The sequence below is a fragment of the Paragemmobacter ruber genome (genome assembly GCF_009908315.1).
GTDB lineage: Bacteria > Pseudomonadota > Alphaproteobacteria > Rhodobacterales > Rhodobacteraceae > Paragemmobacter > Paragemmobacter ruber.
The window spans coordinates 902971-960641 of sequence record NZ_JAAATW010000001.1; the positions used below are offsets into that span (position 1 = coordinate 902971).

At 66.6% G+C, this 57671-nt stretch carries 48 protein-coding genes (2 of these 48 only partly in view); 28 read left to right on the forward strand and 20 right to left on the reverse strand.

Features of this window, described 5'->3' with window-relative positions:
- The 5 genes from atpD to GU920_RS04400 all read right to left on the reverse strand — a co-directional run.
- Positions 1-1211, reverse strand: partial view of a F0F1 ATP synthase subunit beta gene (gene atpD / locus GU920_RS04380; protein WP_161765728.1) — the 5' portion only. The gene continues 223 nt to the left of window position 1, outside the view; 1211 of the gene's 1434 nt are visible here — the first part of the coding sequence; the start codon lies at positions 1209-1211; its stop codon lies beyond the left edge, outside the window.
- 17 nt (positions 1212-1228) lie between these two features.
- Positions 1229-2095: a F0F1 ATP synthase subunit gamma gene (locus tag GU920_RS04385; protein ID WP_161765729.1), complete on the reverse strand. Its 867-nt coding sequence runs from the start codon at positions 2093-2095 to the stop codon at positions 1229-1231.
- A 23-nt stretch (positions 2096-2118) separates the two neighbouring features.
- Complete coding sequence (atpA, locus tag GU920_RS04390) at positions 2119-3657, reverse strand: F0F1 ATP synthase subunit alpha (RefSeq protein WP_161765730.1); 1539 nt, start codon at positions 3655-3657, stop codon at positions 2119-2121.
- Positions 3657-4217, reverse strand: coding sequence for a F0F1 ATP synthase subunit delta (locus GU920_RS04395; protein ID WP_161765731.1), 561 nt, complete (start codon positions 4215-4217; stop codon positions 3657-3659). The genes atpA and GU920_RS04395 overlap by 1 nt, the downstream gene beginning before the upstream one ends.
- A gap of 573 nt (positions 4218-4790) precedes the next feature.
- Positions 4791-5555, reverse strand: coding sequence for a class I SAM-dependent methyltransferase (locus GU920_RS04400; RefSeq protein ID WP_161765732.1), 765 nt, complete (start codon positions 5553-5555; stop codon positions 4791-4793).
- A gap of 63 nt (positions 5556-5618) precedes the next feature.
- Here GU920_RS04400 and gloB point away from each other — a divergent pair, with 63 nt between their 5' ends.
- From gloB to GU920_RS04415, 3 genes are all read left to right on the forward strand, one after another.
- A complete protein-coding gene (gloB, locus tag GU920_RS04405) occupies positions 5619-6386 on the forward strand; it encodes a hydroxyacylglutathione hydrolase (RefSeq protein ID WP_161765733.1) in 768 nt (255 codons plus the stop codon).
- A 169-nt stretch (positions 6387-6555) separates the two neighbouring features.
- Positions 6556-8874 (forward strand): ATP-dependent Clp protease ATP-binding subunit ClpA, encoded by a 2319-nt coding sequence (gene clpA, locus GU920_RS04410; protein WP_161765734.1) that lies wholly within the window; start codon positions 6556-6558, stop codon positions 8872-8874.
- Positions 8871-9830, forward strand: a complete 960-nt coding sequence (locus GU920_RS04415) for a M23 family metallopeptidase (protein WP_161765735.1) — start codon at positions 8871-8873, stop codon at positions 9828-9830. Before clpA ends, GU920_RS04415 begins: the two co-directional genes overlap by 4 nt.
- A 55-nt stretch (positions 9831-9885) precedes the next feature.
- Here GU920_RS04415 and GU920_RS04420 read toward each other — a convergent pair whose 3' ends face one another.
- The 3 genes from GU920_RS04420 to GU920_RS04430 all read right to left on the reverse strand — a co-directional run bounded on the left by GU920_RS04420 (position 9886) and on the right by GU920_RS04430 (position 13288).
- Positions 9886-11478 (reverse strand): peptidoglycan -binding protein, encoded by a 1593-nt coding sequence (locus tag GU920_RS04420; protein ID WP_161765736.1) that lies wholly within the window; start codon positions 11476-11478, stop codon positions 9886-9888.
- Positions 11479-11481: 3 nt separating this feature from the next.
- Positions 11482-12660 (reverse strand): biopolymer transporter ExbB, encoded by a 1179-nt coding sequence (locus GU920_RS04425; protein ID WP_161765737.1) that lies wholly within the window; start codon positions 12658-12660, stop codon positions 11482-11484.
- A gap of 79 nt (positions 12661-12739) precedes the next feature.
- Complete coding sequence (locus tag GU920_RS04430) at positions 12740-13288, reverse strand: gamma-glutamylcyclotransferase (RefSeq protein WP_161765738.1); 549 nt, start codon at positions 13286-13288, stop codon at positions 12740-12742.
- Between the two features lie 63 nt (positions 13289-13351).
- On the opposite strand from GU920_RS04430, the gene GU920_RS04435 reads away from it, so the two are divergent.
- Positions 13352-14344: a DUF2125 domain-containing protein gene (locus GU920_RS04435; protein ID WP_161765739.1), complete on the forward strand. Its 993-nt coding sequence runs from the start codon at positions 13352-13354 to the stop codon at positions 14342-14344.
- Between the two features lie 6 nt (positions 14345-14350).
- Here the strand turns inward: GU920_RS04435 and GU920_RS04440 are convergent, their stop codons facing one another.
- From GU920_RS04440 to GU920_RS04485, 10 genes are all read right to left on the reverse strand, one after another.
- The gene (locus GU920_RS04440; protein WP_161765740.1) at positions 14351-15328 is read right to left on the reverse strand and encodes an extensin-like domain-containing protein; all 978 of its coding nucleotides are present in this window, start codon (positions 15326-15328) and stop codon (positions 14351-14353) included.
- Positions 15329-16258, reverse strand: coding sequence for a prephenate/arogenate dehydrogenase family protein (locus tag GU920_RS04445; RefSeq protein ID WP_161765741.1), 930 nt, complete (start codon positions 16256-16258; stop codon positions 15329-15331).
- The gene (gene hisC / locus GU920_RS04450) at positions 16258-17343 is read right to left on the reverse strand and encodes a histidinol-phosphate transaminase (RefSeq protein ID WP_161765742.1); all 1086 of its coding nucleotides are present in this window, start codon (positions 17341-17343) and stop codon (positions 16258-16260) included. Before hisC ends, GU920_RS04445 begins: the two co-directional genes overlap by 1 nt.
- 127 nt (positions 17344-17470) lie before the next feature.
- Positions 17471-18001 carry a TIGR00645 family protein gene (locus GU920_RS04455; RefSeq protein WP_161765743.1) on the reverse strand — a complete coding sequence of 177 codons (531 nt, stop codon included), beginning with the start codon at positions 17999-18001 and terminating at the stop codon, positions 17471-17473.
- An 84-nt stretch (positions 18002-18085) separates the two neighbouring features.
- A complete protein-coding gene (rpsD, locus tag GU920_RS04460) occupies positions 18086-18706 on the reverse strand; it encodes a 30S ribosomal protein S4 (protein WP_161765744.1) in 621 nt (206 codons plus the stop codon).
- Positions 18707-18866: 160 nt separating this feature from the next.
- Positions 18867-19943, reverse strand: a complete 1077-nt coding sequence (locus GU920_RS04465) for a Hint domain-containing protein (protein ID WP_161765745.1) — start codon at positions 19941-19943, stop codon at positions 18867-18869.
- 102 nt (positions 19944-20045) lie between these two features.
- Complete coding sequence (locus GU920_RS04470; RefSeq protein WP_161765746.1) at positions 20046-20981, reverse strand: lipid A-modifier LpxR family protein; 936 nt, start codon at positions 20979-20981, stop codon at positions 20046-20048.
- A gap of 418 nt (positions 20982-21399) precedes the next feature.
- A complete protein-coding gene (locus tag GU920_RS04475; protein ID WP_161765747.1) occupies positions 21400-22065 on the reverse strand; it encodes a hypothetical protein in 666 nt (221 codons plus the stop codon).
- The gene (locus GU920_RS04480) at positions 22053-23126 is read right to left on the reverse strand and encodes an AbrB family transcriptional regulator (protein WP_161765748.1); all 1074 of its coding nucleotides are present in this window, start codon (positions 23124-23126) and stop codon (positions 22053-22055) included. Before GU920_RS04480 ends, GU920_RS04475 begins: the two co-directional genes overlap by 13 nt.
- Before the next feature lie 42 nt (positions 23127-23168).
- Positions 23169-23360 (reverse strand): SlyX family protein, encoded by a 192-nt coding sequence (locus GU920_RS04485; RefSeq protein WP_161765749.1) that lies wholly within the window; start codon positions 23358-23360, stop codon positions 23169-23171.
- 73 nt (positions 23361-23433) lie between these two features.
- Here GU920_RS04485 and hisS point away from each other — a divergent pair, with 73 nt between their 5' ends.
- The 4 genes from hisS (at position 23434) to GU920_RS04505 (ending at position 27146) form a co-directional block, all read left to right on the forward strand.
- Positions 23434-24933 (forward strand): histidine--tRNA ligase, encoded by a 1500-nt coding sequence (hisS, locus tag GU920_RS04490; protein ID WP_161765750.1) that lies wholly within the window; start codon positions 23434-23436, stop codon positions 24931-24933.
- A complete protein-coding gene (locus GU920_RS04495; protein ID WP_161765751.1) occupies positions 24930-26030 on the forward strand; it encodes an ATP phosphoribosyltransferase regulatory subunit in 1101 nt (366 codons plus the stop codon). The genes hisS and GU920_RS04495 overlap by 4 nt, the downstream gene beginning before the upstream one ends.
- Complete coding sequence (gene hisG, locus GU920_RS04500) at positions 26027-26737, forward strand: ATP phosphoribosyltransferase (RefSeq protein ID WP_161766522.1); 711 nt, start codon at positions 26027-26029, stop codon at positions 26735-26737. Before GU920_RS04495 ends, hisG begins: the two co-directional genes overlap by 4 nt.
- A 64-nt stretch (positions 26738-26801) precedes the next feature.
- The gene (locus tag GU920_RS04505; protein WP_161765752.1) at positions 26802-27146 is read left to right on the forward strand and encodes a hypothetical protein; all 345 of its coding nucleotides are present in this window, start codon (positions 26802-26804) and stop codon (positions 27144-27146) included.
- Between the two features lie 195 nt (positions 27147-27341).
- Here the strand turns inward: GU920_RS04505 and GU920_RS04510 are convergent, their stop codons facing one another.
- Positions 27342-27773 (reverse strand): DUF1489 family protein, encoded by a 432-nt coding sequence (locus GU920_RS04510; protein WP_161766523.1) that lies wholly within the window; start codon positions 27771-27773, stop codon positions 27342-27344.
- 124 nt (positions 27774-27897) lie between these two features.
- On the opposite strand from GU920_RS04510, the gene GU920_RS04515 reads away from it, so the two are divergent.
- From GU920_RS04515 to GU920_RS04560, 10 genes are all read left to right on the forward strand, one after another.
- The gene (locus GU920_RS04515) at positions 27898-30183 is read left to right on the forward strand and encodes an adenosylcobalamin-dependent ribonucleoside-diphosphate reductase (RefSeq protein ID WP_161765753.1); all 2286 of its coding nucleotides are present in this window, start codon (positions 27898-27900) and stop codon (positions 30181-30183) included.
- A 116-nt stretch (positions 30184-30299) separates the two neighbouring features.
- The gene (locus tag GU920_RS04520; protein ID WP_161765754.1) at positions 30300-31964 is read left to right on the forward strand and encodes a thiamine pyrophosphate-dependent enzyme; all 1665 of its coding nucleotides are present in this window, start codon (positions 30300-30302) and stop codon (positions 31962-31964) included.
- Positions 31964-34054: a hydantoinase/oxoprolinase family protein gene (locus tag GU920_RS04525; RefSeq protein WP_161765755.1), complete on the forward strand. Its 2091-nt coding sequence runs from the start codon at positions 31964-31966 to the stop codon at positions 34052-34054. Before GU920_RS04520 ends, GU920_RS04525 begins: the two co-directional genes overlap by 1 nt.
- Entirely contained in the window at positions 34051-35676 is a 1626-nt protein-coding gene (locus GU920_RS04530) for a hydantoinase B/oxoprolinase family protein (protein ID WP_161765756.1), read from the forward strand. Before GU920_RS04525 ends, GU920_RS04530 begins: the two co-directional genes overlap by 4 nt.
- Positions 35673-36890 carry a pyridoxal phosphate-dependent aminotransferase gene (locus GU920_RS04535; RefSeq protein WP_161765757.1) on the forward strand — a complete coding sequence of 406 codons (1218 nt, stop codon included), beginning with the start codon at positions 35673-35675 and terminating at the stop codon, positions 36888-36890. The genes GU920_RS04530 and GU920_RS04535 overlap by 4 nt, the downstream gene beginning before the upstream one ends.
- The gene (locus tag GU920_RS04540; RefSeq protein ID WP_161765758.1) at positions 36887-37708 is read left to right on the forward strand and encodes an NAD-dependent epimerase/dehydratase family protein; all 822 of its coding nucleotides are present in this window, start codon (positions 36887-36889) and stop codon (positions 37706-37708) included. The genes GU920_RS04535 and GU920_RS04540 overlap by 4 nt, the downstream gene beginning before the upstream one ends.
- Positions 37705-38913: an NAD(P)/FAD-dependent oxidoreductase gene (locus tag GU920_RS04545; RefSeq protein WP_161765759.1), complete on the forward strand. Its 1209-nt coding sequence runs from the start codon at positions 37705-37707 to the stop codon at positions 38911-38913. The genes GU920_RS04540 and GU920_RS04545 overlap by 4 nt, the downstream gene beginning before the upstream one ends.
- Positions 38914-38939: 26 nt before the next feature.
- Complete coding sequence (locus GU920_RS19695) at positions 38940-39884, forward strand: LysR substrate-binding domain-containing protein (protein ID WP_161765760.1); 945 nt, start codon at positions 38940-38942, stop codon at positions 39882-39884.
- On the forward strand, positions 39881-40609 hold the full coding sequence (locus tag GU920_RS04555; RefSeq protein ID WP_161765761.1) for an SDR family oxidoreductase: 729 nt from the start codon (positions 39881-39883) through the stop codon (positions 40607-40609). Before GU920_RS19695 ends, GU920_RS04555 begins: the two co-directional genes overlap by 4 nt.
- Positions 40606-41355: an SDR family NAD(P)-dependent oxidoreductase gene (locus tag GU920_RS04560; RefSeq protein WP_161765762.1), complete on the forward strand. Its 750-nt coding sequence runs from the start codon at positions 40606-40608 to the stop codon at positions 41353-41355. The genes GU920_RS04555 and GU920_RS04560 overlap by 4 nt, the downstream gene beginning before the upstream one ends.
- A 40-nt stretch (positions 41356-41395) precedes the next feature.
- Here GU920_RS04560 and dnaE read toward each other — a convergent pair whose 3' ends face one another.
- Complete coding sequence (gene dnaE, locus GU920_RS04565; RefSeq protein WP_161765763.1) at positions 41396-44833, reverse strand: DNA polymerase III subunit alpha; 3438 nt, start codon at positions 44831-44833, stop codon at positions 41396-41398.
- Positions 44834-45079: 246 nt separating this feature from the next.
- On the opposite strand from dnaE, the gene xdhA reads away from it, so the two are divergent.
- The 10 genes from xdhA to GU920_RS04615 all read left to right on the forward strand — a co-directional run.
- A complete protein-coding gene (gene xdhA / locus GU920_RS04570; protein WP_161765764.1) occupies positions 45080-46537 on the forward strand; it encodes a xanthine dehydrogenase small subunit in 1458 nt (485 codons plus the stop codon).
- Positions 46534-48834: a xanthine dehydrogenase molybdopterin binding subunit gene (gene xdhB / locus GU920_RS04575; protein ID WP_161765765.1), complete on the forward strand. Its 2301-nt coding sequence runs from the start codon at positions 46534-46536 to the stop codon at positions 48832-48834. The genes xdhA and xdhB overlap by 4 nt, the downstream gene beginning before the upstream one ends.
- A 110-nt stretch (positions 48835-48944) precedes the next feature.
- Complete coding sequence (xdhC, locus tag GU920_RS04580) at positions 48945-49883, forward strand: xanthine dehydrogenase accessory protein XdhC (protein ID WP_161765766.1); 939 nt, start codon at positions 48945-48947, stop codon at positions 49881-49883.
- A complete protein-coding gene (locus GU920_RS04585; RefSeq protein WP_161765767.1) occupies positions 49880-51424 on the forward strand; it encodes an ABC transporter ATP-binding protein in 1545 nt (514 codons plus the stop codon). Before xdhC ends, GU920_RS04585 begins: the two co-directional genes overlap by 4 nt.
- A gap of 75 nt (positions 51425-51499) precedes the next feature.
- Positions 51500-52588 carry an ABC transporter permease gene (locus GU920_RS04590; protein WP_161765768.1) on the forward strand — a complete coding sequence of 363 codons (1089 nt, stop codon included), beginning with the start codon at positions 51500-51502 and terminating at the stop codon, positions 52586-52588.
- On the forward strand, positions 52588-53520 hold the full coding sequence (locus GU920_RS04595; protein ID WP_161765769.1) for an ABC transporter permease: 933 nt from the start codon (positions 52588-52590) through the stop codon (positions 53518-53520). The genes GU920_RS04590 and GU920_RS04595 overlap by 1 nt, the downstream gene beginning before the upstream one ends.
- A 48-nt stretch (positions 53521-53568) precedes the next feature.
- Positions 53569-54666: a BMP family ABC transporter substrate-binding protein gene (locus GU920_RS04600; RefSeq protein WP_161765770.1), complete on the forward strand. Its 1098-nt coding sequence runs from the start codon at positions 53569-53571 to the stop codon at positions 54664-54666.
- 156 nt (positions 54667-54822) lie between these two features.
- Complete coding sequence (locus tag GU920_RS04605) at positions 54823-55731, forward strand: aldo/keto reductase (RefSeq protein WP_161765771.1); 909 nt, start codon at positions 54823-54825, stop codon at positions 55729-55731.
- On the forward strand, positions 55728-56801 hold the full coding sequence (locus GU920_RS04610; protein WP_161765772.1) for an NAD(P)/FAD-dependent oxidoreductase: 1074 nt from the start codon (positions 55728-55730) through the stop codon (positions 56799-56801). Before GU920_RS04605 ends, GU920_RS04610 begins: the two co-directional genes overlap by 4 nt.
- 93 nt (positions 56802-56894) lie before the next feature.
- Positions 56895-57671: the 5' portion of a glycoside hydrolase family 25 protein gene (locus tag GU920_RS04615; RefSeq protein ID WP_161766524.1), read on the forward strand. It continues 42 nt past the right edge of the window; only the first 777 of its 819 coding nucleotides appear in the window; it begins with the start codon at positions 56895-56897; its stop codon lies beyond the right edge, outside the window.

A 57671-nucleotide genomic window follows, 5' to 3' on the forward strand; every position in this document is an offset into this window, starting at 1 on the left:
GCCACGGTCAGCTTGTCCTCTTCGCTCAGTTCGTCCATCCCCAGAATGGCGATGATGTCCTGCAGCGACTTGTAGCGCTGCAGGATGCCCTGAACCGAACGCGCCACATTGTAGTGCTCTTCGCCCAGGATCTGCGGGTCCATCAGACGCGAGGTCGAATCGAGCGGGTCCACCGCCGGATAGATCCCCAGTTCCGAAATGGCGCGCGAAAGCACGGTCGTTGCGTCAAGGTGCGCAAAGGACGTGGCCGGCGCCGGGTCGGTCAGGTCGTCGGCCGGCACATAGATCGCCTGCACCGAAGTGATCGAGCCCGCCTTGGTCGAGGTGATGCGCTCTTGCAGCGCGCCCATGTCGGTGGCCAGCGTCGGCTGATAGCCCACGGCGCTGGGGATACGGCCCAGCAGAGCCGACACTTCCGAACCGGCCTGCGTGAAGCGGAAGATATTGTCCACGAAGAACAGCACGTCCGTGCCGGACTGGTCGCGGAACTGTTCGGCCAGCGTCAGGCCGGTCAGCGCCACGCGCGCACGCGCCCCCGGGGGCTCGTTCATCTGGCCATAGACCAGCGCCACCTTGGATTCGGCAAGATTGTCGATCTTGATGACGCCCGATTCCATCATCTCGTGATACAGGTCGTTCCCTTCACGGGTCCGCTCGCCCACACCCGCGAAGACGGAATAGCCGGAGTGCACCTTGGCGATGTTGTTGATCAGTTCCATGATCAGAACCGTCTTGCCCACGCCCGCGCCACCGAACAGGCCGATCTTCCCGCCCTTGGCGTAAGGCGCCAGCAGGTCGATCACCTTGATCCCCGTGACGAGGATCTGGCTCTCCGTCGCCTGCTCGCTGAATTGCGGGGCAGGCTGGTGGATCGCGCGGCTCTGGTCCGCGGCAATCGGGCCCTTCTCGTCGATCGGCTCGCCGATCACGTTCAGGATGCGGCCCAGCGTCGCGTCGCCCACGGGAACCGAGATCGGCGCGCCGAGGTCCTTCACCGCCGCGCCACGGACCAGACCTTCGGTCGCGTCCATGGCGATGGTGCGGACGGTGTTCTCGCCCAGATGCTGGGCAACCTCCAGAACCAGCCGCTTGCCGTTGTTGTCCGTCTCCAGCGCGTTCAGGATCGCCGGAAGCGCCCCGTCGAACTGCACGTCAACGACAGCGCCGATCACCTGCGTGACTTTGCCCTGCGTGGCTTTGCCTTGTGCCATGTTGTTTCTCCGGTTCCTCAGAGCGCCTCAGCGCCCGAAATGATTTCGATAAGCTCTTTGGTGATCGCCGCCTGACGCGAGCGGTTGTACTGGATCGTCAGCTTGTTGATCATGTCGCCCGCGTTCCGCGTGGCGTTGTCCATCGCCGACATCCGCGCGCCCTGTTCGGATGCGCCATTCTCCAGCAGCGCCGCGAAGACCTGCGTCGCAACCCCGCGCGGCAGCAGATCGGTCAGGATCGCTTCCTCGCTCGGCTCATAGTCATACAGCGCGGATACGCCGCCGCCTTCGAACTGCGCCGGGATCACCTGCTGCGCCGTCGGGATCTGGCTGATGACCGACTGGAAGCGGTTAAAGAACAGCGTCGCCACGTCGAACTCGCCCGCCTCGAACCGCGACAGGATCTCGCGCGCGATGGCCTGCGCGTTGACATAGCCCACCCGCTTCACTTCGCTCAGGTCGATATGGCCCACGAAATGCGCCGACAGGTCGCGCTTCAACTGCTCGCGCCCCTTCTTGCCGACGGTCAGGATCTTCACCGTCTTACCCGCCGCCAGCAATTCCTGCGCCCGCGCCCGCGCCAGACGCGCGATCGACGAGTTGAAACCACCGCACAGGCCCCGCTCGGCGGTCATGACCACCAGAAGGTGCACCTTGTCCGACCCCGTCCCCGACAAAAGCCGGGGCGCGCTGGGGGACTGGCCCACGGATGCCGCCAGCCCCGCCACCACGGCATTCATCCGCTCGGCATAGGGGCGGGCCGCTTCCGCAGCCTCCTGGGCGCGGCGAAGCTTCGCCGCCGCGACCATCTGCATCGCCTTCGTGATCTTCCGCGTGTTCTTCACGCTTCCGATACGGTTTTTCAGGTCCTTAAGGCTGGGCATCTGCCTTCTCCCTCAAGGGCCAATCAGGCGAAGTCTTTGGCGAACGCATCAAGCTCCGCGCGGATCGCCTTCTCCAGATCGCCCGCCACCTTACGGTCGTTCTTGGTGATGTCCTCCAGCAGGCCCGCGCCCTTGGTGCGCAGGTGCTTCAGAAGACCGGCCTCGAACCGGCCCACATCCTTCACCGCGATCTTGTCGAGATAGCCGTTGGTGCCCGCATAGATCACGCAGACGATCTCGGCATTGGTCAGCGGCGAATATTGCGGCTGCTTCATCAGCTCCGTCAGGCGCGCGCCCCGGTTCAAGAGCTGCTGCGTCGCGGCGTCGAGGTCCGACCCGAACTGCGCGAAGGCCGCCATCTCGCGGTACTGCGCCAGTTCCAGCTTCACCTTGCCCGCCACCGATTTCATGGCCGAGGTTTGCGCCGAAGACCCCACGCGCGACACCGACAGACCGGTGTTCACGGCCGGACGGATGCCCTGATAGAACAGTTCGGTTTCCAGGAAGATCTGCCCGTCGGTGATCGAGATCACGTTGGTCGGAATGAAGGCCGACACGTCGCCGCCCTGCGTTTCGATGATCGGCAGCGCGGTCAGCGACCCGGCCCCGAAATCCTCGTTCAGCTTGGCCGAACGCTCCAGCAGGCGCGAGTGCAGATAGAACACGTCGCCCGGATAGGCCTCACGCCCCGGCGGACGGCGCAGCAGCAGCGACATCTGGCGGTAGGCCACGGCCTGCTTGGACAGGTCATCATAGATGATCAGCGCATGGCGGCCGTTATCGCGGAAGTATTCCGCCATCGCGGTCGCGGCATAGGGGGCCAGGAACTGCATCGGCGCGGGATCCGATGCGGTGGCCGCCACCACGATCGTATAGTCGATCGCGCCCGTTTCCTCCAGCTTCTTCACCAGCTGCGCCACGGTCGAACGCTTCTGCCCGACGGCCACATAGATGCAGTACAGCTTCTTCGATTCATCCGAACCGGCGGCCTCGTTATAGACCTTCTGGTTCAGGATGGTGTCCAGCGCCACGGCGGTCTTGCCGGTCTGACGGTCGCCGATGATCAGTTCGCGCTGGCCACGGCCAACGGGGATCATCGCGTCCACGGCCTTCAGGCCGGTCGCCATCGGTTCATGCACCGATTTGCGCGGAATGATGCCCGGGGCCTTCACATCGGCCACGCGACGCTCGGTCGCCTTGATCGGGCCTTTCCCGTCGATCGGGTTGCCAAGGCCGTCCACGACGCGGCCCAGCAGCGCATCCCCGGCCGGCACGTCCACGATGGACTTGGTGCGCTTGACCGTGTCGCCTTCCTTGATGTCCTGGTCCGACCCGAAGATCACGACGCCGACGTTATCGACTTCGAGGTTCAGCGCCATCCCGCGGATGCCGCCGGGGAATTCCACCATCTCGCCGGCCTGAACATTGTCCAGCCCGTGCACGCGGGCGATCCCGTCGCCGACCGACAGCACGCGCCCGACTTCTGCCACTTCGGCATCCTTGCCGAAGTTCTTGATCTGCTCTTTCAGGATCGCAGAGATCTCAGCAGCCTGAATTCCCATCACCCAACCTCTTTCATTGCATTCTGGAGAGCCGCGAGCTTCGCCTTGACCGACGTGTCGATCATGGTCGAGCCCAGCTTGACGACAAGACCACCGATGAGGCTTTCATCGACGGCAACCTTCAGTTTCACATCCTTGCCGACACGCGCCTTCAGCGTCGCGGCCAGTGCCTTGGTCTGCGCATCCGACAGCGCGGCGGCGGCGGTCACCTCGGCGGTCACCTCCCCCCGGTCAGCGGCGATGCGCGCCAGCACATCCGTCACCAGTTGCGGCAGCACGAACAGCCGCCGGTTCGCCGCCATCAGGGCCAGCGTGTTGGCGGTCAGCGCCGACAGTTTCATCTTCTTGGCGATGGCGCCCATGGCCGCCGCCTGATCATCGCGGCTGATCACCGGCGATGCGATCATCGCGGTCAGCTCGGGGCTTGCCGCCAGCGCCGCGGCCAGCGCTTCGGCATCCGCCTCCAGCCCCTTCAGCGCGTTGTCTTCCTTCGCCAACTCGAACAAGGCGGTGGCGTATCGAGAGGCTATGCCAGAGGAGATCGAAGCTGGTTCGGACACGTCAACCCTTCCGCTGTGTTGGCCCCGCCCCCGCACCGATTGGCACAGGTCAAGGGCATCCCAGGGCGCAGGGAGGCCCCTGCGTCTGTCAATTCGCGCGGTCTGTAGCAGAGGCGCCGTTAGCCCGCAACACGTAAGGTCGCGGGAATGTGAGGTTCGCACGCAGCTTTTACAAAGCCCCCGCCGCACCCCCCGCCCGCTGCGACCATTTGCGCAGCCCAAGGCCCGTCCAGCCCCCCTCCACCACATGCCGCGGCGCAGAATCAGCCCCTTCCGCAAGCCCAACCCGTCCCGGGCCTGACCCGGCGCCTTCCCCTCCGCCCTCACGGCAGCACACCACCCGGACACCCGCGCCAGCCAGAAGCCCCGGATCAAGCCCGGGGCGGCAGTCCCGCGCCCCAGCAGGCCTGCAGAACCGAACCCGCCCCTTCATCTTGGCCCCAAATACCCCCGGGGGGGGGGCGCGGCACGCGCCGGGGGGCTGGCCCCCCTCACGCCCGCAGCGTGCGGCACGCGCGACGCGGGGAAAAAGCCGCATGCCGTCCCCGCCCGCGGGGGCGGCATTCCGCAAGATCACCGCTCGCGCAGGTCCATCGCCGGTTCCGGCACACCTTTGCCCACGCCTTCCAGCACCTTCAGCGGGCGCCGCACCACCGCGCCCAACCCCCCGCGCGTCGGGGCATAGACCTGCTTTGATGCCTCAACCATCAGCACGCCCCCCGCCAGCCACGGGCCGAAGCGCCGCCCGAAACCTTCCCAGAAATCCGCCGTCCGCAGCCAGAACCGCCCCTGCGACGGCGGCGCGAACAGCGCCGCACAGGTCCGCTCGGGCGTGAAGCCATGGCGTTTCAACTGCGTCTCCAGCTGTGTCATCGAATAGGGGCGGCCAAAGCCGAAGGGGGTGATGTCGCGCCGCGACCACAGGCCGGATCGGTTCGGCACCACGATCAGCGCCCGCCCCCCCGGCCCCAGCACCCGATGCGCCTCTTCCAGCACGGCGCCGGGATGCTCTGATGTCTCCAGCCCATGCATCATCACCAGCCGGTCCACCATGCCCGTGGGCACGGGCCAATGCGTCTCTTCGCACAGGACGCTCACATTCTCCATGCCGGCAGGCCATGGCATCACGCCCTGCGGGCCGGGCATCAGCCCGATCACCCGGCGGCTCTCGGCCAGATAGGGCCGCAAAAGCGGCACCGCAAAGCCGAAGCCCGCCACCGTCTGCCCGGTCTGGACCGGCCACAGCCGCAGCACCTGATCGCGGATCGCGCGCTGCGCCACGCGGCCCAGCTGCGTGCGGTAATAGAAATTCCGCAGATCCAGCACATCAAGGTGCATTGCGCTTGGCGTCCCCACCGGTCCAGTCTGGCGCCCAGCATAGCGAAACCCGGATCCAATACCATGCCGCTTGAACTCGTCACCATTCCCTGCCTGTCGGACAATTACGCCTACCTCCTCCATGACGCGCAAAGCGGCGCGACGGCGGTGGTCGATGTCCCCGAAGCCGCGCCGATCCGCGCCGCATTGGACGAACGCGGCTGGCGGCTCAGCGACATCTGGATCACCCATCACCATGACGATCACATCCAGGGCATCCCCGACCTGCGCACCAGCACCGGCGCCCGGGTGACGGGCGCGGCGGCCGATGCCCACCGCCTGCCACCGCTCGATGTCGCCCTGCCCGACGAAGCCAGCTTCACCTTCGCCCGGTCACAGGTCACAACCTTCCCCGTCCCCGGCCACACTGTGGGCCATATCGCCTATCACCTGCCCGACGACCGCCTCGCCTTCACCGGCGACAGCCTGATGTCGGCAGGCTGCGGGCGGCTCTTCGAAGGCACGCCCGCGCAGATGTGGGCCTCGCTCTCGCGGCTGGCGAAACTGCCCCCCGACACGCTCATCTGTTCGGGTCACGAATACACCGCCTCGAACCTGCGTTTCGCGCTCACCCTTGAACCCGCCAACCCCGCGCTTATCTTGCGTAACGACCGGGTCATCGTGGCGCGCGGAGAAGGCCGTCCCACCCTGCCCGTGCCATTGTCCCTCGAACTGGAAACCAACCCGTTCCTGCGTGCGCATCTTCCCGAACTGAAAGCCGCGATCGGCCAGCCCGATGCCAGCGACCTCGCCGCTTTCACCGACATCCGCGCCCGCAAGGACAGGTTCTGAACAAACTCTGCATCCGCTGGATCACTTTTTGCAGCAACGGTGCGGCAAACCGCAATGCGGCCCAAAAAACCCTTGAAGTGGGGCGAAATAAGCCGAACTCTAAGGTCATGAGGCCGCGGTTCGGCGGGGCTCGATCCCCGCGAACCCTGATGAACAGGAGCACCCGAACGTGCCATCGTTTTCCACGACACTCGAGCAGGCCATCCACGGCGCCCTGGCCCTCGCCAATGCCCGCCGCCATGAACTGGCGACGCTGGAACATCTCCTTCTGGCGCTGATCGACGAACCCGACGCCGCCCGTGTGATGAAGGCCTGCTCGGTCAACCTCGACGAGCTTCGCAAGATGCTGGAAGAGTTCATCGACGACGACCTCTCCACCCTCGTGACCGAGGTCGAAGGCTCCGAAGCCGTTCCCACCGCCGCCTTCCAGCGCGTGATCCAGCGCGCGGCGATCCATGTCCAATCCTCCGGCCGGACCGAGGTGACGGGTGCGAACGTGCTGGTGGCCATCTTCGCCGAACGCGAATCGAACGCCGCCTATTTCCTGCAGGAACAGGACATGACCCGTTACGACGCGGTCAACTTCATCGCCCATGGCGTGGCGAAAGACCCGTCCTATGGCGAAAGCCGCCCTGTCTCGGGCGCCGACGACCATCAGGAAACCCCCAAGGCCGAGGCGGGCGAAGCCAAGGAATCCGCGCTGTCCAAATACTGCGTGGACCTGAACGTGAAGGCCATGAAGGGCGACGTCGATCCCCTCATCGGCCGCGAGGCCGAGGTGGAGCGCGCCATTCAGGTGCTCTGCCGCCGCCGCAAGAACAACCCCCTTCTGGTGGGCGATCCCGGCGTGGGCAAGACGGCCATCGCCGAAGGCCTCGCCTGGAAGATCGTCAAGAAAGAAGTGCCCGAGGTCCTGTCGGGCGCCACGATCTACAGCCTCGACATGGGCGCGCTGCTCGCAGGCACCCGCTATCGCGGTGATTTCGAAGAACGCCTCAAGGCCGTGGTCAAGGAGATGGAGGATCACCCCGACGGCATCCTCTTCATCGACGAGATCCACACCGTGATCGGCGCCGGGGCCACCTCCGGCGGCGCGATGGATGCCTCCAACCTCCTGAAGCCCGCGCTTCAGGGCGGCAAGCTGCGCACCATGGGCTCCACCACTTACAAGGAGTTCCGCCAGCATTTCGAGAAGGACCGGGCGCTGTCCCGCCGCTTCCAGAAGATCGACGTGAACGAACCCTCGGTGCCGGATGCCATCAAGATCCTGATGGGCCTCAAGCCGCATTTCGAGGAACATCACGACCTGCGCTACACCGCCGACGCGATCAAATCGGCGGTGGAACTGGCCGCGCGTTACATCAATGACCGCAAGCTGCCCGACAGCGCCATCGACGTGATCGACGAAGCCGGGGCAGCGCAGCACCTGCTGCCAGAAGGCAAGCGCCGCAAGACGCTGGGCACCAAGGAGATCGAGGCCGTGGTCGCCAAGATCGCCCGCATCCCGCCCAAGAACGTCTCCAAGGATGACGCGGAAACCCTGCGCGATCTGGAAAAGACGCTCAAGCGCGTGGTCTTCGGTCAGGACAAGGCGGTCGAGGCGCTCTGCTCCTCCATCAAACTCGCCCGCGCGGGCCTGCGCGAACCCGAAAAGCCCATCGGCAACTACCTCTTTGCCGGGCCGACGGGCGTCGGCAAGACCGAGGTGGCCAAGCAGCTTGCCTCCAGCCTTGGCGTGGAACTCCTGCGCTTCGACATGTCGGAATACATGGAGAAACACGCCGTCTCCCGCCTGATCGGCGCCCCCCCGGGCTATGTCGGCTTTGATCAGGGCGGCATGCTCACCGATGGGGTGGACCAGCACCCGCATTGCGTCCTGCTGCTGGACGAGATGGAAAAGGCCCACCCGGATGTCTACAACATCCTGCTGCAGGTGATGGACCACGGCAAACTGACCGATCACAACGGCCGGACCGTGGATTTCCGCAACGTGATCCTGATCATGACGTCGAACGCGGGCGCATCCGACATGGCCAAGGCCGCCATCGGCTTTGGCCGCGAACGCCGCACGGGCGAAGACACCGCCGCGATCGAACGGATCTTCACGCCGGAATTCCGCAACCGTCTGGATGCGGTGATCAGCTTCGCGCCCCTCGGAAAGGAGGTCATCCTTCAGGTCGTCGAGAAGTTCGTCCTGCAGCTTGAAGCACAGCTCATGGATCGGGGCGTTCACATCGAACTCACACCCGAGGCCGCGGCGTGGCTCGGCGACAAGGGCTATGATGACAAGATGGGCGCGCGTCCCCTTGGCCGCGTGATCCAGGAACACATCAAGAAGCCGCTGGCCGAGGAACTCTTGTTCGGCAAGCTGACCAAGGGCGGCGTGGTCCGCGTGGCGGTCAAGGACGATGCGATCGACCTGCAGGTGCAGGAACCGCAGAAGCCCCGCCTCACCGGCCAGAAACCGCCGCTGCTCACGGCGGAATGATCCGCACCACGGCAGCACTGACATTGGCCCTCGCCCTTCCGGCGGGGGCCTTTGATTTTGCCCAGCCCATCGCCTGCACCCTTGGCCGCGATTGCCACATCCAGAACCATTTCGACCGCGACCCCGGCCCCGGCGCGGCAGATGTCGCCTGCGGACATCTCACCTATGATGGCCATGACGGCACCGACTTCGCGCTTCCCGACCTTGCCGCCATGCAGGCGGGCGTGGCCGTCCTCGCCGCCGCGCCCGGCACCGTGCGCGGCGTGCGCAACGGGATGCCCGACATCCGCGTGACCGATCCCGCCGCCCCGCCGCTGGAGGGGCGCGATTGCGGCAACGGCGTCGCCATCGACCATGGCGACGGATGGGAGACCCAGTATTGCCACCTGCGGCAAGGCAGCCTCACCGTCGCCCCCGGCGACCGGGTGGCGGCGGGTCAGCAGATCGGCCTTGTCGGCCTGTCGGGCAATACGGAATTCCCCCATGTCCATCTGGCGATCCGCAAGGATGGGGTGGCGCTCGATCCCTTCGCCCCGGATCCCGCCTCCGCCTGTGGCGCAGCCCCGCAAGATACGCTGTGGGCAGACCCGATCGCCTATGATCCCTTCGGCTTCACCGGCGCGGGATTCGCCACCGACATCCCGCTGTTCGACGCCATCAAGGCGGGCTTGCCATCCCCCGCCACCCTGCCCGCCGATGCCCCCGCCCTCGTGATTTGGGCGGCCTATTTCGGCCCCCGCACGGGCGATCAACTCACCCTCGCCATCACCGGCCCGGGCGGAGAGGTGATCCGCGAAACCCTGACCATCGACCGCACCCAGGCGCAGGCCTTCCGCGCCATCGGCAAACGCCAACCCCCGGGGGGCTGGCCTGCGGGCCGCTATGACGGCGCGGTGACGATGACACGCGACGGGCAATTGCTGGGCGAACAGAGCTTGAGCGTGACCATACCGTAGGATGGGCAATGCTGCCCATCCTACGCGGGCCGTCCCGGCGCAGGGACGCCCGACCTCAGCGTTCGGTCAGCTTCAGCTCGATCCGCCGGTTCTGCGCCCGTGCGGCCGGGTCCGACCCCGCCGCCACCGGGCGATACTCCCCGAACCCGGTCGCCGCCAGCCGGTCAGGCGGAAAACCAAGTTCCTCCTGCATGTAGCGCACCACCGACAGGGCCCGCCCCTGCGACAGTTCCCAATTGTCCGCGAACTCCCCCAGACCCGACAGCGGCACATCATCGGTATGGCCATCCACCCGGATGATCCAGTCGATCTCGGGCGGGATATCCCCCCTGATCTCATTCAGGATTTCCACCACCCCGGCGATCTGCGCCTGCCCCTCGGGCGCCAGTTCCGCCGCCCCCGGCTGGAACAGCACCTCGGACGAGAATACGAACCGATCCCCCACCACCCGCACGCCCTGCCGCCCTTCCAGAAGCGTGGACAATCTGCCGAAAAACTCCGACCGATACCGCGCCAGATCGGCATTCTCCGCCGCCAGCCGCGCCGCCTCGGCCGCCTCCAGCTCGGCCCGCCGCCGCTGTTCGGCGGCCACTTGCGCCAGTGCCGCGTTCAACTGCGTGCCCAGCGAGTCTAGCTGCACCTGCGCCGCCTCGTCCCGCGCCGCGCTTTCGTCCAGCACCGCCTGCAACTGCGCCAGTTGCGACCGCAGCGCCCCGATCTGTTCGTTCAGCAGGGCCACTTTCCGCTCTGCCTCCACGGACTTGGCCTGTTCCTCGGTCAGCGCGCGTTCCGCCGCCGCCAAGGCCGCATCGCGGCTGTCCTGCCCATCCACCGCCTGCGCCGCCTCGGTCTGCGCCGCGGCAAGCAGGGTCAGCGTCTCTTCCGCCCGCCGCCGCTGTTCCTCAAGCGCCAGCGTCATCGCCGCCAGTTCGTCATCTGCACCGCGCAGCCGTTCCCGCAGTTCCTCCAGCGCCGCCGCATCCACCAGCCGCGCTGCCTCGGCCTCGGACAGCTGCGCCTCGGCCCCCTCGGCCCGGCTGCGCAGCGATGCGATCAGCGCCTCCACCGCCGCCCGCCGCGCCGCCATCAGACGCGCGGCCTCGGCATTGGCATCCACTTCCTCGCGCGCCTGCGCCAGCGCCAGTTGCAGCGCCTCCTGCTCGGTGATCAACCTTTGCTGCGCCTCTTCCAGCGCCTGAACCGAGGCCGTCAGATCCGTCACCTGCTCGCGCGCCGCATCGCGTTCCGCCAGAAGCGACGCCACCTGCGCCTCGAAAGACGCGATCCGGCCCTGCGCCGCCTCCAGCGCGCCCTCGGCTGTGGCCAACTGCCCCGTCAGCGTGGTGATCAGCGCCGCCTGCCGCTCCCCCTCTGCCTGCGCGGCGGTGAGAGAGGCGGTCAGCGCCCCCACCTGATCCTCCAGCCCCGCCGCGCGCTGCCGCTCCAGCCCCAGCGCATCGGCAAGCTGCGCGATCTGGTCGGTCAGGCTGTCCAACTCATTCGACTGGGTGGTGATCGTTTCGCGCAGCACCACCTGCATCACGGTGAAGATGGTCAGCACGAACATCATCACCATCAAAAGCGTGGTGACCGCATCCACGAAGCCGGGCCAGATGATCGACGAATCGCGGCGGGAACGCAGCGCCATGCCCTAGCCCCGCCCCACCGTGCCGCGCGACAATTGTCGGATCGCCGCCGTCAGCGCCGCCAGATCGGCGCGCAGATCGGCCAGCGATTCCTGCCGCCCCGCCGCCATTTCCTCAAGGATCTTGAGCAGTTGCACATCAATCGACCGCAGGCGCATCCGGCTTTCGGCATCCGCGCCCATCGCGCCCTCGCCGCCCCCGCCCGTCACGGCGGCGATCAGCCGCTCCTGCCCTTCGGCGATCCGCGCCAGCGCGGCGGCCATGTCGCCGCCCCCCTCGCGCCGCTCGGACAGCTTGCCGATGGCGCGGGCGAGATCGTCGATCTTGTCCTCCACCATCACGCGGGTGATGTCAGACTGGGTATAAAGCGATTGCAGCGCATCCATCTGCGCTTGGACCTGGTCCAGCACCGCCGCCATCGCCGCCGTATCGCCGCCCTCCCCCTCGCCCGACGACAGGCTCACACGGGTGATCGACGACAGCCATTCCTCCAACTCGCGGTAGAACCGGTTCTGCCCATGCCCGGCGAACAGTTCCAAAAGCCCGATCACCAGCGAACCGGCAAGACCAAGGAGCGAGGATGAAAACGCCGTCCCCATCCCGCCCAACTGGCTTTCCAAGCCGGACATGAGCTTTTCAAAAACCTGCAACCCCGTCTCGCCCTCTTGCGGGGCCAGCGACCGGATGGTGTCCACCACCGCAGGCACGGTGGTCGCAAGGCCATAGAACGTGCCCAGCAGCCCAAGGAACACCAGAAGGTTCACCAGATAGCGCGTGATATCACGCGCCTCGTCGATCCGGGTGGCAACCGACTCCAGGATCGACCGCGAGGACGAGGACGATATCTGCATCTTCGCCCCGCGCGACCGCAGCAAGGATGCCAGAGGCGCCAGCAGGCGCGGCGGCTTCGTCGCATCGTGCCCCGGCACATGGCGGACGAAATCCTCGATCCAGCTGACCGATTGCATAAGGATCAGCACCTGCCAGAAACAGGTCAGCACGCCCAGCAGGAACACCCCGGCGATGAACCCGTTGAACAACGGGTTCGACTGGAAGATCCCCGCCACCTCGGTGTGGATCAGCCATGCCCCGCTGCCCACCAGAACGCTGACCAGCAGCATCATCACGATCTGCCGGATCGGCTGGCTGAAGGTGGGTGACGCTTCGGCGCGCTGCTTGTCCATCCGTCCTGCCCGTGTTCTGGCCTGTTTCCTGCCCGCCCACACCATAACAGGCGCAACGCCCCTGCCAAGACGGCGCGGATCAGCCTTCCGTCATCTGCACGATCGCGCGCACCCGCGCGGCCAGCCAATCCAGATCGGCATCCGCGATGCCCAGTTCCGCCAGATGCGCGGCGGTGGACCACAGGTAATCGCGGTTGGGGCCCCGCCCGCCCGTGGCCTGCGCAATGATCTGGGCCTGTTCCTCCAGCGCCAGCCCACCGCAGTACTGCACATGATCGGGGTCGATCACATAGGCCAGCGCCTGCTCCACCCGCCCATCGGCCAGCGTCAGCGTCACCCACTCCTCGACATAGGCCGATGAGATCAGCTCTCGCTCCCGCAGCGCGGCAATCGTCGCCTCTTCCGCGCCCGGCGGCACGCGAAACGCGACACCATCGCAAAAGGCCCCCGCCGCCCGGTCGAGCGCCAGCACCAGACCCGGCGCCTCGACCGTGCCGCGATGATGGATCGACCGCATGCAAAAGGACCGGTGCCACCCCTCCAGCCGCGCCACCGCACGCTCGGCCACCGGGAACCCCGGATGCCAGATCAGCGACCCATAGCCGAACACCCAAAGCGCCGCTGCCATTGGCTAGCCCTCCTTTCACCCCACCTGTAAACAGCAGGCGCAAGGCGAAGGAAAGGGTGCTGGATGCGGGCCATTCTGGTGATCGTGCTGATCGTGTCGGGGCTTTGGGGGGGGTACTGGTTCATCGGCTCGCGCGCGATGGAACAGGCCGCAGGCGGCTGGTTCGCCGCCCAGCAGGGCGATCCGCTCCGCGCCGAACAGCAGGGCATCACCGTGACGGGCTTTCCCAACCGCTTCGACCTGACGGTGACCGAACCGCGCCTGACCGACACCCAGACCGGCATCGGCTGGGCCGCGCCCTTCGCGCAGGTCTTCATGATGACGTGGAAACCGTGGCATGTGATCGCCACCCTGCCGCAGGAACAGACCCTCACCCTGCCGGGGCAGGACATCGCCCTCACCTCCACCCTGATCCAGGGCAGCCTTGTCGTGGTTCCCGGCACCAGCCTTGAGCTGGACCGCACCGCCATCGCGGGCGATGGCGTCAACCTGCGCTCTTCCGCCGGGTGGGAGGTGGCCGCCGCCACCGCCCGCTTCGGCAGCCGCCGCGCGCCGGATCGGGCCACGGCGCATGAGGTGGCGCTGGACATGACAACCCTCACCACGCCCGCCGCCTTCCGCATGGCGCTGGCACAGCGCTCCGACCTGCCCGAACAGATCGACCAGCTGCGCCTCGATACCGTGCTGGGCCTGTCGGCCCCGCTCGACCGCCACAGCGCCACCACCCGCCCGCGCCTGACCGACATCACCCTGCGCGAAGGGCTGTTGCGCTGGGGCGATCTGGTCCTGTCGGCGCAAGGCACACTCACCCCCGCCACGGATGGCACGCCCGAAGGGCGTATCGACATACGGGTGGAAAACTGGCGCGAACTGGTCCCGGTTCTGATCGCCACGGGGCTGGTCACGGATCAGACCTCGCAGACACTGACCCGCGCGCTGGAACTCTATGCCGGGCAGGGCAGCGATCCCACCGTCCTGACCATCCCGCTCAGCTTCCAGCAGGGCTGGATGAACCTCGGCCCCCTGCCGCTTGGCCCTGCGCCGCGGCTGTTCTGACGCGCATCAGCGGCAATAGGCCCCGTTCCGATGGGCCGCCGTGTCGAAATGCAGGTGATCCTCGTGATAGCCGTCCGATCCCGGCCCCAGCGTCGTGCCGAAGATCCCGCAGGCGGCGCGATGGGCCTGCCGCATCTGGCGGTTATAGTCGCCCTGCACCGAAAGCTCCCGCCCGTCCGAAAGGATGAAGCCCGAAATGTCGATGGCCTTGCCGCGCCCATGTTCGCTGATCTTGGCGCCGGGGCGGTTGTTGCGCGGGCGGCAGATGTAGCTGGCGGCGATGCGCAACTCCACCACCTCCTGCCGCCGGAAGGCGGGGCGCATGCCTTCGTTGATCCATGTCTTCAGCGCCGTCGCCGTGGCACAGTCGATCGTGGCGGGCGTGGTCAGGCGGATGCCATCCACCTGTGTCACGCGCACCGGCGCCTCTACCCCGCAGCCCTGCACGCGTGAGGTGATCTGCGCCAGTTCCTCACCCCGGATCGCCGGATCGCCACAGACATAGCCATCGGCGGGCGTGCTGCGGTCCGCCTGCTCGCGGCGCTGGAACAGCCCACCGAACAGCCCCCCGCGCCGTTCCCGCTGCGCGGCGGGCGGCGGATTGGCGGCGGCCGTCGTAACAGGGGCCTCCTGCGGCACCGCCACGCGCAATCCCTCGGGGCGCGGGCGGGGGCGCGGCACGGTCATCACGGCCACCGCATCGGGCGCCGGCAGGGCCTGCGCCACCGCACCCTGCCCAGCGTCCGGCCCCACACCCGGCCGCGCGCGCGGGCGCGGCGTGTCCGCCGTGGCGGGGGCAACAGCCAACCGGATTACGCCCGGCGCGGCCGGGCTTTCTGTGCTGGCGGCTTGCGGGGGCGACGCCTGCGGGGCAGCCGCAGGTCGGGCAAGCGGGCGGGGCGAGGTCGCGATCTCCTGCGCCGCCGCCCCCCCTGCCATCAGGAAAGACCACAGACACAAGGCACCGACCACACCCCACCGCATTCAACCACCCTTCGGCGCGACCTGCGCCACACGGCCGAAATCGGGCGCTGCCGTATCCTGCCCCGCCTCGATGATCCCGCGCCGGATCGCGCGCGTGCGGGTGAAATAGTCATGCAGATGCGCCCCATCGCCCAGACGGATGGCGCGTTGCAGGGCGAACAATTCTTCCGTGAACCGGCCCAGAATCTCCAACGTCGCTTCCTTGTTGGTCAGGAACACATCGCGCCACATCGTCGGGTCCGACGCCGCGATCCGGGTGAAATCCCGAAACCCCGCCGCCGAATAGTTGATCACCTCGCTATCCGTGACCCGGCTCAGGTCATCGGCCACGCCCACCATCGTATAGGCAATCAGGTGCGGGGTGTGAGAGGTGACCGCCAGCACAAGGTCGTGATGGGCGGCATCCATCTCATCCACCCGCGCGCCGAACCCTTCCAAGAGCGCGCGCAGACGCGCCACTGCCCCCGCCTCGGCCCCTTCCGGCGTCAACAGCCACCAGCGGTTCTGAAACAGCGTGGCAAAGCCCGACCGGGGGCCGGAATGTTCCGTCCCGGCAATCGGGTGGCCCGCGATGAAATGCACGCCGTCCGGCATATGCGGGGCCACGGCGGCGATCACCGCCTGCTTCACCGATCCCACATCGGTCACCGTCGCCCCCGGCGCCAGATGCGGGCCGATCTCTTCGGCAATCGCCCCCATCGCGCCTACGGGCACCGCCAGCACCACCAGATCGGCCCCCGCCACGGCCTTCGCCGCGCTGTCCTCCACCCGGTCGCAGAACCCGATCTCCAGCGCCGCCGCCCGCGTGTCGGCCGTGCGCGCATAGCCCACGATCTCGCCCGCCAGCCCCTGCGCCTTCATCGCATGGGCCATCGAGGATGCGATCAGCCCCAGCCCGATCAGCGCCACACGATCATAAAGGCGCGCCATCACCGAACACCCTTGAACTGCGCCACCGCATGGGCGACGCGGCGGCAGGATGCCTCATCCCCCACGGTGATGCGCAGGCAATGCGGCAGCTTGTATCCCGCCACCCGCCGCACGATCAGCCCCTGCTGCTGCAGAAACGCATCGCAGGCCACGGCCTCTTCCTCGCTGGCGAAACGCGCCAGCACGAAATTCGCCATCGACGTATCCGACGGCACGCCCAGTTCCGCCAGCGCCTCGGACAGCCAATGCCGCATCCGCGCATTCTCGGCCCGGCAGCGGTTGACGAAATCCTGATCCCGCACCGCCGCCTCTGCCGCCTCCAGTTGGGTGGACGACAGGTTGAACGGCCCCCGGATACGGTTCAGCACATCAATGATCGCGCGCGGCCCATAGCCCCAGCCGATCCGCAGGCCCCCCAGACCGTAGATCTTGGAAAAGGTCCGCGTCATCACCACGTTGCTGCGCGCCTCAAGGATCGCCAGCCCGCCATCATAGCCATCGACATATTCCGCATAGGCCCCGTCCAGCACGAGGATCGCCTGCCGCGGCAGCCCGTCGGCCAGCCGCTCGATCTCGGCCAGCGAAATCATCGTGCCGGTGGGGTTGTTCGGATTGGCGATGAACACAAGCTTCGTGCGCCGGTTGCAGGCGGCAAGGATCGCATCCACATCCGTCGTCCGCTCGCGCTCGGGCACCTCGACGGGCGTCGCGCCCACGGCCAGCGTGCTGATGCGATACATCAGGAAGCCGTGCTCGGTGAACACCACCTCATCCTTCGGCCCGGCATAGGCCTGGCAGAGGAAGGTGATGATCTCATCCGATCCCACGCCACAGATCACCCGGCCCGCATCCAGCCCGTGCACCTCGGCAATCGCTTCGCGCAAACTCGCGTGATCCGTCGAAGGATAGCGGTGCAGCGTATGCACCGACCGCTGGAACGCCTCTTTCGCGCGGTCCGACGGGCCGAACGGGTTTTCGTTCGACGACAGCTTCACGACATTCTGCATGCCCGCCACATGCGCCTTCCCGCCCTCATAAAGCGCGATGTCCATGATTCCGGGCTGCGGTCGAATGGCGTCGTTCATGTCGGAAAAAATCCCCTCGGTAGGCCCGGGTTCTAGCGGCGCGCGGGCAGCTTTGCCAGACGGATTGTGACACGGATCGCAACGCGGATTGCCACAGGCGCGCCCGCCTGTCCCCCGCTTTCCGCGTTCATTTCGCCGATTTCGCCTGCAGCCAGTCCATCACCGCCAGCAGAACGCCCGACGCCACAAAGGTCATGTGGATCACGGTCAGCCAGAACAGATGCCGCTCATCGGGGGCGGGCGTGCCGGGATCGCCGATCTCCATGAACCGCTTCAGCAGATGGATGCCGGAAATCGCCACGATCGACGCGATCAGCTTCATCTTCAGCCCGCCGAAATCGACCTTGCCCATCCAGCCGGGCCGATCATCGCCCGCATCGAAATCGAACTTCGACACGAAACTCTCATAGCCCGAAAACATCACGATCAGCAGCAGGTTCGCCGCCAGCGTCAGGTCGATCAGCGTAAGCACCACAAGAATGGTCTGCTCCGCACTCAGCGTCATCATCTGCGGCACGTAATAGACCAACTCGCGGAAAAAGATCACCACCAGCATCAGCAGCGCGACGGTCAGCCCGGCATACATGGGCGCCATCAACCAGCGGCTGGCGAAAAGCCCCCGCTCGAACGCATCTTCGCTTTGCCGTTTCCTGTCCATACCGGCCTACCTGTAACAGTCCCCTGCAAAAGCAAGAGGCCCGCATCGCTGCGGGCCTCCCTCCATCCGGAAAAGCCGGAAAAATCAGTTCTTCGCGTAGAATTCGACCACGAGGTTCGGTTCCATCTGCACCGGATACGGCACATCGCCCAGGCCCGGGGTGCGGACGAACTTCACCGTCATCTTCGAATGGTCCACTTCCAGATAATCCGGAACGTCCCGCTCGGTCAGCGCGATGGCTTCCAGCACCAGCGCCATCTGCTTGGACTTCTGGCGCACCTCGACGACGTCGCCTTCCTTCACGCGGTAGGACGCGATGTTCACGCGGCTCCCGTTCACGGTCACATGGCCGTGGTTCACGAACTGGCGCGCGGCAAAGATCGTCGGCACCAGCTTGGCGCGGTAGACGACCGCATCCAGACGGCGCTCCAACAGGCCGATCAGCATCTCGCCCGTGTCGCCCTTCACCCGTTCGGCTTCCGCATAGATCTTGCGGAACTGCTTTTCGGTCAGGTCGCCGTAATAGCCCTTCAGCTTCTGCTTGGCGCGCAGCTGCGTGCCGAAGTCCGACAGCTTGTTCTTGCGGCGCTGGCCGTGCTGGCCGGGGCCATATTCACGCTTGTTCACCGGGGATTTCGGACGGCCCCAGATGTTTTCGCCCATGCGGCGGTCAATCTTGTACTTGGCAGAGGTGCGTTTCGTCACCGCTGATCTCCTTCATAGGTTCAGAAGGGCGTTGTCCTTTGGGCCAGGGCCCCGACAGGCATCCCCTTGCGGGGGCCACCAACACCAATGAAAAACCCCGGCGCAGCACGCCGGGATCGGGGGGCTTATACAGCCCGTCCTTGCAGAGTCAACAGCCCCCTCACGCCGCCATATCGTGGCGCAACAGCGCGGCCTCGCTGCCCGAAAGGTTGCGCCGGGCGTAATCGCCATAGACCTCGGGGTTGCGGGCGACATCGGGCATCACCGCCATCAGCACGTCGCGCTGCGCGGGATCAATCATCTCCAGCGCGGTGTTCGACGGGTGAAAGCTTTCCGTCTCCACCCCATTGGCAAAGACGATGTTATGCCGCTCCAGCAGGATATGGATATAGGTCACCTCGCGCAGGGCGTGATCCACCGCGATGCTGGTGTCGTTCAGCAGGTCCTCGGCCCGCACCAGCACCTCGCTCGTGCCAAACAGCGCCTGCGCCGCCGCCCCCTTCACCAGCATCCGATGCGCCGGCGAGACCAGCAGATCGGGTTCCGGCCGGTCATTGCCAAAGGCGCCCGCCCGCAGGCGGATCGGGCGCAGATGCGGCATCGCATAAAGCCGAGCGCCCGACATGCGGCGATGGCCCGTCCACAACACCTCTTGCGGGCCGTCATCCTTGGTCAGCACCCGGTCGCCGGGACGCAGCGACTGGATCAGCTTCGGCCCCTCGGGCGTTGCGATCCGCGTGTGGGGAGTGAAGCAGATCACCCCGCCCCCTTCGCGCCCGCCCGCCGCCACGCGCGCCCGGTCGATCGACGTGCGCACGACCCACAGGTCGCGGTTCGCGGGCGGCACATCGCCCATCATCATCACCAGACGCGCCCCGCTGTCGGGCACCGGGATCAAGGTCAGCGTGTAACTCGCCACCCCATCCGTCACGATGAACCCCATGTCGGGCATGTCGTCATCTTCCGTCGCCGACGCGGCCACGTCGTCCTCCGGCGGCTTGCCGACGGCCGATCCTATCAAACGGCGCACCATCCGCGCCGCGCGCTTGCGCATCTCCGCCTTGCCCTCGGCGCCTTCCAGAAGCAGCAGATCGCCAGGCCCGTCCACCCGAACCATTTCCCCGGTCCAGCGCCACGCCGCGCCCACCGCAAGAAGGTCCAGCGCCGCCGCCTTCACCCCATCCACTTCTGTCTGCGTCCAAGAGATGACGAACGTGCCACGAGAGCCCGCTATCATATGCCTGTCTGCCTGCTCGTTTGTATTTTTTGTAGCTGAAGTCTAACAGTCAGCCGCCATCGTGGCTATTGCAGCGGCGCAACATCTGCAAAATCGGATGGATCAGAACTGCAACCGCAGATTGATCGACCCGACGATCTGGTCATCCGGTTGCTGATCGAACTCCTCGCTCAGCCAGGTCAGGCCATAGAAGACCTCGCTCTGCGCGCCCTGCCAGTGCAGGCCCGCGCGCAGACGCTTGCGCGTGTCGCTCGGCGTGATCGCATCACCGGCCAGGAAATACTCGCTGTCATAGACCTCGGCGATGTCGCCGCCCATGATCAGGCTCAGCCCCTCGCTGCCGCTGCCGGCCACGCCGCGATAGCGCTGCCCGGTGGATGTGTCGCGCAGCATCAGCGCGCCGGTGGTGAACTGGCCAAAGGTGAAATCGCCGCCGACCCGCACCAGCGTTTCCGCCCCCGCCTGCGCCTCGAGGAACGGGCGGAACGTGCTGTTGGGCCCCAGCGTCAGGGTGCGCCCGACCTCGGCCGTCACCGTCAGGAACACCTCATCCCCGATCTGGCCGCCAAAGACATTGGGCGTCGGCAGGCCCAACAGATCATGCAGATCGCCATGCAGCGAACTGATCCCCGTCTGCGGCCCGACGATCACCGCATCCGCGCCCACGCTCGCCTCCAGCCCGGCCGCTTCGAAATGCGTATGCAGGCCCAGCGACAGCGCCCCCACATACCGCCGGTCCAGCGGGTTGGGCGTCACCAGATCGGCCGGCGCGATGGTCTCAAGCCGAAAGCGGAACTCCAGGATCTGCCCCGGCGTGGCGGGCAGGCTTCCGTTCCAGTCCGGCCCGCGCAGATAGCTCAGCACATAGGATCCCGTGCGCCACCGGTCCTTGCCGTCACCGATCGCATCATTCGTCAGCAGCCGCCCCCAGCCCAGAACGCCCCGCTCCTGCGCGGCGGCCGCCCCGCCAAGGGGCAGGGCCGAAAGCGCGCCAAGCGCGACGACAAAGACGGAGGAAGCCAGCGGGGGAAGGTGCATCACAATGTTCCAATCATCAGCCCCCCCAGGCCGCAAAGGATTGTAAACATCCTGAACGGGAATTCTAGTGCCGCCAAGCAACACTTTGCGGTTGATTTCCCGCCACTCGCTTTGGCATGAACCACCGTTCGCGCCACCCGCAATTCTCCTTTCTTTCGTGGGTGTTCTTTGACGAAGCGCGCAATTCGCACGATCAATCTGATGGGTTCGCCCTGACGGAATGGCGAATTCGTAAAGTTCATCAGATACGAACAGTTTTCGTCACCGGCACCCTTTAATCAACCGTATGCACATGTAACTGCACAGGTGATCGCCGCCAGCGAGTGTAGTTGGTGACATGAGTATGTACCCCGTGCGCCTGCAGCGCCAATGGGTCGTGTGTGCTGGCGGCGATCATGTTTCCGATGGTTTGGAACGCTCAGCGCGGCAATGCCCGGCGGCGCAGCGCATAGGCCAGCGCCCCGATGGGCAGCACGGCCAGCGCCACAGGCCAGAGCGGCGCCCCCGGCGCCACAACCACGCAGCACAAGGCCACGGCCACGGAAACCGCCGCCACGTCCGGGCGCGCCACGCGCCACACCGGCAGGGCATTAGCGACCGCCGCCACCGTCACAAGCGTCCGCAGCCCCGCCGTGGCGGACCCCAGCGCCCAGAACAGCGCCGCGCTCAGCACGGCGACGCCCGCCAGCAGCGCCACGGCACCCAGCACAGGCCGCGCCGCCCCCCAAGGCAACCCCCGGCGCAGCAGGGGCAGCGCCAGCAGTAGCGCCGCCACCGCCCACAGGATCCAATTCCCCAGCGCGCCCGCGACCGCGCCCGCCAGGTCGGTCTGCGCCCGGTTCACGGCGGCAAAGGCGAACATGAACAGGATCACGCGCAGCGCCCGCTCCAGCCCGGTCACGCGGTTCGCGGAAGGCGCCTCCACCGCGGCCCGCAGCAGCATCAGCGCACCCAGAAACAGGATCAGCGCATCCCAATCCGCCCCCGGATAGGACCAGGCCGACAGCGCCATCCCCACCGCCACGCAAGCAAAACCAAACAGCCGCGCCCAATCCGCCTGCCGCATCCGCCCTATCCGATCCAACGCCGCGCCCCCTTGGCCACCAGAACGCTCAGCACGATTCGCGCCACATGGTGGACGGTGACATAGACCACGCTCATCTGCAGGCTCAGCGCGATCAGGCTCATCTCCGCCAATCCCCCCGGCGCAAAGGCCAGGAACACCGCCGCCACCGGCTCGCCCACCAGGGGCATCAGCGCCCAGGCAATGCCAAAGGCGATGCCCAAAGCGACCGCCCCGTTCAAAACCGCCAGCCGCGCCGCGCGCAGCAGCATGGCCCGCTCCACCCCGGCAAAGCGCGCGCCAAGGCTACAGCCCACCACCACCTGCGTCACGCCCACCAGCCAGGCGGGCGGCACCCCATGCACGATCCCCGCCGCATGGGCCACAGCGGAAAACAGGATCGGCCCCGTCATGATCGCCGCCGGAAAGCGCAGCGCCTTCCCCACCATAACGCCCAGCACCCCCACCGCCAGCAGAACCGCCACCTCATAGGCGCTCAGCACCACCGCGGCGGCGGGCAATTCCACCCCCCCGGCAGACCCAACCACCGCCCCCGTCAGCACCATAAAGATCAGGGGCACCGACACGATGGTCAGGATCAGGCGCAGGAACTGCAGCACCGTCATCAGGCGCACGTCGCCGCCTGCCTCTTCGCCCATCTGGACGGCCTCGATCAACCCGCCCGGAACCGCGCCGAAAAAGCTCTCCAGCTTGGGAAGGCCGCCGCGCGTAAAGATGACATATCCCACGCCATGCATGATTGGCAGAAACACCAGCAGCGCCAGCAACGACGGCCACCACGCCACCGCCTCGGCCACCACCGCGGGCGTGAAGGCCCCGCCGATCGACACGCCGATCACCGGCACAAAGGCGGATCGCAGCCCGATCGGCAGAACAATCCCCCGACCGAAAGGCCGCCACCCGGCCGCCGCCACCACCCCCGTCACCACCAGCGATCCCAGCAGCAGCGCCAGCGGCAGATGCAGCAGGCTTGCCATCCCGCCCCCCAGCGCCCCAAGCGCCAGCGTCAGCAGCAGCGCCGGATAATCGACGCCCTCAAAATGGGAAAGAATGCGCTTCATCGCCGCCGTTGGTGCCGCGCCGCGCCGCGCGATGCAACCCCTTTACCAATGCGGCGGCCGCACATTGGCGGCCGGGCCATCGCCCGCCATCGCCTCGCGCTCGGCCTCCCGCTCCACCAAAAGCTGCACCAGCCGCGTCAGCCGCTCGATTTCCTTCGCCTGACCCGCCACCACGTCCGACAGGTCATCCACCGTCCGCATCAGATGGGCCACCCGTTCTTCCAACTCGACCATGTCACCCTCCGCCGCTTGCCGCGTCCTGCCCCTTCCGTTACACGGGCCGCGACAGAAAGCGAAGGTCCGACCGATGCCACAGGACAAGGCGCCCGACGCCAAGACCCGCCGCCCCCGCGCTGAAACCCCCAAAGGGTTCCGCGACTATTTCGGTGCCGAAGTGACCGAGCGCAAAGCCATGCTCGACCGCGTGGCCGAGGTCTATCATCGCTACGGCTTCGACCCGCTGGAAACCAGCGCGGTGGAAACGGTGGAGGCTTTGGGTAAATTCCTCCCCGATGTGGACCGCCCCAATGAAGGCGTCTTCGCCTGGCAGGATGAGGATGCCGATTGGCTGGCCCTCCGCTACGATCTGACCGCGCCGCTGGCCCGCGTGGCGGCGCAGTTCCGCAATGACCTGCCCTCGCCCTACCGCCGCTATGCGATGGGCCCCGTCTGGCGAAACGAAAAGCCCGGTCCGGGCCGCTTCCGCCAGTTCTACCAATGCGACGCCGACACCGTCGGCGCCCCTTCCGTCGCGGCGGATGCCGAGATTTGCGCGATGCTGTCGGATGCGCTCGAAACCGTCGGCATCCCGCGCGGCGATTACATCGTGCGCGTCAACAACCGCAAGGTGCTGAACGGCGTGATGGAAGTGGCCGGAGTCCTCGACCCCACCGATCCCGACCGCTTCGCCGCCGAACGCGGCACCGTCCTGCGCGCCATCGACAAGATCGACCGTCTGGGAGAGGCGGGCGTCCGCGCCCTCCTGGGCGAAGGCCGCAAGGACGAATCCGGCGATTTCACCAAGGGCGCGGGGCTTGCCGCTGAACAGGCCGAAGTCGTGATGGCCTTCATGGCCGCCCGCCGCGACAGCGGCGCCGAAACCACCGCCCGCCTGCGCGAACTCGTCGGCCCCTCGACCATCGGCAGCGAAGGCGTGGCCGAGCTTGAAACCATCGCCGAACTTCTCGACCGTCAGGGCTACGGCCCCGACCGCATCCTCATCGACCCCGGCGTCGTCCGTGGCCTCGGCTACTACACCGGCCCCGTTTTCGAAGCCGAACTCACTTTCGAAATCCTCGATGAGAAGGGCCGCAAGCGACAATTCGGCTCTGTCGCGGGCGGCGGGCGCTATGACGACCTCGTCAAACGCTTCACCGGCCAATCCGTCCCCGCCACCGGCGTCTCCATCGGGGTGGACCGCCTGCTTGCCGCGCTGCGCGCCAAGGGCCGCATCGGCGCCGATACCCAAGGCCCCGTCGTCGTCACCGTCATGGATCGCGACCGCATGGCCGATTACATGGGCATGGTGGCCGACCTCCGCAACGCGGGCCTGCGCGCCGAAGTCTACCTTGGCAACCCCAAGAACTTCGGCAACCAGCTCAAATACGCCGACAAGCGCCAATCCCCCATCGCCGTGATCCAGGGCGGGAACGAGGCGGAAAAGGGCACCGTCATCCTGAAAGACCTCATCCTCGGCGCGCAGATCGCGCAGAACGCCACGCTCGAGGAATGGAAGGACCGCCCCGCACAGGTCGAAATCCCCCGCGCCGATCTGGTGGCGGCGGTGCGCAAGATGCTGGCGAAATGACCCCCAAGGCCGCGATCAGGGCCGAGGCCGAAACCCTCTTCGCCGCCTTCCGCGCCGAAGGGGCGCTGCCGGTCGAGACGGATATCCTCCAGCCCGCCGAAACCCTGCTCGACCTCTACGGCGAAGACATCCGCGCCCGCGCCTACGTCACCGCCGATCCCCTGCGCGGCGAAATGATGCTGCGCCCCGATTTCACCGTCCCCGTGGTGCAGGCCCATATGGCGCATGGCGCGGAACCCGCGCGTTACTGCTATATGGGCGAGGTGTTCCGCAAACAGGACAGCCCCAGCGCCCGCGCCAACGAATATCTGCAGGTGGGGTTCGAACTGTTCGACCGCACCGCCCCCGAACAGGCCGATGCGCAGGTCTTCGCCCTCTTCGCCCGCCTCCTCGCGCCCCTCTCCCTGCGCGCGGCAACGGGCGATATCGGCATCCTCATGGCCGCCGTGCGCGGACTGTCTACGTCCGACCGCCGCAAGGCGGCCCTTCTGCGCCACATCTGGCGACCCACCCGCTTCCGCGCGCTGCTCGACCGCTTCTCCGGCCGCGCGCCCATGCCCACCGCCCGCGCGGCCCTTCTCGACCACCTGCAAAAGGACAGCCCCGAAGCCTTGACGCGCGCCGCAGGCACCCTCGTCGGCCTGCGCAGCGCCGAAGACATCGCCGCCCGCGCCCGCGCCCTGATCGACGATGCCGCCACGCCCCCCATCGCCGCGCCCGAGGCCGCGCTTCTCTACGACCTCCTGTCGCTACAGGCCCCCGCCCGCGCCGCCCTCAACCACCTGCGCGGCATCACCCCCATGCTGCCCGCCATCGCCCCCGCCGTGGACCGCTTCGCCGCCCGGCTCGACGCGCTGGCCGCCCTTGGCATCGACACCGAAACCCTGCCCTTCGAGGCCAGCCACGGCCGCACCAGCCTCGAATACTACGATGGCTTCGTGTTCAGCTTCCACGCCGCCGACCCCGCCCTTCCCCCCGTCGCCTCCGGTGGCCGCTATGACGCGCTCACCGCCGTCCTCGGCGCGGGCCGTTCCATCCCCGCCGTCGGCGGCGTCATCCGCCCGGGCCTCGTCGCCCGCCTGAAAGGGGTGATCTGATGCTGAAAATCGGCGTCCCCTCCAAAGGCCGGCTGATGGAAAAGACCTTCGACTGGTTCGGCACGCGCGGCATCGCCATGCGCCAGACCGGGAATGACCGCGAATATTCCGGCGCGGTGGACGGGATCGACAATGTCGAACTCGTCCTCCTTTCCGCGGGCGAAATCCCGCGCGAACTGTCCGCAGGCCGCATCCACCTCGGCGTCACCGGATCGGACCTCGTCCGCGACAAGCTGGCCGACTGGCCCGCGCAGGTGGCCGAGCTTGCCCCCTTGGGCTTCGGCCATGCTGACCTGATCATCGCCGTTCCCGCCGCATGGATCGACGTGGACACGCTGGATGACCTTGACGCCGCCGCCGCCGCCTTCCGCGCGGCCCATGGCCACCGCCTGCGCATCGCCACGAAATACCACCGCCTCGTGCGTGACTTCCTCACGCAGAACGGCGTGGCCGATTACCAACTGGTGGACAGTCAGGGCGCGACCGAAGGCACGGTGAAGAACCTCACCGCCGAAGCCATCGCCGATATCACCTCCACCGGCGAAACGCTGCGCGCCAACCACCTGAAGATCCTCTCCGACGGGCTGATCCACCAGTCGCAGGCGGTGCTCTTCCTCGCCCGCGCCGCCGACTGGGGCGCCGCCGAACGCGCCACGCTGGCCACGCTCTGCACCCGCCTCGGCCTCACCGCCCCGGCCGATCTTTAACGGTATCTTGACGCTTTCCCACCCGCCCTAGCTCCTCAGGCAGGTCCAAACAGGGGAAAACCAAATGTATCTGCGCCTTGCCGCCGCCGCCCTCTTCGTCGCCCTGCCCGCATTCGCCCAAGACCTCGCCACCGGCGATGCGATCCGCGCCGCCATCGCCGACAAGACGGTGCAGGGCTCCATGATCGAATCCGGCGCCTATACCGAATTCTACGCCGCCGACGGCACGATCCGCGGTGACGGCTATACCGGCACCTGGACGGTCGAGAATGATCAGATGTGCTTCAACTATGGCGAAGGCGCCAGCTGCTGGTCGGTGCGCCTGTCGGGCGACAGCGTCACATGGGTCAAGGACGGCAAGGATGATGGGTCGGGCACCCTGATCCCCGGCAACGTCAACGACTTCTGAGCCAAGATTTTCTGATCAATCGCAGCCGGGCTTCCCGGTCGGCGCACGCAGCGGATGGTTCATCAGCCAGAAAACCACCGTTCGCTGCGTGCATACACTTTGCTGCACTACCGTGCTGCACCCGTTGCTGACTCCGCCCGCACATCGGTTCACGCCATTCCCGGCCGTTCCGGTTCCTGCGTCGGAAACCGCCTGTCACCGCAGCCCGATTTCGGCCAGCGCCTGCGCCAGCTCATGCGGCAGCGCCTCTTCGCGCTCCCGCCCCTTGGGCAGGTCGCGCGGGCTCTCCGCCGGGTCCAGATAGCGCCAGCCCTGAAACGGGCGCCGCGCCGCCGCCTCGGTGCGGATCACCTCCGCATCCAGCACCAGCGCACAGCGCAGGATGCCATCCGCGCCTTCCACTTTCTCAAGCCCTACAATGCGTTGCCGGGCAAGGATCACGCCCTTGATCACCCAGTAGAGCGACCCACCCGCCAGCACCTCCGCCTCGCGCTTGGGCCACATCCGCGTCACATGCACCGCCCGGCCCTTGGGCCAGCGATGGCGCTGGCTCTCTTGCCAGTCGACCAGATCCTCGACGCTGTCCGCGCCGACACAGAGCTTAAGGATATTGATGTAAGACACGATTCCCCCGGCGCTTCGGACCCTGAAGGATAGCTGTGGTTAACCTCTCCGCAAGGTTTGACGCATGCCGCCAATGCGCCTATCTTGTGCGTTCCTCCGAAAGAACCGCAAAACCAAGGAAAATCGCATGTCCCGATTCGCCGCCCCCATCGCCGAGCAGATCTGGGACATGAAGTACCGCCTGAAAGAGGCGGACGGCACCCCCCTCGACGGCACGGTCGAGGATACGTGGCGCCGGATCGCCCGCGCCTTGGCCGAGGTTGAGGCCGACCCCGCCCATTGGGAAGCGGAATTCTACAGCGCCCTGGAAGATTTCAAATTCCTGCCCGCAGGCCGCATCACGGCAGGCGCAGGCACGGGCCGCAGCGTCACGCTCTTCAACTGCTTCGTCATGGGCACCATCCCCGACAATATGGGCGGCATCTTCGACGGGCTGAAAGAGGCCGCGCTGACGATGCAGCAGGGCGGCGGAATCGGCTATGATTTCAGCACCATCCGCCCTCGCGGGGCCGAGGTGAAGGGCGTTGCCGCCGATGCCTCCGGCCCCCTCTCCTTCATGGATGTCTGGGATGCGATGTGCCGCACCATCATGTCCGCAGGCAGCCGCCGGGGCGCGATGATGGCCACCATGCGCTGCGACCACCCCGATATCGAACAGTTCATCGAAGCGAAGAAAGACCCCGCCCGTTTGCGGATGTTCAACCTTTCCGTGCTAGTCACCGATCCCTTCATGGCGGCGGTCAAGGCGGATGGTCCGTGGGAACTCGTGTTCGACGGCAAGGTGTACAAGACGGTGCAGGCGCGCGATCTGTGGAATCGGATCATGCGCAACACCTATGATTTCGCCGAACCCGGCGTCATCTTCATCGACCGCATCAATGCGATGAACAACCTCGCCTATTGCGAAACCATCGCCGCCACCAACCCCTGCGGCGAACAGCCCCTGCCGCCCTATGGCGCCTGCCTTCTGGGCTCCATCAACCTCGCCACACTGGTTAAGAATTCCTTTACCGAAGACGCCGCGATGGACATGGCCGCGCTGGATCGTCTGGTCCGCACCGCGGTGCGGATGATGGACAACGTGGTGGATGCCAGCCGCTTCCCCCTGCCCCAGCAGGCGGCCGAGGCGCAGGCAAAACGCCGCATCGGCCTTGGCGTCACCGGTCTGGCCGACGCGCTGTTGATGATCGGTCAACGCTATGGCTCTGAAAAGGCGGCGGAAATCACCGAAGGCTGGATGCACGCCATCGCCCGCGCCGCCTATCTCGCCTCGGCCGATCTGGCCCGCGAAAAGGGGGCCTTCCCCCTGTTTGACGCCGACAAGTTCCTCGCCTCCGGGTCGCTCGCGCATATGGATGATGACGTGAAGGCCACGATCCGCCAGCACGGCATCCGCAACGCGCTCCTCACCTCCATCGCGCCCACCGGCACGATCAGCCTCTATGCGGGCAATGTCTCGTCGGGCATCGAACCCGTCTTCGCCTATGCCTATACCCGCAAGGTCCTGCAAAAGGACGGCTCGCGCACGGAAGAAGAGGTCGTCGATTACGCCGTCCGCCTCTGGCGCGAAAAGATGGGCGATGCCCCCCTGCCGGATTACCTCGTCAACGCCCAGACCCTGCCCCCGCTCGACCATGTCCGCATGCAGGCGGCGGCGCAGAAATGGGTGGACAGCTCCATCTCCAAGACGATCAACTGCCCGGAAGACATCAGCTTTGACGCGTTCAAAGAGGTCTACATGGCCGCCTGGGATCAGGGCTGCAAAGGCTGCACCACCTACCGTCCGAACGATGTGACGGGCTCTGTCCTCACAGTCTCGGAAAGTTCGGAAAAGACCCCCGCCGAAGACCCCGCCGCCGTCCGCCAATCGCAGGACGGGGCCGAGGTCGTCTATCTGTCTGAACCGCTCGACCGCCCCGCCGCGCTGGAGGGCCAGACCTACAAGCTGAAATGGCCGGGCTCCGAACACGCGCTCTACATCACCATCAACGACATCGTCATCGCGGGCCACCGCCGCCCGTTCGAGGTGTTCATCAATTCGAAGAACATGGAACATTTCGCATGGACCGTGGCGCTGACCCGGATGATCAGCGCAGTGTTCCGGCGCGGCGGCGATATTTCCTTTGTTGTGGAAGAACTTAAGGCCGTCTTCGACCCGCGTGGCGGCGCCTGGATGGAGGGGCGCTATATCCCCTCGATGCTGGCCGCCATCGGCGGCGTCATCGAACGCCACCTGATCGACATCGGCTTCATCGCGGGCGAAGGGCTGGGCCTGAAATCCGACCCGCAGGCGCAGGTGGTTGCCCTCGGCGCCCCCAAGGGCAAGGCCTGCTCCTCCTGCGGCAGCTATGACATGCGCATGGTCGAAGGCTGCATGACCTGCGCCTCCTGCGGCTTCTCCAAATGCGGTTAAGGATCGCTTAATCGACAAGGAAAACTTGTCGATTGCCTGTCGAACTTGGTTTTCCTTCCGCCCCCGAACGGGCATGCTGCGCGTGACAGACGTCCGTGGTGCGAAAGGAAAGCCCGATGCAGAATGGCGGTCAACTGCTGGTTCAATCCCTTGTCGCCCTTGGCGCGACCCGCGCCTTCGGCGTGCCGGGAGAAAGCTATCTGGCCGTTCTGGACGCGCTGCACGACACGGGCGGCAAGCTGGATTTCACGCTGTGCCGCAACGAAGGCGGGGCCGCCTTCATGGCCGCCGCCTGGGGCAAGCTGACGGGCAGCCCGGGCATCTGCATGGTGACGCGCGGGCCGGGCGTGACCAATGCCTCCATCGGGATCCACACCGCGATGCAGGATTCCGCCCCGATGATCATCTTCGTGGGCCAGGTCGGCACCGATCTGCAAGGGCGCGAGGCATTTCAGGAAATCGACTATCCGGCCGTCTTCGGCACCATGGCGAAATGGGCGGTGGAGATTTCCCATGTCGAGAGGATTCCTGAAATCCTTTCAAGGGCATGGATGACCGCCCTCGCGGGGCGCCCCGGCCCCGTGGTCATCGCCCTGCCCGAAGATATGCTGACCACCCTCACCGCCACGGCCCCGCTGACGGCCGCCGCCACGATCCGCGAACCCGCCCCCGATGCCGCCACCGTGGATGATGCGCTGGCCCTCCTGCGCCGCGCGGAACGCCCGCTGATCATCTTGGGCGGCTGCAACTGGACAGATCGCGGGCGGCAAGCCCTGCAGGCCTTTGCCGAGGCGTCCGATATCCCCGCCATCGCCGCCTTCCGTTTTCAGGACAGGTTCGACAACCATTCCCCCGTCTATGCCGGTGAAGCCGGGGTGGGGATGCCGCCCCATGTGCGCAAGCTGATCCTCGAGGCCGACACGATCCTCGCCCTCAACATCCGCTTTGGCGAGATGACGACGGATGCCTATACCCTGCTCGACGTGCCGGTGCCGCGGCAGCGGCTGATCCATGTCCACCCGTCCGATCGTGAGATCGGCAAGATCTACCAGCCCACGCTGGGCATTCAGGCCGGGCCAAACGCCTTTGCGGCCGCCCTGCGCCCCGTGTCCGGCCCCTGGGCCAACTGGCGCGCGCAGGCCCGCGCGGGCTATGAGGCCAGCTTCGATGCCCCCGCCCAGCCCTCGCCCGTCGACATGGTGGCGGTGACCGCCCATCTGCGTGACGTGTTGCCCGAGGATGTGATCCTGACGAATGGCGCGGGCAACTTCACCGTCTGGCCTAACAAGTTCTTCAGGTACGGCCCCAAGGCGCGGCTGCTTGCGCCGCAATCCGGCGCCATGGGCTATGGCCTGCCTGCCGCCATCGCGGCCAAGGTGGCCCATCCCGACCGCACGGTTGTCTGCTTTGCCGGGGATGGCGATTTCCAGATGAACTGCCAGGAGCTTGGCACCGCGATGCAGGCGGGGGCGCAACCCATCTTGCTGATCCTGAACAATGGCACCTATGGCACGATCCGCGCGCATCAGGAACGCAACTACCCCGCCCGTGTCTCGGCCACCGATCTGGTCAACCCCGACTTCGCGGCGCTGGCCCGCGCCTACGGCTTTCACGGCGAAAGGGTGGAGACGACCGCCGATTTCCCCGCCGCCTTCGCCCGGGCCTTGGCCTCCAAGACCGGCGCGGTGCTGGATCTGAACATCGCGGCCGAGGCGATCACCCCGCGCCAGACCCTTTCCCAGATGCGCGCCGCCGCCCTTGCGGCAAAGGACAGAACCTGATGCCCAGTCCCCAGACCCGGATCGGCGCCGATATCGGCGGCACCTTCACCGACATCGTGCTGGAACATGACGGCGCGATCCATTCGACCAAGATCCTGACCAGCTACAGCGCCCCCGAACAGCCGATCCTCGACGGGATCCGCCTTCTGCTGGATCAGGCCGGGATCGGGCCTGCCGACATCGACATCGTGATCCATGGCACGACGCTGGCCACCAATGCCCTGATCGAACGGCGCGGCGCGCGCACGGCCTTTGTCACGACCGAAGGCTTTCGCGACGTGATCGAGATGCGGACCGAAAACCGGTTCGATCAATACGACCTGAACCTGTCGCTGCCCCTGCCCCTTGTCCCGCGCGAGGACCGCTTCACCGTGGCAGGCCGCATCGGGGCGGCAGGGCAGGAACTTGCCCCGCTGGACGAGGCCGCGCTGCAAGCACTGGCCGACCGCATCGCCACAGGCGGCTATGGCGCGGTGGCCATCGGGTTCATCCATTCCTACATGAACCCCGCCCATGAACGCCGCGCGCGTGACATCATCGCTGCCAAGGTGGCGGTGCCGATCTCGATCTCGGCCGAAGTCTCGCCCCAGATGCGCGAGTTTGAACGCTTCAACACCGTCTGCGCCAATGCCTATGTCCGCCCGCAGATGGCCGACTATCTGGCGCGGTTGCAGGTGCGGCTGGCCGAGATGGGCGCGCGCTGCCCGGTCTACATGATCCATTCCGGCGGCGGTCTGATCGACGTGGACACCGCCGCCGAATTCCCCGTGCGACTGGTGGAAAGCGGCCCCGCCGGCGGGGCCATCTTCGCCGCCGACATCGCGCGCCGTTTCGGGCTGGACCGCGTGGCGAGTTACGACATGGGCGGCACCACCGCCAAGATCTGCCTGATCGAGGATTTCGCCCCAAAGACCGCCCGCAGTTTCGAAGTGGCGCGCACCACGCGCTTTGCCAAGGGGTCGGGGATGCCCATATCCATCCCGGTGATCGAGATGATCGAAATCGGTGCTGGCGGCGGCTCCATCGCCTGGGTGGATGGGATGGGGCGCATCCAGACCGGCCCGGAATCCGCTGCATCGGAACCCGGCCCCGCCTGCTACCAGCGGGGCGGCACGCGCCCCGCCATCACCGATGCCGATCTGGTGCTGGGCAAGATCGACCCCGACAATTTCGCCGGTGGCGCGATACGCCTGTCGCGCCCCGCGGCAGAGGCCGCCATCACCCGCGACGTGGGCGATCGCCTGTCGCTGGGGGTAGAGGCCGCCGCCTTCGGCATCTGCGAGGTGGTGGATGAAAACATGGCCAATGCCGCCCGCGTGCATGCGGTGGAAAACGGCAAGAACATCGCCGAAAACACGATGATCGCCTTTGGTGGTGCGGCCCCGCTCCATGCCGCGCGGCTGTGCGAAAAGCTGGGCATCGACCGCTGCCTGATCCCGCCCGGGGCGGGCGTGGGATCGGCCATCGGTTTCCTGCGCGCGCCCTTCGGCTATGAGGCGCTGCTGTCCAAGGTCACGCGCCTGTCGCGGTTCGACATCCCCGCCGTCAACGCCATGCTGGCCGACCTGATCGCCACGGCCGAGCGTTTCGTCCGGGCGGGCAGCACTGGTGCCGTGCGGCGCGAAATCACGGCCTTCATGCGCTATGTCGGACAGGGGTGGGAAATCCCCGTCCCCCTGCCCGACCGCCCCTTCGCACAAGGCGATGTCGAGGCCCTGCGCGCCGCCTTCCGCGATGCCTATGCCCGCTTCTTCGGGCGCGCCATCGACGGGCTGGATGGGCTGGAGATCGAGGTGGTCACATGGTCGGTCAAGGCGCAGGACGAACGCCCCGAAACGCCCCGGCATGACCTCACCCTCGGGCAGGGGGCGGCAAGCACGGCACAGACGCGCCCGGTGTTTGATCCGACCGCCGCCGCAGCGCTGCCCGCGGCCATCCATGACCGCGCGGCCCTGCCGCCCGGCACGCGCGTCCCCGGCCCCGCCGTGATCGTGGAACGCGAAACCGCCACCGTCGTCACCGCGCCCTTCGATGCCGTGATGCAGACCGATGGCTCCCTCCTCTTGATCCGCAAGGAACCGCGCGCATGACTGATGCCACCATGGAAATCCGCATGCAGGTGATGTGGAACCGCCTGATCTCGGTCGTCGAGGAACAGGCGATGACGCTGCTGCGCACCGCCTTTTCCACCTCTGTGCGCGAGGCAGGCGATCTGTCGGCGGGAGTGTTTGATCCGCAGGGGCGGATGCTGGCGCAGGCCGTGACCGGGACGCCCGGCCATGTGAACACCATGGCCGAGGCGGTGGGCCATTTCATCGCCGAGATCGGGCGCGAAAACATGTTCCCCGGCGATACCTATGTGACCAATGACCCGTGGCTGGGCACGGGCCACCTGCATGACATCACGATGGTGTCGCCGTCCTTCCTTGGCGACGTGTTGGTGGGCTTCTTTGCCTGCACCGCCCATGTGGTGGATGTGGGCGGGCGCGGCTTTGGCGCGGATGGCAAGTCGGTCTATGAGGAAGGCATCCAGATCCCCATCATGAAATTCGCCGAACGTGGCCGGGTGAATGCCGATCTGGTCCGCCTGATCCGGGCCAATGTGCGCGAACCCAATCAAGTGGTGGGGGATTTCTATTCGCTTGCCGCCTGCAATGATGTGGGTCATCGCCGCCTGACCGCGATGATGGCAGAGATCGGCCTCACCTCGCTGGACACTCTGGGCGAATTCATCTTCACCCGCACCCGGGCGGCCACGCTGGACCGGATCCGCGCCCTGCCACAGGGGGCGTGGGACAATGTGCTCGATACCGACGGCTATGACGAACCCGTGCGGCTGGCGGCGCGGGTGTCGGTCGCGGGGGACAGGGTGCATTGCGATTTCACCGGCAGCGCGCCGGTCAGCCGCTGGGGCATCAACGTGCCGGTGATCTATACCAAGGCCTATGCCTGCTATGCGCTGAAATGCGTGATCGCGCCGGACATCCCCAACAACTGGGCCTCGCTCGCGGCCTTCACCATCGACGCGCCGGAAAACATCCTGAACGCCCCGCGCCCTGCGCCCGTCTCGGTGCGCCATGTGATCGGGCATCTGGTGCCGGATCTGGTGCTGGGTGCGCTGGCAAAGGCGCTGCCGGGGCAGGTGCTGGCCGAAGGCGCGGCGGCGCTGTGGAACATCCACATGTCGGTGCGCCCCGCCGCCGGGGCGGCCGGGCGGCGGGCCGAGATCCTGATGTTCAACTCGGGCGGCATGGGCGCGCGGCCCGGCTCCGATGGCCTGTCGGCCACGGCCTTCCCGTCGGGCGTGATGACCATGCCCATCGAGGCCACGGAACATACCGGCCCCATCACCATCTGGCGCAAGGAGCTGCGTCCCGATTCGGGTGGTGACGGGGAATTCCGCGGCGGTCTGGGGCAGATCATCGAGATCGAACCGGCGCCGGGGCATGAGTTCGACTTCTCGGCCATGTTCGACCGGGTTCATCACCCGGCGCGCGGCCGCGATGGCGGCCAGCCGGGGGCGGCGGGGCGCGTGGCGCTGGATGACGGGACGGTGCTGAAACCGAAGGGCTGGCAGCATGTCCCCGCCGGTCGCCGCCTGATCCTGCATCTGCCCGGTGGCGGCGGCTTTGGCGATCCGGCCAACCGCCCCGAGGCGGCACGCGATGCCGATCTGACCAAGGGTTACGTCATCAAGGGGCCGGACACATGACCTATGTCGCCACTCGCCTTGCGGCGGTGAAACCTTCGGCCTCGATGGCGGCCTCCATGGCCGCCCGCGCCCTGCGCGCCAAGGGCGTCGATGTGATCGACCTTGGCCTGGGCGAGCCGGATTTCCCCACACCCGCCCATATCGCCGATGCAGCCCACAAGGCGGCGCTGGCGGGCGAGACACTCTACACCCCCGCCGCCGGAACGCAGGCGCTGCGTGCGGCGATTGCCGACAAGTTCCGCCGCGAAAACGGGCTCAGCTGCACGGCCGATGATGTGGTGGTGGCGAACGGGGCCAAGCAGATCATCTTCAATGCGCTGATGGCCACGCTGGATGCGGGGGATGAGGCGATCCTGCCCGCCCCCTATTTCGTCAGCTACCCCGAGATGGTGAAGCTGCTGGGCGGTGTGCCGGTCACCCCGGCCTGCCCGGCAGAAACCGGCTTTCGCCTTACACCCGCGCTTCTGGAACGGGCGATCACGCCGCGCACGAAATGGCTGTTCCTGAACACGCCCGGCAACCCCTCGGGCGCGGTTTACGACAAGGCCGATCTTCAGGCGCTGGCGGCGGTGCTGGAGCGGCATCCGCAGGTGCTGATCCTGTCGGATGAAATCTATGAACATGTCACTTTCGATGACCGCCCATTCATCAGCTTCGGCGCCGCCTGCCCGCAGTTGCGCGACCGGACGCTGATCGTGAATGGCGTGGCCAAGGCCTATGCGATGACGGGCTGGCGCGTCGGCTATGCCATCGGGCCTGCGCCCTTGCTCCGGGCCATGAACACGGTGCAAAGCCAATCCGTCACCTCGGTCGCCGCGCCGATGCAGGCGGCGGCGCTGGCCGCGCTGACCGGGCCGCAGGACTGTGTCGCCACCTTCCGCGCCGCCTATCAGCGCCGCCGCGATCTGGTGGTGGCCGCCATCACCGCGATCCCCGGCCTGACACTGGCCCCGCCCGATGGGGCCTTCTACGCCTATATCGGCTGCGCGGACCTCTTGGGCAAACGCAGCCCTGAGGGCCGCCATCTGACCGATGACACCGCCGTTGCCGATTTCCTGCTGCATGAGGCGCGGGTGGGCACCGTTCCGGGCGCGGCCTATGGCCTGTCGCCGTTCTTCCGCATCTCCACCGCCACCTCTGACGCCATCCTGACCGAGGCCACGCACCGCATCGCCCGTGCCGTGGCCACCCTCCAACCCGGAGACCGCGCATGACCGCCCCCCGTTTCGACACGATCCTGATCACGGGTGCCGCAGGCCGCCTTGGCACGCAGTTGCGCCGTGGCCTTGCCCCCCTTGCCCGCCATCTGCGTCTTACGGACCGCGTCGCCATCGCCGACCTGCAACCCAACGAATCCGCCCATATCGCCGAACTGGCCGACGAAGCGGCGATGCGCGCGCTGTGCGAAGGGGTCGATGCCATCGTCCATTTCGGCGGCGCCCCGATGGAACGCCCCTGGGAAGAGGTGCTGAATTCCAGCATCCGGGGCAGCTATCACATCTATGAAGGCGCGCGGAAAGCCGGGGTGAAGCGGGTGGTCTATGCCAGTTCCGTCCACGCCATCGGCTATCACCGGCTCGAGGATCAGATCGACGCCCACAGCCCGCACCGGCCCGACGGGCTCTATGGCCTGTCGAAATGCTTTGTCGAGGATCTGGGCCGTCTCTACTGGGACAAGTTCGGGATCGAAACGGTGGCCCTGCGCATCTTTTCGTCGTTCCCGGAACCGGCGGATCGGCGGATGCTGTGGTCTTGGCTGTCGTTCGAGGATTGCATCCGCCTTGTGACCGCCGCGCTGACCGCGCCGCGCGTGGGGTTCACGGTGTCCTTCGGGATGTCGGATAACAGCGTGAAACCCGTGGACAACCGCCTGGCCAACCATCTGGGCTATCATCCGCAAGACAGCGCCGAACCCTTCCGCGCGGGCGTCGAGGCGCGCACGCCAATGCCCGATCCTAAGGCCCCCGCCGTGCAGTGCCTTGGCGGCTGGTTCGTGGATCTGGGCCATCCCGATGACGAGGCCGCAAAATGAGGGCGCATTACGATGTGGTGATCGTGGGCGGCGCGGTCATCGGGTCATCGGTGGCCTATTTCCTGACGGCGAACCCCGATTTCAACGGCTCTGTCCTTGTGGTGGAGCGCGACCCCACCTATCGCTTCGCCTCTACCGCGCTGTCCTCCTCGTCCATCCGCACGCAGTTTTCGAACCCGATCAACGTGCGCATCAGCCAGTTCGGATCGGCCTTCATCCGCGATTTCGCCATCACCATGCAGGTGCCGGGCGAGGCACCACCTGATCTGAACTTCCATCAGGGTGGCTATCTCTTCCTCGCTGCGTCTGAGAGCCAGGAACAGACGCTGCGCGAGAACCATGCCGTTCAGGTGGCCTGCGGGGCCGATGTGGTGCTGTGGGATCAGGCGGAACTGCGCCGCGCCTTCCCGCATCTGAACGTGGATGACATCCGCCTTGCGTCTTACGGGCGGTCGGGGGAAGGGTGGTTCTCCAACACCGGGCTGATGAACGGCTTCAAGGCCAAGGCCCGCGCGCAGGGGGCCGAGTATCTGACGGATGAGGTGGTGGCGATCGACCGGACCGGCGATCGCGTGACTGGCGTCCGCCTGAAATCCGGGGCCGTCATCGGGGCGGGCAGCATCGTCAACGCCTCTGGCCCACGCGCCGCACTGACGGCCCGGATGGCAGGGCTGGATGTGCCGGTAGAGCCGCGCAAGCGCACCTCCTTTGTCTTTGCCTGCGCGCAAACGCCCGAGGGCAGCGCTACGGTGAACGGTGGCCGCCTGCCGCTGATGATCGACCCGACCGGGGTGTTCTGCCGTCCCGAGGGGCGGTTCTTCCTGTGCGGCGCCGCCCCGGCCGAGGATCCGGCCGTGGATTGGGATGATTTCGAGCCGCGCTACCATGAGTTCGACGAAATCATCTGGCCCGCCCTTGCCGCCCGCGCGCCTGCGTTCGAGGCGATCAAGGTCGTCAACCAATGGGCGGGGCATTACGATTTCAACAGTCTTGACCACAACCTGATCGTCGGGCGCCACCCGGAGGTTGCGAATTTCATCTTCGCCAACGGCTATTCCGGCCATGGGTTGCAGCAATCCCCCGCCGCCGGGCGGGGCGTGGCGGAACTGATCGTCCATGGCGGCTATCGGACGCTGGACCTGTCCGAGGTGGGTTACGAGCGTATCGTCGAAGGCCGCCCCTTCCTCGAGAAGGCCGTGATCTGACCCTGTGCAGGAGACAAGGCCCACCGATGACAGACCGCCCGCCCCGCCTGCCCCCGCTCAACAGTCTGCGCGTCTTTCAGGCGGTCATGCAGCACCGCAGCTTCCGCGCGGCGGCGGATGATCTGCGCGTGTCGCCGCAAGCCGTCAGCCTGCAGATCAAGGGGCTGGAGGATGCGCTGGGCGTGACCCTGTTCGAACGCAAGGGCCGCAGCATCGACCCGAACGAACCGGCAATCCTGCTGGCGCATTATGTCAATGCAGGGTTCGACGAGATTGCCGAAGGCATCCGCCGCATCACCCGCACGCAAAGCCGCAACCGCATCAACGTGAACGCAAGCCCCTATTTCGCCACGCGGCACCTGCTGGACCGGCTGGCACGGTTCCGCGCCATCCTGCCCGATGCCGATCTGCGCCTGACCACGATGGTGGATCTGCCCGATTTCGCCCGCGATGATGTGGATGTGGCGATCCAGTGGGGCTTTGGCGACTGGGCGCCGCATGACCACCGGATGCTGCTGCGCGATCTCAAGGTCATCTGCTGCACCCCGGCCATCGCCACCCGCCTGCGCCAACCGTCCCATCTTCTGGCAGAAACGCTGCTGCACCCGATCCTGACCGACAGCCTGTGGTCCGATATCCTTGCCCATCTGGGTGTCACGCTGACAGCACAGACGCAGGCGATCCGCTTTCAGGATGCCGCCACGATGCGCCGCGCCACGCTGGCGGGGCTTGGGGTGGGTCTCATCTCCAGCATCGACGCGGCCGAGGATCTGGAGGCGGGCCGTCTGGTCGCCCCCTTCGGCACGGCGGTGATGGACGGGATGCCATCCGCGCAGATCCCGGGCTTCTGGCTTGTCCTGCCCCGGTCGCATCGCCGGATGAAGCCCATCGCCGCCTTTTGTGACTGGATCACCGCCGAAGACTGGACCAGCGACATCCACAGCCTTTCCCCGCAGGAGCCCATGCCGTGAAACAGGCCATCATCACCGGCGCCACCGGCGGCATAGGCCGCGCCATCGCCATCGCCCTGCGCGATGCTGGGTTTCGCGTGCTGGCGCTGGGGCGCGACGGGCAAGCGCTGGCCGACCTTGCACGGATGGAGGGGATAGAAACCCGGGCCGTCGATCTGGCGGATCGGGAAGCCCTGCGCGCGGCCGTGGCGGGGGTCGCGGCCGATGTGCTGGTCAATAATGCGGGGATGATGCCGCCCCTCTCCCCCTTTACCGACCTGGACGAAGATCAGATCGACCGCACCATCGCCATCAACCTGACCGCCGCCCTTGCCTTGACCCGCATGGTGGTGCCCGGCATGCGCGACAGGGGGGCGGGGCATGTGTTCTTTACTGGCTCCACCGCCGGACATGCGCCCTTTGCCAACCTCGCGCTTTACTGCGCGACCAAGGCAGCGCTGGCGGGCTTTGCGCAATCGCTGCGGCTCGATCTCGCGCCCCATGGGGTGCGCGTGACGGAAATCGTCGCAGGCCGGGTGGAAACCGGGCTCTACCGCGATGTGCTGCCGCCCGAACAGCGCGCGGCCATGTATGCAGGCGGCGGCGCCGTGCAGCCGCAGGATGTGGCCGCGATGGTGATGGCGGTGCTGGCGCTGCCCGGCCATGTGGATGTGGCCCGCTTCGACATCCTGCCCACCCAACCGGCCACCGCGACCGGGGCCCCGCCGAAAGGAACGCGCGCATGAAGGATTTGATGGTGGTGATCGTGGGCGGCGGGGCGGGCCTTGGCGCGCTGCTGGCCGAGATGGCGGTGGCCGAGGGCGCGGCGGGCATCGGCATCATCGACCTTGATCCCGATGCCGCAGAGGCCGCGCTTGCCCCTGCCCGCGCGGCAGGTCTGCCCGTGGCCCATGCCGCCTGCGACATCCGCACCGCACCCGCCGCCCACGCCGCCTTTGCCGACGTGGCCCGGACGCTGGGCCGGGTGGACACGCTGGTGAATTCGGCCGCGATCTACCCGCGCAAGCCGATCCTCGAGATCACCGATGCCGATTGGGATGCTTCGAACGCCATCAACATCAAGGGCACCTATCACATGATGGTCGCGGCCATACGCCATATGCGCGGGCAGGAGAGGCACGGCAATGTGCGCGGGCGGATCGTCAACATCACCTCGGTCGATGCGTTCAAGGCGCATCCCCAGAATGCCCACTACGCCGCAACCAAGGCCGCCGTAGTCAGCCTGACACGCTCCATGGCGCAGGAAGTGGCGCCCGACGGCATCCTCGTGAATTCGGTGGCCCCCGCCGGCATGGCCACCGAAAAGGCCCGCGCGGCAGGCTTTCTGCCGGAACTCGCCAAGGCCAGCCCGCTGGGCCGGGGGGGCGAGCCGCGCGAGATGGCGGAATGGGTGCTGATGGCGGGCGGGCCGCGCAACACCTACATGACGGGCGAGAACATCATCGTCTCGGGCGGCTATATCTACGCCTGATCCCCGACGCCTGATCCCCGACGGGCCGTGGCGGCAAGGATCAGATCTCCTCGACCATCACAACGCCCGGCATGGCCTTGATCGCGCCCTTGATCTGCGGCGTCACGGGATAGGGTTGCGGCAGGATCACGTCGATCTCGCATCCGTCCTCGTCCGGCACGCAGATCGTGATCTGCGCCTTGCTCCGGCCTTCCAGATTGGCCAGCAGCGCCGCCACCGATCCTGCGGCCTCTGCCCGGTTCAGATGGATGCGCAAGTCCGACGCCCCGGCATCGGCGGCCACGCTGTCGATGGGTTGCACCGCATTGGCCAAGAGCTTGACCGAATCCCCGTCTGGATCGGCGCGCACCGTCAGCACCACATTGCGCCCCGGCTCAAGATGATCACGCGATGCCTCGAGCACGTCCGAGAACACCGTCACCTCATACAGCCCCGTCGGATCGGACAGCGCCACAAAGGCAAATCGGTTCCCCTTCGCGGATTTCCGTTCCTGCCGGGCCGAAACAGAGCCCGCCATCTTCACCACGCAGGTACCGCGCTGTTCGGCGATGCGCGTCACCTCGGCCAAGGTCTTCACGTCCTTGCGCCGCAGGGCGCCCATGTAATCGTCCAGCGGATGGCCAGAAAGGTAGAACCCGATCGCCTGATGTTCCTGCGCCAGCCGCTCCGTCGGCATCCAGTCGCCCCGCCCCGCCGCCAGCCGCGGTTCGGGGATATCGGCCCCCGCCTCGCCGAACAGCGACACCTGCGACGAAGCCTTCGCCTCATGGATCGCCGCCGAATAGGCCACCAGCGCATCCAGCGCCTCAAACACCCGGGCGCGGTTGCCATCCAGCACGTCAAAGGCCCCCGCCCGCGCAAGCATCTCAAGCGGGCGCTTACCGATCTTCTTCAGATCCACCCGGCGCGCGAAATCGAACAGGGTGACAAAGGGCCGTTCCCCCCGCGCCTCGACGATCATCTTCATCGCCTCGACACCCACATTCTTCAACGCACCCAGCGCATAGACGATCTGCCCACCCACCACCGTGAACGTCGCCAGCGACCGGTTCACACAGGGCGGCACCGTCGCGATGCCCAGCTTGTCCACCTCGCGCTTGTAGACCGCCAGCTTGTCGGTCAGGTGGATATCGCAGTTCATGACGGCGGCCATGAACTCCACCGGGTAATTGGCCTTGAGGTAAGCCGTCTGATAGCTGACCACCGCATAGGCGGCGGCGTGGGATTTGTTGAAACCGTAATTGGCGAATTTCTCCAGAAGATCGAACACCTCGCCCGCCTTCTTGGCGTCGATGTTGTGGGTCTTCTTGGCACCTTCGATGAACTTGGGCCGCTCTTTCGCCATTTCCTCGGCGATCTTCTTGCCCATCGCGCGACGCAGCAGGTCTGCCCCGCCAAGGCTGTAACCCGCCATGACCTGCGCGATCTGCATCACCTGTTCCTGATAGACGATGATGCCCTGCGTCTCGGCCAGAATATGGTCGATGGTGGGATGGATCGATTCCAGATCTCGCAGCCCGTTCTTCACCTCGCAATAGGTGGGGATATTCTCCATCGGGCCGGGCCGGTACAGCGCCACCAGCGCCACGATATCCTCGATGCAGGTCGGTTTCATCCGCCGCAGCGCATCCATCATGCCGCTGGATTCCACCTGGAACACCGCCACCGTCTTGGCGGCGGCATAAAGCTCGTAGGTCGGCTTGTCGTCCAGGGGGATCAGGCTGATATCCAGCGTCACCCCGCGCAGCTTCAACAGATCCAGCGCGTTCTGGATCACTGTCAGGGTCTTCAGACCCAGAAAGTCGAACTTCACCAGACCGGCGGCTTCCACCCATTTCATGTTGAACTGGGTGGCCGGCATGTCCGACCGCGGATCCTGATACAGCGGGACCAGCTCATCCAGCGGCCGGTCCCCGATCACCACACCCGCCGCATGGGTCGATGCATTGCGATACAGCCCCTCGATCTGTTCGGCATAGGTCAGAAGCCGACCCACGACCTCTTCCTTCGCCGCCTCGCGCAGGCGCGGCTCATCCGCCAAGGCCTTGGTGATGGAGACAGGCTTCACCCCCTCCAGCGGGATCATCTTCGACAGACGATCCACCTGCCCATAGGGCAATTGCAGCACCCGCCCCACATCCCGCACGGCGGCCTTCGACAGCAGCGCACCGAAGGTGATGATCTGCCCCACCTTCTCGCGCCCGTAATGCTCCTGCACATAGCGGATCACCTCTTCCCGGCGGTCCATGCAGAAGTCGATGTCGAAGTCGGGCATCGACACCCGCTCCGGGTTCAGGAACCGTTCGAACAGCAGCGCATAGCGCAGCGGATCAAGGTCCGTGATCGTCAGCGCATAGGCCACCAGGGACCCCGCCCCCGACCCCCGCCCCGGCCCCACGGGGATGTCATGCGCCTTGGCCCATTTGATGAAGTCCGACACGATCAGGAAATACCCGGGGAACCCCATCTTCTCGATGATGTCCAACTCGAAATCCAGCCGGGCCTGATACTCCTCCACACCCGCCGCATGGGGGATGACGGCCAGCCGGTTCTGCAACCCCTCATTCGCCTGACGGCGCAGTTCCTGCACCTCGTCATCGGCGAACTTCGGCAGGATCGGCTTGCGCTTGGCCGCCATGAAGGCGCAGCGCCGCGCGATCTCCACCGTGTTGTCCAGCGCTTCGGGAAGGTCCGCGAACAGCGCACACATCTCCGCCTCGGACTTCAGGTAATGCTGCGGCGTCAGGCGGCGGCGCGGCTGGCTCTGGTCCACATAGGCCCCTTCCGCGATGCAGATCAGCGCATCATGCGCCTCGTACATCTCGGATTTCGGGAAATAGACGTCATTGGTGGCCACCAACGGCAGGCCCATCTCATAGGCCATCTCAATGAGCCCCCGCTCCGTCGCGGCCTCCCCTTCCGTCAGCCGCCCGCCTTCGCCCGGATGGCGCTGCACCTCGACATAAAGCCGATCGCCGAAACAGGCCGCCAGCCGCTCCATCAAGGCCCGCGCCTTGGCCCCCTGCCCCTGTTGCAGGAACCGCCCCACCGGCCCCTCTGCCCCGCCCGTCAGGCAGATCAGGCCGGCCGAATACCGCTCCAACTCCTCCAGCGTCACCTGATTGAGCTGGCCTGCCTTGTCCAGATACAGGCAGGAATTCAGCTTCATCAGGTTCATGTAACCCGCTTCGGACTGCGCCAGCAGAACCACCGGCGCGGGCAGGCGCAGCTTTTCCCCCGGCTGGGCCGGATCATGCGCGACCGAGACCTGACAGCCCACGATCGGCTGCACCCCCGCATCCTTGGCCAGAACCGAAAATTCCAGCGCGCAGAACATGTTGTTGGTATCCGTCACGGCGATGGCGGGCATCTCTGCCGCGGCGGCCAGCTTGACCAGCTTCTTCACCGGGATCGCGCCTTCCAGCAGCGAATGTTCGGTATGGACGCGCAGATGGATGAATCGGGGAGCGTTCGACATGGGGCACAGCCTAGCGAAGCACCAGCCCCGGGAAAAGCCCGCCCCTTCTTTCGGCAAAAGGCGAAACTGCTTCGGTTCGAAGCAAAAAGGTTCTTCTTGCCATGTGGCGGAGCGGCGGGCTTCACTGTTAGGAAGACAACAGGCCCGAACCGGCAAACGGGGGGCATGGGGCGCGTGGCCCGCTTTACGCCGCATCGGGCGGCCACGCAAAATGCCTCAAACGGGGAGAAGGCGGCGGGTTGAGACATGACCGGGATCGCGTTTCTCCTGAACGGAACGCCGGTCCGCGTGACGGGCACAGCACCGACGCGGACCCTTCTCGATTGGCTGCGGGAAGAGCGCGGCCTCTGCGGCACCAAGGAAGGCTGCAATGAAGGCGATTGCGGCGCCTGCACCGTGATGGTGACCGATGCCGCAGGCAGCCGCGCGCTGAATGCCTGCATCCTCTTCCTGCCGCAGCTGCACGGCAAGGCCGTCCGCACGGTCGAGGGGCTCTCCGGCCCCAAGGGCGAGATGCACCCCGTGCAAGAGGCGATGGTCACCCATCACGGCGCGCAATGCGGCTTCTGTACGCCGGGTTTCGTGGTCTCCATGGCCGTGGCCCAGATGAACGGGCGGCGCGATCATGATGATGTGCTGGCGGGCAACCTTTGCCGCTGCACGGGCTATGCCCCCATCATCCGCGCCGCCGAAGCCGCCGCCACGGCCCCCGTCCCCGACTGGATGGAGAGCGATCGCCGCTTCATCTTGGCCCAAATACCCACATCCGACGGCCCCACCAAGACCGGCGCATCAGGCACGGGCGCAGGGGGGTCCGGGGGGACGGCTGTCCCCCCGGCCGTTCCAGATGCCGCCTTCCGCCCCACCAACTCGGACGACCTGGCCGACTGGTATCTCGCCCATCCCGACGCCACCCTCATCGCCGGGGCAACCGACGTCGGCCTTTGGGTCACGAAACAGCTCCGCGACCTCGCACCTGTGGCCTTTCTCAACGGCGTTACTGACCTCCAGCAGATCGAACGCCAGGGCGGGATGCTGCATATCGGTGCCGCCGTCACCATCGCCGCACTGCGCACGGCAGTGCAGGACCGCCTGCCATCCTTCGCGGAACTCCTTCGCCGCTACGCCAGCGAACAGGTCCGCAACGCCGCCACCATCGGCGGAAACATCGCCAACGGCTCCCCCATCGGGGATGGCCCGCCCGCGCTGATCGCGCTTGGCGCGACCCTGCACCTGCGCCGGGGGGATGAGCTGCGGTCGATCCCGCTCGACTCCTTCTTCCTCGACTATCGCAAGCAGGACCGCCGCCCCGGCGAATTCGTGGCGGGTGTCAGCTTCCCGGAACAGGCCCCCGGCCTGCGCTGCTACAAACTGTCCAAACGCTTCGATCAGGACATCTCTGCCGTCTGCGGCTGCTTCAACCTGACCCTGGACGCGGGCAGGATCACCGCCGCCCGCATCGCCTTTGGCGGCATGGCAGGCATCCCCAAACGCGCGACCCATGTCGAACAGGCCCTGATCGGCGAACCCTGGAGCGAGGCCACAATCACAAAGGCCCTCCCCGCCTTCGCGCAGGATTTCACGCCGCTTTCCGACATGCGCGCCAGTGCAACCTACCGCCTTGAAACCGCGGCCAACATGCTGCGCCGCTACTTCCACGACCTGAACGGAACCCCCGTTTCCGTGCTGGAGGTCGCGCCATGACCATGGGCAAACCCCTCCCCCACGATGCCGCCCCGCTCCACGTCACCGGTCAGGCGCGCTATATCGATGACATCCCGCTGCCCGCGGGTGCGCTGCACCTCGCCTTCGGCCTGTCCACCATCGCGCATGGCGAGGTGACGGCGATGGATCTGACAGCCGTCCGCGCCGCCCCCGGCGTGGTGGCCGTGCTTGGCCCGGAAGATTTTGCCGAGATGCCGGATTGCAGCCCCTCGGTGCATGACGAACCGCTTCTCTGCACCGGCATGGTCCAGTATCTCGGCCAGCCGCTCTTCCTTGTGGCCGCCGAAAGCCACCTCGCCGCCCGCCGCGCCGCGCGTCTGGCTAAGGTGACCTACCGCGAACGCCCCGCCCTCCTGACGGTGGATGACGCGCTGGCCGCCAACAGCCGCTTTGAACAGGGCCCCGTGATCTGGACGAAAGGCGACCCCGCCGCCGCCATCGCCACAGCGCCTCATACCGTCGAAGGCACATTTGAAGTCGGCGGACAGGAGCATTTCTACCTCGAAGGTCAGGTCGCCGCCTGCCTGCCGCAGGAAGGGGGCGATGTGACCATCCTCTCCTCCACCCAGCATCCGACGGAAATCCAGCACAAGGTTGCCCATGCCCTCCACCTGCCCATGAGCAGCGTGCGGGTGGAAGTGCGCCGCATGGGCGGCGGCTTCGGCGGCAAGGAAAGCCAGGGCAACGCGCTGGCCATCGCCTGCGCCGTGGTGGCCACCCGCACCGGGCGGCCCTGCAAGATGCGCTACGACCGCGATGACGACATGATGATCACGGGCAAGCGGCACGACCTGCGCATCCTCTACCGCGCGGGCTTTGATGACACGGGCCGCGTGACGGGGCTGGAGTTCACCCATCTTTTCCGCTGCGGCTGGGCGCAGGATCTGTCGCTGCCGGTGGCCGACCGGGCGATGCTGCATGCCGACAACTGCTATCACCTGCCTCATATCCGCATCGAAAGCCATCGCCTGAAGACGCACACCCAAAGCGCCACCGCCTTCCGCGGCTTCGGCGGCCCGCAGGGAATGGTGGGCGTGGAACGGGTGATGGACCATATCGCCCATGCGCTGGGCAAGGACCCGCTGACAGTCCGCCGCGCCAATTTCTACCGCGCGGCAGAGGTGGCGGGGCCGGTGCAGACCACGCCCTATCACATGGCGGTGGAGGATTTCATCGGCCATGACCTCGTGGCTGAACTGGAACGCAGCAGCGACTACCAGAAGCGCCGGGCCGAGATCGCCGCATGGAACGCCACTTCGCCCATCCTGAAGCGCGGCATCGCGCTGACCCCGGTGAAATTCGGCATCTCCTTCACGCTTACCCACCTCAATCAGGCCGGGGCCTTGGTCCATGTCTATCAGGATGGCTCCATCCAGTTGAACCACGGCGGCACGGAAATGGGCCAAGGCCTGTTCCAGAAGGTCGCGCAGGTCGTGGCGGGCGTCTTCGGCGTCGATGCCGGGGCGGTGAAGATCACGGCCACCGATACGGGCAAGGTGCCCAACACATCGGCCACCGCCGCCTCCTCCGGGTCGGACCTGAACGGGATGGCAGCCAAGGCCGCGGCCGAGACGATCCGCGCCCGCCTCGCCACCTTCCTCGCCGAAAAGCACCAGACCAACCCGGAAACGGTGCGCTTCGAGAATGGCCTCGTCCATGTCGCGGGCGAAGCCTACGATTTCGCCCGCGTCGCAGGTTGGGCCTATCAGGCCCGTATCTCGCTGTCCTCAACCGGCTTTTATGCCACGCCCAAGATCGTCTGGGATCGCATGCGCGGCACGGGCCGCCCCTTCCTCTACTTCGCCTATGGCGCGGCGGTGACCGAGGTGGTGATCGACACGCTGACGGGCGAAAACCGCATCCTGCGGGCCGACCTTCTGCATGACACCGGCACCAGCCTGAACCCCGCGCTGGATATCGGGCAGGTGGAAGGCGCCTATGTGCAAGGCGCGGGTTGGCTGACGACCGAGGAACTGGTCTGGGACGCGAAGGGGCGGCTCGCCACCCACGCGCCCAGCACCTACAAGATCCCCGCCTGTTCCGACCGCCCGCGCATCTTCATCGTGGCGCTCTGGGGACGGCCGAACCGCGAGGATACCGTCGGCAAATCCAAGGCCGTGGGAGAACCCCCGTTCATGCTGGGCATCTCGGCCCTGATGGCCCTGTCTGACGCCATAGCCGCCTGCGGCGACGGAAGCATCTACCCCGCGCTTGACGCGCCCGCGACGGGCGAACGGGTGCTGGCGGCGGTCCATCGGGTGCGTGACCATGGCTGACAGCGCGTCCCCTCCCAAGCGGAATTTGACACAAGTTCCGCCCCGAAATCTGCGCACGGATTTCGATACGATTTCTGTGTGCAGGAATCGCTTTCGACCGGGGGCACTGCATGTTTGACCTCGCCACCCTGCACGCCACAGTCGCCGCCCATGGCCCCGTCGCCCGCGTCGTGATTGCCGCGCATGACGGGTCCAGCCCGCGCGAAGTTGGCGCCGCCATGCTGGTCTGGGCATCGGGACAGTCCGGCACCATCGGCGGCGGCGCGCTGGAGCACGAGGCCACCATCCGCGCCCGCGCCCATCTTGCCGAAACCCGGCCGCTCCTCACGCGAGAGGCGCTTGGCCCCAAACTCGGCCAATGCTGCGGCGGCGCGGTCACCCTGCTGACCGAAGTCTTCACCGAAACCACCCTTCCCGAACCCGACGAAGGCGTCTTTGCGCGCCCCATCGATGGGCGGCAGATGCCGCTTTCGGTCAAGCGCCTTGCTGCGCGCGCGCGGGGCGAAGGTGTCCTTCCGAAACCCGTCTTGCTGCAGGGTTGGATGGTGGAACCCATCGCCCGCCCCGACCGCCATCTCTGGATCTGGGGCGCGGGCCATGTGGGCCGGGCGCTGGTGAATGTGCTGACCCCCCTGCCGGGTGTCGCGATCACATGGATCGACATCGCCGCCGACCGCTTCCCCTACGCCATCCCTGCCAACGTCACACCCCGGATCGAAGCCGATCCCGCATTGGCCGTGGCCGACGCACCGCCGGATGCCGAACACCTGATCGTCACCTTCTCTCACGCGCTCGATCTCGAACTGTGCCACCGGCTGCTGTCCCATGGCTTCGCCGCCTGCGGTCTGATCGGATCGGCCACGAAATCGGCGCGCTTCCGGTCGCGGCTTGCGTCCTTAGGGCACGGCCCCGCCAGCATCGCCCGCATCGCCTGCCCGATCGGCGATCCCGCCTTGGGCAAACATCCGCAGGCCATCGCCGTGGGCGTCGCCGCGGCCTTCCTTCGCAACAAAACACAACACGCGTCACGACAGGAGAACGCGGGATGACAGGGACGGACAAGACAACACGGCCAGAGCTTCTGGCCGTGCAAGGCGTGACCAAGGCCTATCCGGGCGTTGTCGCAAACAGCGACGTGTCCTTCGCCATCGCCGAAGGCGAGGTGCATGCCCTGCTGGGCGAGAACGGCGCGGGCAAATCCACGCTGGTCAAGATGATCTATGGCCTCGTGAAGCCTGACAGCGGCAGCATGCGGTTTCGCGGAAAGCCCTATCAACCCACCGAACCCAAGGCCGCCCGTGCCGCAGGGGTGGCGATGGTGTTTCAGCATTTCAGCCTGTTCGAAGCCCTGACTGTGGCCGAGAACGTGGCCCTCGGGATGGAGAACCCGCCCCCCATGCGCGAATTGGCAAGCCGGATCCAGAAGGTCAGCGCCGAATATGGCCTGCCGCTCGATCCCGGTCGGATCGTGGGCGATCTGTCGGCCGGAGAACGTCAGAGGGTCGAGATCATCCGCTGCCTGCTGCAGAACCCCAAGCTCCTGATCATGGACGAACCCACCAGCGTGCTGACCCCGCAAGAGGTGGAGATCCTCTTCAAGACGCTGCGCCAACTGTCCGCCGAAGGCACCGCCATCCTCTACATCAGCCACAAGCTGGAAGAGATCCGCGCGCTGTGCGACGAGGCGACGATCCTGCGCCGCGGCAAGGTGGTGGCCACCTGCACCCCGCGCGACCGGTCGGCGCGCGAGATGGCGGAACTGATGGTCGGCGCGACACTGACACCGCCCGCCCGCGCCGCCCTGCCCAAGGGGGATGTCGCGCTTGAGGTGACGGGGCTTTCCGTGGCCTCGCCCATCCCCTTCGGGATGGGTCTGAAGGATGTGAACTTCCGGGTTGCCCGGGGGGAAGTGCTGGGCATCGCCGGGGTGGCGGGCAACGGGCAGGACGAACTTCTCCTTGCGCTGTCGGGCGAATTGCGCACGCCCCCCGACGCCGTGAAGATCGACGGCAGGGCGATGGGCGCGGCAGGCCCCAACGCGCGCCGTGCAGCGGGCCTTGTCTCGGCCCCCGAGGAACGGCTGGGTCATGCCGCCGCCCCCGACATGACGCTGGTAGAGAACGCGCTTCTGTCAGGCGCGGTGCGCAAGGCGCTGGTGCGGAACGGTTTCATCGACTGGGCCGGAACCGGGCGCTTTGCCGCCGAGATCGTGAAGGATTTCGATGTCCGCACTCCGGGCACCCATGTCGCCGCCCGCGCGCTGTCGGGGGGCAATCTGCAGAAATTCGTCGTGGGGCGTGAACTGTCACAGGCGCCCACGGTCATCGTCATCAACCAGCCCACCTGGGGCGTGGATGCGGCGGCGGCGGCGGCGATCCGGCAGGCGATCCTTGATCGCGCCGCCGAAGGCGCGGCGGTGGTGGTGATCAGTCAGGATCTGGATGAACTTTTGGAAATCTCGGACAATTTCGCCGCGCTCAATGCCGGTCGCCTGACCAATCCGCGCCCGGTGGAAGGCCTGACGGTTGACGAGATCGGCCTGATGATGGGTGGCGCCCACGGGATGGAGGTCGCGCATCATGCAGGATGAGACCCAAAAGTTTTCGAAAACTTTTGCAAATTTCTTCGAAGAATTTTGTCCCCTCTCTGCCACGGAGTGCCGCGCATGATCCGGCTTGAAAAACGCCCCTCGCCCAGCGCCTTCTGGCAATGGGCCACGCCGATCCTTGCGGTGATCCTGACGATGATCGCAGGCGGGATCATGTTCGCCATGCTGGGCAAGAACCCGGTGGAGGCGATCCGCACGATCTTTTGGGATCCCCTCTTCAACGAACAGTTCGCGTCCTACTCCCGCCCGCAGCTTCTGGTGAAGGCCGGACCCCTGATCCTGATCGCGGTGGGCCTGTCTTTGGGCTTCCGCGCAGGCATCTGGAACATCGGGGCCGAGGGGCAGTACATCATGGGCGCGCTGTTCGGCGCGGGTGTGGGGCTTGCGCTCTATCCGGTGGAAACGCGCTGGGTGTTTCCCCTGATGGTGATCGTCGGGGTCTTTGGCGGCTGGCTCTGGGCGATGATCCCGGCCATCCTGAAGACGCGCTTCAACACGAACGAAATCCTCGTCTCGCTCCTGATGGTCTATATCGCGCAGAACATCCTTGCCTCTATGTCGCTGGGCCTGTTGCGCAATCCCGAAGGCGGCGGCTTTCCCGGCAGCCGCAACCTCAGCCAGATCCCGGCCATGGCGAACCCCGAACTCATCCCCGGCACGGGGCTGCATTGGGGGGTGATCGCGGCCTTCGTCGTGGTCATCGCGGCCTATATCCTGCTGCAACGCCACATCCTCGGCTATCAGATCAAGCTGGCCGGTCAGGCCCCCCGCGCCGCGCGCTTTGCCGGTGTCAGCCCGACGCGCCTTGTCCTTCTGTGCATGGGCCTGTCGGGCGCGCTGGCCGGGATGGCCGGGCTGTTCGAGGTGGCCGGCCCCTCGGGCCAGATCAGCATTGATTTCAACGTGGGCTATGGCTTTACCGCCATCATCGTGGCCTTCCTCGGCCGCCTGAACCCCATCGGCATCCTGCTGGCGGGGCTTCTGATGGCGCTCACCTATATCGGGGGCGAACTGGCCAGCTTCATGCTGGGCCTGCCCGCCGCCGCGATCCAGGCGTTTCAGGGGATGCTTCTGTTCTTCCTCCTCGCGGTGGATCTGCTCACCAACTTCCGCATCCGCTTCGGCACCAGAAAGGAGGCCCTGTGATGGATCTCGGCGGCATCAATCCGGCGATCCTGATCGCCTCGCTCATGGTAGCATCTGTTCCGATCATCCTTGCCGCGCTGGGCGAGCTGGTGGTGGAAAAGGCGGGTGTCCTCAACCTCGGGGTCGAGGGGATGATGATCATGGGCGCCATCTGCGGCTTTGCCACGGCGGTCATCACGGGCAGTCCTTATCTGGGCTTTCTGGGCGGTGCGCTGGGCGCGGCCTGTCTGAGCCTGGTCTTCGCCGTGCTGACACAGGTGCTTCTGGCCAATCAGGTGGCGACGGGCCTTGCCCTCACGCTGTTCGGGCTGGGGCTGTCCAGCCTGATCGGGCAGGGCTATGTGGGGATCAAGCCACCGCTGACGGGGACTGTCCCGCTGGGGCCGCTGGCGGATATCCCCTTTTTTGGGCCGGTTCTCTTTGACCATGACTGGATGGTCTACCTATCCATCGCGGCCTGTGCCGCGGTCTGGGCGGTTCTGAAATACACCCGACTGGGCCTGATCCTGCGCGCGGTCGGCGAAAGCCACGACGCCGCCCACGCGCTGGGCTACAAGGTGGTGCGCATCCGCATCCTCGCCATCCTCTTCGGCGGCGCGCTGGCAGGCCTTGGCGGGGCCTATATCAGCCTGATCCGCGTGCCCCAATGGACCGACGGCATCACCGCCGGCGCAGGCTGGATCGCGCTGGCCATCGTGGTCTTTGCCAGCTGGAAACCGTGGCGCGTGCTGCTTGGTGCCTATCTTTTTGGCGGCATCACCGTGCTACAGCTTAATCTGCAGGCGGCGGGGGCGCGAATCCCGGTCGAATACTTGTCGATGAGTCCGTATCTGATAACCATCCTCGTGCTGGTCATCATGTCCTCTGGCAAGGGCAAGGCGGCGCTGAACGCGCCGGCGGCGCTGGGCCAGAACTTCCACGCCTCGCGCTGAGGCCAATTCAACCGGGGTCGCTGCCGACCCCGCAACCGGGAGCAAGAAATGAAGAGAAGAACAATCCTGAAGGGCGGCGCCGCGCTGGGCCTTGCCTCGATGATGGGGGGAAAGATGGCCCTTGCGCAGGGGCTGGAGAAGGTCAAGGCGGGCTTCGTCTATGTCGGCCCCATCGGTGACGGCGGCTGGACCTTCCAGCACCATCAGGGCGCGCTGGCCGTGCAAGAGGCCTTTGGCGACAAGGTCGAAATCGTGTGGCAGGAAAACGTGCCCGAAGGGGCCGATGCCGAACGCGTGCTGACCCAGATGGCGCTGTCGGGCTGCAACATCATCTTCACCACCTCTTTCGGCTTCATGGACGCGACCAACGCCGTCGCGGCCAAGTTCCCGGACATCAAGTTCGAACATGCCACCGGCTACAAGCGCGACCACGCGAACGTGTCGACCTATAACGCACGCTTCTATGAAGGCCGCGCCATCCAGGGCCATATCGCGGGCAAGATGACCAAGACGAACAAGATCGGCTACATCGCGTCCTTCCCGATCCCCGAGGTGATCATGGGGATCAACAGCTACTATCTGCACGCCAAAAAGGTGAACCCGGCTGTGGAACTGTCGATCGTCTGGGCCTTCACCTGGTTCGATCCGGCGAAAGAGGCCGATTCCGCCAAGGCCCTGATTGATCAGGGCGTGGATGTCATCGCGTCGCACACCGATTCCACTGCCCCGCTGGCCGAGGCGGCCAAGACCAACGGCGCCGTGATCGGCTTTGGTCAGGCCTCCGACATGGCGGATTACAAGCCGTCTCCGCGCGTGTCGTCGATCATCGACAACTGGGCGCCCTATTACGTCAAGCGTGTGGGCGAACTGCTGGATGGCACCTATGCGCAGGTGGACAGCTGGGCTGGCATCCCGGAGGGCGAGGTCGAGATCGGCGAGATCACCGATGCCGTCCCCGCCGACGTGAAGGCCGAAGCCGAAGCGATGCGCGATGCGATCGCCGCGCGCACCTACCACCCCTTCACCGGCCCGATCAACAAGCAGGACGGCACCCCGTGGCTGGCCGAAGGCGTGACCGCGCCGGATGGCGATCTGCTGGGCATGAACTTCTATGTCGAAGGGATCACGGGCGAAATCCCGTCCTGATCGGCTCTGTCATCGAGGGAAAGGCCCGCTCCGGCGGGCCTTTTTCATGCCCGCCCCGCCGTACAAAGACCCCTGTCGCGCGCCCTGTCGCGGGCTGGCATCAAAGCGGCGGGCGGCGGCTTTCCTTCCGGGCAGCGCCGTGGCAGGGTCGTGCCCATGACGACATCCTGCCCCCTTGCCTTTGGCTGCATGCAGTTCGGCGGCCGCGCCGATGCGCAGGCCGCCCGCGCCATGTTCGATGCCGCGCGCGAGGCCGGGATCACCCATTTTGACACGGCCAACGTCTATACCGCCGGTCAGTCCGAACGCCTGCTGGGCGAGTTTGCGCAGGGCGACGGCGCGGTGCGGATTGCCACCAAGGTGGGCTATGACGGCGGGGCGGGCCGGGCCAATCTGATCGCGCAGTTCGACGAAAGCCTGCGCCGCCTAGGCAGGGATGGCGTTGATCTGCTCTATCTGCATCGCTTCGATCCGGCCACGCCGCTGGAGGAAACCATCGCCCTTTTCGTCGAATGGCAGCAGGCCGGGCGCATCGCCCGGATCGGCCTGTCGAACTTTGCCGCGTGGCAGGTGATGAAGGCGCAGGCCATCGCGGCGCGCTATGGCAGCCGGATCGACGTGATCCAGCCGATGTACAACCTTGTGAAACGGCAGGCCGAGGTGGAAATCCTGCCGATGTGCGCCGATCAGGGGATCGCGGTCCACGCCTATTCGCCGCTGGGTGGCGGGCTTCTCACCGGCAAATATGCGCAAGGCGGCGCGGGGCGGCTGTCCGAGGACAGCCGATATGCCGCCCGCTATGCGCCGCAAGCCATGCATGCAGCCGCCACAGGCCTGGCTGCGCTGGCGGCCGAAATCGGCACGCATCCCGCCACGCTGGCGGTGGCGTGGGTCCTGTCCTGCCCGATCACGCCCGTCGTGCCGCTTGTGTCCGCCCGCGATGCGGCGCAGCTTGCGCCCTCGCTTGCCGCACTTCACATGCCCATGACGCCGGACCTGCGCGCACGCCTGTCCGCGCTCTACCCCGCCCCACCCCCGGCAACCGACCGGCTGGAGGAAGAATGACCGATTTCCTGATCATCGGCGGCGGCATCGCCGGCATTTCCGCCGCCGCACGCCTGTCCGCGATGGGCTCTGTCACCGTGCTGGAGGCCGAGGCCGCGCTGGCGCATCACGCCTCGGGGCGATCCGCCGCGCTGTATGAACCCCGCTATGGTGCGCCTGCCGTGGTGGAACTTTCGCTTGCCTCCGAAGACCACTTCCGCGCGGCCGACCATGTGCTGTCCCCGCGCGGCCTGATGATCGTCGCCAAGGCCGATCAGCAGGATATCTTCGCGGCCGAGGTCCGCGACATGCAGATGACACGCTGCAGCGTGCATGAGGCCCGCGCCATCGTCCCGATCCTGAACCCTGACAGCGTGGCCATGGCCGCCATGGCCGACCACGCCTGGGACATCGACACCGATCTTCTGCTGCAGGGCTTCGCGCGCGAGGCGAGGTCGCGCGGCGCACAGATCGTGACCGGCGCCCGCGTCAGCGCCATCGAGCGGGGCGGCGAGGGGTGGACGGTCACAACACCTGCGGGCGAGTTTTCAGGCCGCCTCCTGATCAACGCAGCGGGGGCTTGGGTGGATGAGGTCGCTGCCATGGCCGGGATCCAACCCTTGGGCTTTACCCCCAACCGCCGCTCCATGGCCCGCATCCCGGCACCGGGCGGGCATGACATCAGCCGCTGGCCCATGCTCTTTGGCGCCGGCGAGACGTGGTATGCCAAGCCGGACGCGGGCGCCCTGATCGTCTCCCCCGCCGAGGAAGACCCACAATCGCCCCATGACGCCTGGGCCGATGACATGGTGCTGGCCGAAGGTCTGGCCCGGTATGAAGAGATGGTCACCGAACCCGTCACGCGGCTCATCTCCAACTGGGCGGGTCTGCGCACCTTTGCGCCCGACCGGGTGCTGGTGATCGGGCGTGACCCGCGACAGCCTGATTTCTTCTGGCTTGCCGGACAAGGCGGCTATGGTTTCCAGACCTGCCCCGCCGCCAGCCAGCTTGCCGCCGACCTGATCGGCGGGCGGCCCTCCGGCCTGTCGGCAGGCCTTGTCGCCGCGCTTGATCCAGCCCGGTTTGGCTGATCCGTCGGGGCCGCGCAGCGCGCCCGGCGGAAAGGCGGCAGGTCCCGGCGAAGGGGCGTGACAGGCGGCAGCGGATCGGTCAGCATTGCGCACATGTTCCGCATCCTCGCCGCCCTCAGCCTCTCCCTTGCCCTCGCCGCCTGCGGTGGTGGGCCTGCGCCTTCACCCACGCTCTCCACCACGGCAGGCGCGATCGCCAATCCCGCGCAGTTCCGCGTCATCCCGCCAAATTTCGGTGATGCCGATCCCGCCAGCTTTGGCCCGCGCGGGCCAGAGGATCATGCCGTCCACGGCATTGACGTGGCCCGTTTCCAGACGGCGATCGACTGGCGGCAAGCCCGCGCCAATGGCGTGAACTTCGCCTTCATCAAGGCGACCGAGGGTGGCGATCTGGTCGATCCCATGTTCCGCGACAACTGGCGCGGCGCAGGCCGCGCAGGTGTGCCGCGCGGGGCCTATCACTTCTTCTACCATTGCCGCCCGGCGGCCGAACAGGCGGCCTTCTTCATCCAGAACGTCCCCCGCACCCCTGGCGCCCTGCCCCCCGTGCTGGACATGGAATGGACGCCCTTCTCGCCCACCTGCACCATCCGCCGCCCGGCCAGCGTGCTGCGGTCAGAGGCGAAGATCTTCCTCGACATCGTCGAACGCCACTATGGCCAGCGCCCGATCATCTATTCGACCGTGGACTTCTACCAAGAGAATGAGATGTGGCGGGTCGGGAACTATCCCTTCTGGCTGCGCGCCGTCGCCGCCCACCCGGACGAGGTTTATGGCGGCCGCCACTGGACCTTCTGGCAATATACCAGCACCGGCCTCATCCCCGGCATCGCGGGCGAGGTGGATATCAACGTCTTTGACGGCAGCGCG

Excerpts from the sequence above, each read along its gene's own strand:
- GU920_RS04415 (WP_161765735.1), top strand. The coding sequence starts at position 8,871 with ATGATCCGCACCACGGCAGCACTGACATTGGCCCTCGCCCTTCCGGCG.
- GU920_RS04425 (WP_161765737.1), bottom strand. The coding sequence starts at position 12,660 with ATGGACAAGCAGCGCGCCGAAGCGTCACCCACCTTCAGCCAGCCGATC.
- GU920_RS04585 (WP_161765767.1), top strand. The coding sequence starts at position 49,880 with ATGACAGGGACGGACAAGACAACACGGCCAGAGCTTCTGGCCGTGCAA.
- GU920_RS04535 (WP_161765757.1), top strand. The coding sequence starts at position 35,673 with ATGACCTATGTCGCCACTCGCCTTGCGGCGGTGAAACCTTCGGCCTCG.
- GU920_RS04430 (WP_161765738.1), bottom strand. The coding sequence starts at position 13,288 with ATGGCAGCGGCGCTTTGGGTGTTCGGCTATGGGTCGCTGATCTGGCAT.
- xdhC (WP_161765766.1), top strand. The coding sequence starts at position 48,945 with ATGTTTGACCTCGCCACCCTGCACGCCACAGTCGCCGCCCATGGCCCC.
- GU920_RS04420 (WP_161765736.1), bottom strand. The coding sequence starts at position 11,478 with ATGGCGCTGCGTTCCCGCCGCGATTCGTCGATCATCTGGCCCGGCTTC.
- hisC (WP_161765742.1), bottom strand. The coding sequence starts at position 17,343 with ATGAACGACGCCATTCGACCGCAGCCCGGAATCATGGACATCGCGCTT.
- GU920_RS04540 (WP_161765758.1), top strand. The coding sequence starts at position 36,887 with ATGACCGCCCCCCGTTTCGACACGATCCTGATCACGGGTGCCGCAGGC.
- GU920_RS04600 (WP_161765770.1), top strand. The coding sequence starts at position 53,569 with ATGAAGAGAAGAACAATCCTGAAGGGCGGCGCCGCGCTGGGCCTTGCC.
- GU920_RS04455 (WP_161765743.1), bottom strand. The coding sequence starts at position 18,001 with ATGGACAGGAAACGGCAAAGCGAAGATGCGTTCGAGCGGGGGCTTTTC.
- GU920_RS04485 (WP_161765749.1), bottom strand. The coding sequence starts at position 23,360 with ATGGTCGAGTTGGAAGAACGGGTGGCCCATCTGATGCGGACGGTGGAT.
- GU920_RS04400 (WP_161765732.1), bottom strand. The coding sequence starts at position 5,555 with ATGCACCTTGATGTGCTGGATCTGCGGAATTTCTATTACCGCACGCAG.
- atpA (WP_161765730.1), bottom strand. The coding sequence starts at position 3,657 with ATGGGAATTCAGGCTGCTGAGATCTCTGCGATCCTGAAAGAGCAGATC.
- GU920_RS04385 (WP_161765729.1), bottom strand. The coding sequence starts at position 2,095 with ATGCCCAGCCTTAAGGACCTGAAAAACCGTATCGGAAGCGTGAAGAAC.
- GU920_RS04545 (WP_161765759.1), top strand. The coding sequence starts at position 37,705 with ATGAGGGCGCATTACGATGTGGTGATCGTGGGCGGCGCGGTCATCGGG.
- gloB (WP_161765733.1), top strand. The coding sequence starts at position 5,619 with ATGCCGCTTGAACTCGTCACCATTCCCTGCCTGTCGGACAATTACGCC.
- GU920_RS19695 (WP_161765760.1), top strand. The coding sequence starts at position 38,940 with ATGACAGACCGCCCGCCCCGCCTGCCCCCGCTCAACAGTCTGCGCGTC.
- GU920_RS04465 (WP_161765745.1), bottom strand. The coding sequence starts at position 19,943 with ATGATAGCGGGCTCTCGTGGCACGTTCGTCATCTCTTGGACGCAGACA.
- dnaE (WP_161765763.1), bottom strand. The coding sequence starts at position 44,833 with ATGTCGAACGCTCCCCGATTCATCCATCTGCGCGTCCATACCGAACAT.
- GU920_RS04470 (WP_161765746.1), bottom strand. The coding sequence starts at position 20,981 with ATGCACCTTCCCCCGCTGGCTTCCTCCGTCTTTGTCGTCGCGCTTGGC.
- GU920_RS04520 (WP_161765754.1), top strand. The coding sequence starts at position 30,300 with ATGCAGAATGGCGGTCAACTGCTGGTTCAATCCCTTGTCGCCCTTGGC.
- GU920_RS04610 (WP_161765772.1), top strand. The coding sequence starts at position 55,728 with ATGACCGATTTCCTGATCATCGGCGGCGGCATCGCCGGCATTTCCGCC.
- xdhB (WP_161765765.1), top strand. The coding sequence starts at position 46,534 with ATGACCATGGGCAAACCCCTCCCCCACGATGCCGCCCCGCTCCACGTC.
- GU920_RS04560 (WP_161765762.1), top strand. The coding sequence starts at position 40,606 with ATGAAGGATTTGATGGTGGTGATCGTGGGCGGCGGGGCGGGCCTTGGC.
- GU920_RS04505 (WP_161765752.1), top strand. The coding sequence starts at position 26,802 with ATGTATCTGCGCCTTGCCGCCGCCGCCCTCTTCGTCGCCCTGCCCGCA.
- GU920_RS04440 (WP_161765740.1), bottom strand. The coding sequence starts at position 15,328 with ATGCGGTGGGGTGTGGTCGGTGCCTTGTGTCTGTGGTCTTTCCTGATG.
- GU920_RS04525 (WP_161765755.1), top strand. The coding sequence starts at position 31,964 with ATGCCCAGTCCCCAGACCCGGATCGGCGCCGATATCGGCGGCACCTTC.
- GU920_RS04480 (WP_161765748.1), bottom strand. The coding sequence starts at position 23,126 with ATGAAGCGCATTCTTTCCCATTTTGAGGGCGTCGATTATCCGGCGCTG.
- GU920_RS04595 (WP_161765769.1), top strand. The coding sequence starts at position 52,588 with ATGGATCTCGGCGGCATCAATCCGGCGATCCTGATCGCCTCGCTCATG.
- GU920_RS04495 (WP_161765751.1), top strand. The coding sequence starts at position 24,930 with ATGACCCCCAAGGCCGCGATCAGGGCCGAGGCCGAAACCCTCTTCGCC.
- xdhA (WP_161765764.1), top strand. The coding sequence starts at position 45,080 with ATGACCGGGATCGCGTTTCTCCTGAACGGAACGCCGGTCCGCGTGACG.
- GU920_RS04435 (WP_161765739.1), top strand. The coding sequence starts at position 13,352 with ATGCGGGCCATTCTGGTGATCGTGCTGATCGTGTCGGGGCTTTGGGGG.
- GU920_RS04515 (WP_161765753.1), top strand. The coding sequence starts at position 27,898 with ATGTCCCGATTCGCCGCCCCCATCGCCGAGCAGATCTGGGACATGAAG.
- GU920_RS04590 (WP_161765768.1), top strand. The coding sequence starts at position 51,500 with ATGATCCGGCTTGAAAAACGCCCCTCGCCCAGCGCCTTCTGGCAATGG.
- GU920_RS04605 (WP_161765771.1), top strand. The coding sequence starts at position 54,823 with ATGACGACATCCTGCCCCCTTGCCTTTGGCTGCATGCAGTTCGGCGGC.
- GU920_RS04530 (WP_161765756.1), top strand. The coding sequence starts at position 34,051 with ATGACTGATGCCACCATGGAAATCCGCATGCAGGTGATGTGGAACCGC.
- hisS (WP_161765750.1), top strand. The coding sequence starts at position 23,434 with ATGCCACAGGACAAGGCGCCCGACGCCAAGACCCGCCGCCCCCGCGCT.
- GU920_RS04445 (WP_161765741.1), bottom strand. The coding sequence starts at position 16,258 with ATGGCGCGCCTTTATGATCGTGTGGCGCTGATCGGGCTGGGGCTGATC.